The organism is Dyella japonica, from assembly GCF_040545895.1.
GTDB lineage: Bacteria > Pseudomonadota > Gammaproteobacteria > Xanthomonadales > Rhodanobacteraceae > Dyella > Dyella japonica_D.
Map to the genome: position 1 here is coordinate 398122 of NZ_JBEPMU010000004.1, position 56158 is coordinate 454279.

General features: G+C 65.5%; 54 protein-coding genes and 1 pseudogene (2 of these 55 running past the window's edge). 20 read left to right on the forward strand and 35 right to left on the reverse strand.

Annotated features, from left to right (window positions below; all coding sequences use genetic code 11):
* From ABIC75_RS15070 to ABIC75_RS15085, 4 genes are all read right to left on the reverse strand, one after another.
* Positions 1–127, reverse strand: partial view of a hypothetical protein gene (locus tag ABIC75_RS15070; RefSeq protein WP_354014696.1) — the start only. The gene continues 230 nt to the left of window position 1, outside the view; the window shows 127 of its 357 coding nt (coding positions 1–127); it begins with the start codon at positions 125–127; its stop codon lies off the left edge, out of view.
* Positions 128–392: 265 nt separating this feature from the next.
* Entirely contained in the window at positions 393–923 is a 531-nt protein-coding gene (locus tag ABIC75_RS15075) for an SRPBCC family protein (protein WP_354014697.1), read from the reverse strand.
* A gap of 31 nt (positions 924–954) precedes the next feature.
* Positions 955–1629: a glutathione S-transferase family protein gene (locus tag ABIC75_RS15080; protein WP_354014698.1), complete on the reverse strand. Its 675-nt coding sequence runs from the start codon at positions 1627–1629 to the stop codon at positions 955–957.
* A gap of 15 nt (positions 1630–1644) precedes the next feature.
* Positions 1645–2280, reverse strand: a complete 636-nt coding sequence (locus ABIC75_RS15085; protein WP_354014699.1) for a YceI family protein — start codon at positions 2278–2280, stop codon at positions 1645–1647.
* 170 nt (positions 2281–2450) lie between these two features.
* On the opposite strand from ABIC75_RS15085, the gene ABIC75_RS15090 reads away from it, so the two are divergent.
* The gene (locus tag ABIC75_RS15090) at positions 2451–2747 is read left to right on the forward strand and encodes a hypothetical protein (protein ID WP_354014700.1); all 297 of its coding nucleotides are present in this window, start codon (positions 2451–2453) and stop codon (positions 2745–2747) included.
* Between the two features lie 18 nt (positions 2748–2765).
* On the opposite strand, the gene ABIC75_RS15095 is transcribed toward ABIC75_RS15090, so the two are convergent.
* The 3 genes and pseudogenes from ABIC75_RS15095 to ABIC75_RS15105 form a co-directional block, all read right to left on the reverse strand.
* Positions 2766–3365 (reverse strand): NAD-dependent epimerase/dehydratase family protein, encoded by a 600-nt coding sequence (locus ABIC75_RS15095; RefSeq protein ID WP_354014701.1) that lies wholly within the window; start codon positions 3363–3365, stop codon positions 2766–2768.
* A gap of 38 nt (positions 3366–3403) precedes the next feature.
* Positions 3404–3817 (reverse strand): annotated as a pseudogene (locus ABIC75_RS15100) (NAD-dependent epimerase/dehydratase family protein); the annotation flags it as partial.
* A 12-nt stretch (positions 3818–3829) separates the two neighbouring features.
* Positions 3830–4468 (reverse strand): flavin reductase family protein, encoded by a 639-nt coding sequence (locus tag ABIC75_RS15105; protein ID WP_354014702.1) that lies wholly within the window; start codon positions 4466–4468, stop codon positions 3830–3832.
* Between the two features lie 83 nt (positions 4469–4551).
* Here ABIC75_RS15105 and ABIC75_RS15110 point away from each other — a divergent pair, with 83 nt between their 5' ends.
* The gene (locus ABIC75_RS15110) at positions 4552–5256 is read left to right on the forward strand and encodes an ArsR/SmtB family transcription factor (RefSeq protein WP_354014703.1); all 705 of its coding nucleotides are present in this window, start codon (positions 4552–4554) and stop codon (positions 5254–5256) included.
* Positions 5257–5301: 45 nt separating this feature from the next.
* Here ABIC75_RS15110 and ABIC75_RS15115 read toward each other — a convergent pair whose 3' ends face one another.
* The 8 genes from ABIC75_RS15115 to ABIC75_RS15150 form a co-directional block, all read right to left on the reverse strand.
* Positions 5302–5445, reverse strand: a complete 144-nt coding sequence (locus ABIC75_RS15115) for a hypothetical protein (protein ID WP_354014704.1) — start codon at positions 5443–5445, stop codon at positions 5302–5304.
* Positions 5446–5535: 90 nt separating this feature from the next.
* Positions 5536–6918, reverse strand: a complete 1383-nt coding sequence (locus ABIC75_RS15120; RefSeq protein ID WP_354014705.1) for a M28 family metallopeptidase — start codon at positions 6916–6918, stop codon at positions 5536–5538.
* A 110-nt stretch (positions 6919–7028) separates the two neighbouring features.
* Positions 7029–7799: a glutaminyl-peptide cyclotransferase gene (locus tag ABIC75_RS15125; RefSeq protein ID WP_354014706.1), complete on the reverse strand. Its 771-nt coding sequence runs from the start codon at positions 7797–7799 to the stop codon at positions 7029–7031.
* Between the two features lie 34 nt (positions 7800–7833).
* Entirely contained in the window at positions 7834–9210 is a 1377-nt protein-coding gene (dbpA, locus tag ABIC75_RS15130) for an ATP-dependent RNA helicase DbpA (RefSeq protein ID WP_354014707.1), read from the reverse strand.
* A 41-nt stretch (positions 9211–9251) separates the two neighbouring features.
* Positions 9252–10691, reverse strand: a complete 1440-nt coding sequence (locus tag ABIC75_RS15135) for a sugar porter family MFS transporter (RefSeq protein WP_354014708.1) — start codon at positions 10689–10691, stop codon at positions 9252–9254.
* 1121 nt (positions 10692–11812) lie between these two features.
* A complete protein-coding gene (rluF, locus tag ABIC75_RS15140; protein ID WP_354014709.1) occupies positions 11813–12532 on the reverse strand; it encodes a 23S rRNA pseudouridine(2604) synthase RluF in 720 nt (239 codons plus the stop codon).
* 83 nt (positions 12533–12615) lie between these two features.
* Positions 12616–13389 carry an ABC transporter permease gene (locus tag ABIC75_RS15145; RefSeq protein ID WP_354014710.1) on the reverse strand — a complete coding sequence of 258 codons (774 nt, stop codon included), beginning with the start codon at positions 13387–13389 and terminating at the stop codon, positions 12616–12618.
* On the reverse strand, positions 13386–14339 hold the full coding sequence (locus ABIC75_RS15150; protein ID WP_354014711.1) for an ABC transporter ATP-binding protein: 954 nt from the start codon (positions 14337–14339) through the stop codon (positions 13386–13388). Before ABIC75_RS15150 ends, ABIC75_RS15145 begins: the two co-directional genes overlap by 4 nt.
* Before the next feature lie 94 nt (positions 14340–14433).
* Here ABIC75_RS15150 and ABIC75_RS15155 point away from each other — a divergent pair, with 94 nt between their 5' ends.
* Both ABIC75_RS15155 and ABIC75_RS15160 read left to right on the forward strand, forming a co-directional pair.
* Positions 14434–15177: an FAD-binding oxidoreductase gene (locus ABIC75_RS15155; RefSeq protein WP_354014712.1), complete on the forward strand. Its 744-nt coding sequence runs from the start codon at positions 14434–14436 to the stop codon at positions 15175–15177.
* A 257-nt stretch (positions 15178–15434) separates the two neighbouring features.
* Positions 15435–15767: a hypothetical protein gene (locus ABIC75_RS15160; RefSeq protein ID WP_354014713.1), complete on the forward strand. Its 333-nt coding sequence runs from the start codon at positions 15435–15437 to the stop codon at positions 15765–15767.
* Between the two features lie 10 nt (positions 15768–15777).
* Here the strand turns inward: ABIC75_RS15160 and ABIC75_RS15165 are convergent, their stop codons facing one another.
* The 4 genes from ABIC75_RS15165 to ABIC75_RS15180 all read right to left on the reverse strand — a co-directional run bounded on the left by ABIC75_RS15165 (position 15778) and on the right by ABIC75_RS15180 (position 21065).
* Positions 15778–16890 carry a fimbrial protein gene (locus ABIC75_RS15165; protein ID WP_354014714.1) on the reverse strand — a complete coding sequence of 371 codons (1113 nt, stop codon included), beginning with the start codon at positions 16888–16890 and terminating at the stop codon, positions 15778–15780.
* Positions 16887–19679, reverse strand: a complete 2793-nt coding sequence (locus ABIC75_RS15170) for a fimbria/pilus outer membrane usher protein (protein WP_354014715.1) — start codon at positions 19677–19679, stop codon at positions 16887–16889. The genes ABIC75_RS15165 and ABIC75_RS15170 overlap by 4 nt, the downstream gene beginning before the upstream one ends.
* Positions 19680–19684: 5 nt before the next feature.
* Positions 19685–20437, reverse strand: coding sequence for a fimbria/pilus periplasmic chaperone (locus ABIC75_RS15175; RefSeq protein WP_354014716.1), 753 nt, complete (start codon positions 20435–20437; stop codon positions 19685–19687).
* A 76-nt stretch (positions 20438–20513) separates the two neighbouring features.
* Positions 20514–21065, reverse strand: a complete 552-nt coding sequence (locus ABIC75_RS15180) for a fimbrial protein (RefSeq protein WP_354014717.1) — start codon at positions 21063–21065, stop codon at positions 20514–20516.
* 468 nt (positions 21066–21533) lie between these two features.
* Here ABIC75_RS15180 and ABIC75_RS15185 point away from each other — a divergent pair, with 468 nt between their 5' ends.
* The 7 genes from ABIC75_RS15185 (at position 21534) to ABIC75_RS15215 (ending at position 28314) form a co-directional block, all read left to right on the forward strand.
* The gene (locus ABIC75_RS15185) at positions 21534–22157 is read left to right on the forward strand and encodes a hypothetical protein (protein ID WP_354014718.1); all 624 of its coding nucleotides are present in this window, start codon (positions 21534–21536) and stop codon (positions 22155–22157) included.
* A complete protein-coding gene (locus tag ABIC75_RS15190) occupies positions 22154–22387 on the forward strand; it encodes a helix-turn-helix transcriptional regulator (protein WP_354014719.1) in 234 nt (77 codons plus the stop codon). Before ABIC75_RS15185 ends, ABIC75_RS15190 begins: the two co-directional genes overlap by 4 nt.
* Before the next feature lie 13 nt (positions 22388–22400).
* Complete coding sequence (locus ABIC75_RS15195) at positions 22401–23969, forward strand: alpha/beta hydrolase (RefSeq protein WP_354014720.1); 1569 nt, start codon at positions 22401–22403, stop codon at positions 23967–23969.
* On the forward strand, positions 23966–24700 hold the full coding sequence (locus ABIC75_RS15200) for an ABC transporter ATP-binding protein (RefSeq protein WP_354014721.1): 735 nt from the start codon (positions 23966–23968) through the stop codon (positions 24698–24700). Before ABIC75_RS15195 ends, ABIC75_RS15200 begins: the two co-directional genes overlap by 4 nt.
* Before the next feature lie 2 nt (positions 24701–24702).
* On the forward strand, positions 24703–25905 hold the full coding sequence (locus ABIC75_RS15205; protein WP_436407935.1) for an ABC transporter permease: 1203 nt from the start codon (positions 24703–24705) through the stop codon (positions 25903–25905).
* A gap of 104 nt (positions 25906–26009) precedes the next feature.
* Complete coding sequence (locus tag ABIC75_RS15210) at positions 26010–27713, forward strand: dipeptidyl-peptidase 3 family protein (RefSeq protein WP_354014723.1); 1704 nt, start codon at positions 26010–26012, stop codon at positions 27711–27713.
* Positions 27714–27816: 103 nt separating this feature from the next.
* Positions 27817–28314 carry a hypothetical protein gene (locus ABIC75_RS15215; RefSeq protein ID WP_354014724.1) on the forward strand — a complete coding sequence of 166 codons (498 nt, stop codon included), beginning with the start codon at positions 27817–27819 and terminating at the stop codon, positions 28312–28314.
* 7 nt (positions 28315–28321) lie between these two features.
* Here the strand turns inward: ABIC75_RS15215 and ABIC75_RS15220 are convergent, their stop codons facing one another.
* The 4 genes from ABIC75_RS15220 to hemH all read right to left on the reverse strand — a co-directional run bounded on the left by ABIC75_RS15220 (position 28322) and on the right by hemH (position 33026).
* Positions 28322–30196: an aspartyl protease family protein gene (locus ABIC75_RS15220; RefSeq protein ID WP_354014725.1), complete on the reverse strand. Its 1875-nt coding sequence runs from the start codon at positions 30194–30196 to the stop codon at positions 28322–28324.
* A 72-nt stretch (positions 30197–30268) separates the two neighbouring features.
* Positions 30269–31066: an AraC family transcriptional regulator gene (locus ABIC75_RS15225; RefSeq protein WP_354014726.1), complete on the reverse strand. Its 798-nt coding sequence runs from the start codon at positions 31064–31066 to the stop codon at positions 30269–30271.
* A 44-nt stretch (positions 31067–31110) separates the two neighbouring features.
* Positions 31111–31965, reverse strand: a complete 855-nt coding sequence (locus tag ABIC75_RS15230) for an alpha/beta fold hydrolase (RefSeq protein ID WP_354014727.1) — start codon at positions 31963–31965, stop codon at positions 31111–31113.
* Positions 31962–33026: a ferrochelatase gene (hemH, locus tag ABIC75_RS15235; RefSeq protein ID WP_354014728.1), complete on the reverse strand. Its 1065-nt coding sequence runs from the start codon at positions 33024–33026 to the stop codon at positions 31962–31964. The genes ABIC75_RS15230 and hemH overlap by 4 nt, the downstream gene beginning before the upstream one ends.
* Positions 33027–33133: 107 nt before the next feature.
* On the opposite strand from hemH, the gene ABIC75_RS15240 reads away from it, so the two are divergent.
* The 5 genes from ABIC75_RS15240 (at position 33134) to ABIC75_RS15260 (ending at position 35728) form a co-directional block, all read left to right on the forward strand.
* On the forward strand, positions 33134–33823 hold the full coding sequence (locus ABIC75_RS15240; RefSeq protein WP_354014729.1) for a lipid-binding SYLF domain-containing protein: 690 nt from the start codon (positions 33134–33136) through the stop codon (positions 33821–33823).
* Between the two features lie 66 nt (positions 33824–33889).
* Positions 33890–34126, forward strand: a complete 237-nt coding sequence (gene tatA, locus ABIC75_RS15245; RefSeq protein ID WP_354014730.1) for a twin-arginine translocase TatA/TatE family subunit — start codon at positions 33890–33892, stop codon at positions 34124–34126.
* Positions 34127–34141: 15 nt separating this feature from the next.
* Positions 34142–34507, forward strand: a complete 366-nt coding sequence (gene tatB, locus ABIC75_RS15250) for a Sec-independent protein translocase protein TatB (protein ID WP_354014731.1) — start codon at positions 34142–34144, stop codon at positions 34505–34507.
* A complete protein-coding gene (gene tatC, locus ABIC75_RS15255; RefSeq protein WP_354014732.1) occupies positions 34494–35255 on the forward strand; it encodes a twin-arginine translocase subunit TatC in 762 nt (253 codons plus the stop codon). Before tatB ends, tatC begins: the two co-directional genes overlap by 14 nt.
* Positions 35252–35728 carry a cupin domain-containing protein gene (locus tag ABIC75_RS15260; protein WP_354014733.1) on the forward strand — a complete coding sequence of 159 codons (477 nt, stop codon included), beginning with the start codon at positions 35252–35254 and terminating at the stop codon, positions 35726–35728. Before tatC ends, ABIC75_RS15260 begins: the two co-directional genes overlap by 4 nt.
* Before the next feature lie 1106 nt (positions 35729–36834).
* Here the strand turns inward: ABIC75_RS15260 and ABIC75_RS15265 are convergent.
* Together ABIC75_RS15265 and ABIC75_RS15270 are read right to left on the reverse strand one after the other, a co-directional pair.
* Entirely contained in the window at positions 36835–38208 is a 1374-nt protein-coding gene (locus tag ABIC75_RS15265) for a S41 family peptidase (protein ID WP_354014734.1), read from the reverse strand.
* A 138-nt stretch (positions 38209–38346) separates the two neighbouring features.
* Positions 38347–39546: a murein hydrolase activator EnvC family protein gene (locus tag ABIC75_RS15270; RefSeq protein ID WP_354014735.1), complete on the reverse strand. Its 1200-nt coding sequence runs from the start codon at positions 39544–39546 to the stop codon at positions 38347–38349.
* A 386-nt stretch (positions 39547–39932) separates the two neighbouring features.
* Between ABIC75_RS15270 and gltB the strand changes: the two genes are divergently transcribed.
* From gltB to ABIC75_RS15290, 4 genes are all read left to right on the forward strand, one after another.
* A complete protein-coding gene (gltB, locus tag ABIC75_RS15275) occupies positions 39933–44378 on the forward strand; it encodes a glutamate synthase large subunit (RefSeq protein ID WP_354014736.1) in 4446 nt (1481 codons plus the stop codon).
* Positions 44375–45814, forward strand: a complete 1440-nt coding sequence (locus ABIC75_RS15280) for an FAD-dependent oxidoreductase (RefSeq protein ID WP_354014737.1) — start codon at positions 44375–44377, stop codon at positions 45812–45814. The genes gltB and ABIC75_RS15280 overlap by 4 nt, the downstream gene beginning before the upstream one ends.
* Positions 45815–45906: 92 nt before the next feature.
* Positions 45907–46776, forward strand: a complete 870-nt coding sequence (locus tag ABIC75_RS15285) for a methylglyoxal synthase (protein WP_354014738.1) — start codon at positions 45907–45909, stop codon at positions 46774–46776.
* A 75-nt stretch (positions 46777–46851) separates the two neighbouring features.
* Complete coding sequence (locus ABIC75_RS15290; protein WP_354014739.1) at positions 46852–47622, forward strand: NRDE family protein; 771 nt, start codon at positions 46852–46854, stop codon at positions 47620–47622.
* Here ABIC75_RS15290 and ABIC75_RS15295 read toward each other — a convergent pair.
* The 10 genes from ABIC75_RS15295 to ABIC75_RS15340 all read right to left on the reverse strand — a co-directional run.
* Entirely contained in the window at positions 47619–48041 is a 423-nt protein-coding gene (locus tag ABIC75_RS15295; protein ID WP_354014740.1) for a YchJ family protein, read from the reverse strand. The two genes, ABIC75_RS15290 and ABIC75_RS15295, sit on opposite strands and share 4 nt — an antisense overlap.
* A gap of 86 nt (positions 48042–48127) precedes the next feature.
* Positions 48128–48721, reverse strand: coding sequence for a DUF938 domain-containing protein (locus tag ABIC75_RS15300; protein ID WP_354014741.1), 594 nt, complete (start codon positions 48719–48721; stop codon positions 48128–48130).
* Complete coding sequence (locus ABIC75_RS15305) at positions 48722–48919, reverse strand: hypothetical protein (protein ID WP_354014742.1); 198 nt, start codon at positions 48917–48919, stop codon at positions 48722–48724.
* A gap of 69 nt (positions 48920–48988) precedes the next feature.
* Entirely contained in the window at positions 48989–49567 is a 579-nt protein-coding gene (locus ABIC75_RS15310; RefSeq protein ID WP_354014743.1) for an NnrU family protein, read from the reverse strand.
* A gap of 125 nt (positions 49568–49692) precedes the next feature.
* Positions 49693–50247 carry a HutD/Ves family protein gene (locus tag ABIC75_RS15315; protein ID WP_354014744.1) on the reverse strand — a complete coding sequence of 185 codons (555 nt, stop codon included), beginning with the start codon at positions 50245–50247 and terminating at the stop codon, positions 49693–49695.
* Positions 50244–52346: an ATP-dependent DNA helicase DinG gene (dinG, locus tag ABIC75_RS15320; RefSeq protein ID WP_354014745.1), complete on the reverse strand. Its 2103-nt coding sequence runs from the start codon at positions 52344–52346 to the stop codon at positions 50244–50246. The genes ABIC75_RS15315 and dinG overlap by 4 nt, the downstream gene beginning before the upstream one ends.
* Positions 52347–52422: 76 nt before the next feature.
* Positions 52423–54060 carry an NAD(P)/FAD-dependent oxidoreductase gene (locus ABIC75_RS15325; protein ID WP_354014746.1) on the reverse strand — a complete coding sequence of 546 codons (1638 nt, stop codon included), beginning with the start codon at positions 54058–54060 and terminating at the stop codon, positions 52423–52425.
* A 97-nt stretch (positions 54061–54157) separates the two neighbouring features.
* Positions 54158–54811, reverse strand: coding sequence for a DsbA family oxidoreductase (locus ABIC75_RS15330; RefSeq protein ID WP_354014747.1), 654 nt, complete (start codon positions 54809–54811; stop codon positions 54158–54160).
* A gap of 190 nt (positions 54812–55001) precedes the next feature.
* A complete protein-coding gene (locus ABIC75_RS15335) occupies positions 55002–55508 on the reverse strand; it encodes a DUF1993 domain-containing protein (protein WP_354014748.1) in 507 nt (168 codons plus the stop codon).
* Positions 55505–56158: the 3' portion of a TCR/Tet family MFS transporter gene (locus ABIC75_RS15340; protein WP_354014749.1), read on the reverse strand. 696 nt of this gene lie beyond the right edge of the window; only the last 654 of its 1350 coding nucleotides appear in the window; the start codon falls outside the window, past its right edge; its stop codon occupies positions 55505–55507. The genes ABIC75_RS15335 and ABIC75_RS15340 overlap by 4 nt, the downstream gene beginning before the upstream one ends.

The following is a 56158-nucleotide window of genomic DNA, read 5'->3' on the forward strand; positions in this document are numbered from 1 at the left end:
TCACTTCGTTCACGCGGGGATGGCCCGGCACGTCGGTGCTGGTCTGGGCCATGGCCGCAGCGCTGGCGAAGGCGGCGACCATGCCAAGGGCGAGCAGGCTGAAACGCGACGTCATAACGGTCTTCATGAGCAGTGTCCTCGTGGTCTGCAGTTGAGGCAGGCGTCACCGTCCAGAGCGTGCGCCCTCTGCATGGTGGAGCGTGTGACCCCTGCGGTCATCCTCAGGATGGATGACTTGGAGCGGAGAACGAGGTCTTGCGATGGCGGTTGACGCGCCGCGCGCGCGCGTTCCCACTTGTTCAGCAGCAAGCCGGCTTGCTTAGGCGTGGCGTAAGTTTGCTGCTGATTTTTGGAAGCGGCGCGCGCGACCGCATCGTTGCTGCACCGCGAGATCAGGTTGGCTGCTCGGCCAGCGCACGCAGGTTGAGCAGGCCTTCCTCGAAGTCCTTGCCCACCATCTTGTCGAAGTTGAACACCACGCCCATCAGCTTGCTCATGAAGGGGGAGCGACCTTGCATCGTCCAGGTGACACGCGTGGCATCGCCCTGCGGCACGAGCACGAATTCGGCCGTGTTGCTGGCCTTGAACGGCGTGAAGAATTCCAGCGCAATGCACACGCGCGAGGATGGCGTGGATTGGCTGATCTCCATGCGGCCGCTGCCGATGTCCTTGTTGCCGTTCCAGCCGTACGCCGCGCCCACGCCCGACGAGGGACCTTCGAAGCTGCGCTGCATGGCCGGGTCTTTCTTCTCGTACGGCGACCAGGATTGCCAGCGATGGAAATCGTCGATGAAGGGAAAGATGCGCTCGGGCGGCGCCTGAATGGTGGCCGAGCGTTCGATGCGGAATTGATCCGGCCGCATGGCTGCCACGATCAGGACAACGGCGATGAGCAGCAGAACGACGATAAGTGCGATGAGCATGTGCAATTCCTTGAGATAGAGAATGCCGGCGTCAGGCGTCGGCCGTTTCCATGGGCACCATGTGTATGTATGGCTGCGCTTCGTGCAGCACGCGTGCGAACGACGGGCGCTGCATCAGGCGCAGCAGATAGGCGGCAGTGTGCGGATGGTCGTCGTCCAGCGGTATCACCAGGTTGGCGTAGAACAGCGCCGGCGATGCGGCGCAGTCGGCCATGCTGAAGCACGTGCCGGCGGACCATGGCCGGCTCTCGCCGTCGCGTTCGAACTCGCGCTCGATCAGGTCCAGTGCCGTGCGCAGCTTGTCGCGCGCCTGGGCCACGCCCAGCTTGTCGCGCTCGGCCTTAGGCCGCAGGCGGTCGGTGATCACCTTCTGCATCGGCTCGCTCACGTACTGGTCGTAGAAGCGGTCGCGGAAACGCACTTCGCGCGCGGCGTCGGCATCGGCGGGAATCAATGCGACCTTGCCCGGATAGTGCTGCGCGAGGTACTCGATGATGATGCTCGACTCGGGCACCAGGCAGCCGCGCGCGTTGTCGTTGAGCACCGGAAACTTGCCGATGGGCCACAGCCGGTAGAACGCGGCACGCGACGACTCGTCCATCAGGTCCACCAAGTGCGGGTGGAACGGGGTGTCGTTCTCGTACAGCGCGATCAAGGCCTTGTGGCAGTACGCGGCCAGCGGATGCATGTAGAGCGTAAGTGACATGGCGATGTTCCGTGGTCAGTGAGCGGGCTTGGCGAGCGCGACCTTGCCGGCGCTGCCGTCGTCGATCAGTGCTTCCACCTGGATGCGCAGCACTACGTCCATGCTGAAGCCGTAGGTCTTGCCGCTGTCCATGCCGAAGTCGTCGCGCTTGAACGTGGCGTACGCATCCGCGCCGCATAGTTCGCGCTTGTAGAGCGGATGCGGCATGCACTTGAAGCTTTTGATGGAGAGCTCCAGCGGACGCGTCACGCCGTGCAGGGTAAGCGTACCGTCAACCTTGGTCGGCGCACCGTTGACGAAACCGGCGAGCTGGCCGCGATAGGTGGCGGTGGGGAACTTGCCCGCGTCGAACAGCTCGTTGCTGCGGGCGGCCTCGTTCATCTTGTCCAGCCCGAAATCCACGCTGGCGACCTCGACGGTGATGTCCACGTTGCCGGTGCCGGCGGTCTTGTCCAGCGTGACCTTGCCCGAAGTGTGGTCGAACTTGCCGCGCCAGGTGGAGAGTCCGCCGAAGTGATCGGCCTCGAAGCTGGGATAGGTATGCGCGGGGTCGATCACGTAGGTGGCGGAACCCGCGTGGGCGGCGCCGGTGGCGGACAGGCACAGCAGGGCGCCGGCAAGGGCGTGGGTCGTGCGGTGGGGCAGGGACATCGTCGACTCCTTGGGGTTGGATGGCAGGCGCCGGTTTTGGCGCGCTCATCCTCATGACGAACGGGGGCGTCGGTTTTCGACACGGCGTCCTCGGCGGCCGGCCAGGCGCCCTTCACACTCGGCTGCGGTACGCTCTGCGCGGTACCGTCGTCCACCGAGGGGCTGCCGCCATGCGCGCGCCAACAGGTTCAGTTGTCGGGTTGTGTTCCGCATCGGCCACCCTGTGCGCGATGGGGATGGCATTCCTGGGCTATTGGGGCGTGCACGAGCCGGTGCCGTGGCGCGCCGTTGACGTGGTGGTGATCTTGCTGGCCTTCGTCGGCTTCGGCCTGCTCGCCTCCGTGCCGTGGATCATCACCACGCCGGTGGCCGAGGAAAGCGCCGAGCGCATTCGCCCGGCGCGGCGTGCATTCGCGTTGGGCGTGGTGGCGATCTGGCTGGCGGCGATGCTGGCCGTCGTCGGCTAGGCGAGCCGTTCGCTTTGGTTACGCGTCGACCGGATACGGCCCGTCGCTGAAGCTTTCCCCGTGGTAACCCTTGGAACCGATGAGACGGGCCAACGGGCTGCGGATGTCTTCGCCCGCAACGAGGCGAGCGATCAATGCGGCAAAGTCATGCCGTGGCGTCCAGCCGAGTTCGTCGCGCGCCCGCTGGTTCACGTAGACGCGATCGATGCCTTGCGTCATCGTCCAGCCGCGCTGCGCATAGATCGCGTCGTAACCGGGCACGCGTCGTCCCACCACAAGAGGCGCATGCGCGCGCAGGCCGGCGAGGTCTTCGGGAAGAAACGGCGTGGTGGCGCTGATGATGTAGCGGCGAAAACCCAGGCTCGGTGCGCGTCGTGCGGCGAGCAGGTGCGCGCTCACTACGTCTTCGATGTCGACGCGGCGATGCAGGTATTCGTTGGCCTTGAGGTTGTCGTCGGTGTAACGCGCACGCACCGAACGGTCGTCGTCTTCTTCGGGAAAGAAGCGCGAGGTGCGCAGCACCATGGTGGCCAGCCCCTGGTTGCGCGCGAACAGCTGGCACAGGTCTTCGGCCGCGGCCTTGGTGACGCCGTAGATGTTCTTCGGTACGGGCGCCACGTCTTCGGTGATCCACGCCGCCGGCGCCGTGATCGGCGGCGTGGATCACCGAAGACGCTGGTGGTGCTGGTGTATACGAAGGCATCCACGCCTGCGGTGACGGCTTCCTCCAGCAGGTTCAGCGTGCCGGTGAGGTTGACGTCGATGAAGTCCTGCCGGCTGTGGGTGGCGACGTGCGGCTTGTGCAGCGTGGCCCGATGAAACACGGTGGACACGCCAGCCATGCAGCGTCGCACGAGAGCGCGGTCGCAGATCGAGCCGAGGCGGTTCGTATAGGCGCCTTCGACCACATCCAGCCCGATCACCTCGTGGCCGAGGTCCCGCAGCGTGCGCGCCAGCGCTTCACCCAGATGACCGGAACTGCCCGTGACAAGCATGCGCATGTGCGACCGCGATCCGTACCGAACGACGAAGGACTTCGATCCTAGCATCGGCCTTTGCGACGTGGACATCGCGCTCGCGGATCAAACTTCCGCTTTAAACGTACGACCCAGGGGCTTGCCGGGCCCCATGTAATGGCGGAAGAGATAGAACAGCGGGCGGTAGAGTTGCGGATCCACGTGTTGCGTGCCCGCCACCGTCACCTCGTCGTGTGCATGCACGTGCAGCACTTCCAGTTCGATGATGGCGTAGCCGCCGGCAGAGTCGCGCCAGGCTTCCAGCGGGCGGTCCAGGTCCAGCAGCACACGCGCTTCCAGTTGCAGCGGGCATTCCACGATGCGCGGCGGCTTCACCGAAACCGACGCATCGGCATGCCAGCCGCCGAGCGTGAATTTGTCCGCTTCATGCCGATAGCCCGTCGCTGCTTTCCACGCTGGCACGGATGCGTGACCGGTGGTGGGCGCGATGCGTTCCACGCCGCGGTGCATGTCTTCGCCGGCGAGATTCAGCACGCACTCGCGCTCGCGCCGCAGATTGGCCAGACCCTGGCCGCCGCCACTGAGGCCGATGACGATGCGGTCGGCCAGCGCCCAGGCGGATGACATCGGCGTGATATTAGTGCTGCCGTCCGGATTGCGCGTGGTGATGAGCAACACCGGCGTGCCGAAGTAGAGGATGGAGGGATGAATGACGCGGGTGCGTGGGTGGCGATGCATGTCCATGGCCACAGTGTCCCTGCCTGCGCCGCTGAACGTTTCGCCACGCAACGAAGGGTTCGGCGAAACGGCCGCGCTAGACTGCGCGCATGAACGATGCGATCTCTCCAAGCCGTTACCAGCTGGCCGAGATCGGCGCGCTGCTCGCCGAACCGGCACGCGCCGCCATGCTGCTGGCGCTGATCGACGGCACGGCGCGTCCCGCTGGCGAGCTGGCGCGTGCGGCCGGCGTGGGCGCGGCAACGGCCAGCGCGCATCTCAAGCGTCTGCTGGAGGGCGGCCTGCTCGCCGTGCAGGAACAGGGTCGCCATCGCTATTACCGCCTCGCGGACGATGACGTCGCCGCGTTGATCGAAACGCTGGCTGCGCCGCGCGCGCGTCCCGTGTTGCCCGATCCCACCGGCGGCGATCGTCCGTTGCGCATGGCGCGCACCTGCTATCGGCATCTGGCGGGACGACTGGGCGTGAGCCTGTGCGATGCGTTGCTGCAGCAGGGTTATCTGCACACCGCGAGCGAGGGCATGCGTCTTCAGGACGATGGTGCGCACGCGCTGGTCAAGGCCGGCCTCGACGCGGCGCGCGTGCAGGCCTTGTTGCCGTTGGCAGGGCGCGGTTGTCTGGATTGGACGGAACGCCGCCTGCATCTGGGCGGACCGCTGGGCGTGTCGCTGACCGACGCGTTGCTCGATGCCGGCTGGTTGCGTCGGCGTGCCGGCAGTCGCGCGCTGCAGCCAAGTGACGATGGACTGCGCCGCCTCATCGCCCTCGGCATGCGCTGGGAAAGCGGTCATTGAGTGTGCTGCCGCGCCACCCGAAGGCGGTGCAGTAGCACGTGCACATCACGCCTGCTTGCGCTTGAAGATCTTGGCGAACAGTCCGCCGATGGCGGCGATGCCGATCACGATGAACTTCTTCAACGCCAGCAGCATGATGCCGAGCTTGGCGAACAGGCCGGCCTTGGCCGCGATGCCGTTGATGCGCATCCGTCGCGATGCGATTGCCGCTCTCCCCGGAGCGGCAACCGGGCGATCTTATCGCTTCGCAAGGCCTTGCGCCTTGGGAACGTTCCTCTCTTACGGCGACTTCGGTGCCGCGGAGCGTTCGAAGCTGCCGGCATCGCCGGGGAACACCACCGGGCTCTCGTAGCCATCGGCCGAGACGGCCGAGACGCCGAAGAACCAGTCGTCGATCACCACGTCCTTGATCACGGCCTGGTCGCTGTCGCCCACGGCGCGGCTGTACTGCCACTGCGGCGCGGTGGTGTCGCGCCAATGCACGATGTAGCCGGCGGCGCTCGGCACCTTCTTCCAGTGCACCGTGGTGTCGGTGGCGAGCGCGCCTTCGATGCTGATGCCGCTGGGGGGTGCGGGTGCGCGGCTGAGCGCGGCCATGGTCACGCTGTTGAGTGCAGTCACGCGCGCCAGATAGCGGAAGTCGACGCCGTCGATGGTGTCGCCGTACTTGATGCCCTTCTCGGTGCGCAGATCCTGATGCTGGCGCGTGTAATCCTCGTGGCCTTCGGTCACGCGCACGCCCGGATAGCCTGCTTCGAGGAACGGCACCTGGTCGCCGCCGCGGCTGTAGCGGTCGGTGCGATAGACCATGTGCACGCGCAGATCGGGCAGATACGTCGATGCGATCTGCTCCATGTAGCGCGCCACGTTGCGCGAGGGCGAATCCACTTCGCCGCCGTGATAGGCGCGATACTTCGCCTGCTCGGGCGTTTCGTTGGTCTTGGTGCCTTCGGAGAAGATGCGCACCGTGGTGTTGTCCAGCACGCCGTTCTGGCCGTGGCTGTTGCCCACGATGTCGTTGTTGAGATCGGCCTGCACGTTCCAGCCCTGCGACACGGCGTAGTCGGCCAGTACCTTGCCGCCGTACAGGCCCTGCTCCTCGCCGGAGAGCGCGGCAAACACCAGCGTAGCGTCGTTGTCTTCCTTCGACAGCAGACGCGCTGCTTCCATCAGCGCGGCGACGCCGGAAGCATCGTCGTTCGCGCCCGGTGCGTCGGACGTGGCATTCATCACGTCGGTCACGCGCGAATCGAGGTGGCCGGTCATCACGATCACGCGCTTGGGATCGGTCTTGCCGCGCTTGATCGCCACCACGTCCATCACTTCGGTGGATTGCGGCACGCGCTTGCCGGTGAACATCTGCGACGGCGTCACCACTTCGATGCAGCCGCCGCAGGCCTTGGAGATGTCCTCGAACTGCGACTTCACCCAGCGTCGTGCCGCGCCGATGCCGCGCTTGTCCGACTTGGTGTCGGACAGCGTGTGGCGCGTGCCGAAGCTCACCAGCTTGGCGATGGTGGCGTGCAGTTCCGCTTCGCTCGGTGCCGTGGCCAGCGCATGCAGCGACGGTTGTTCGCGCAACTGTGCCGGCGCGTCGGCGGCATAGGCGGTGGAGATGGCAAGGCACAACGCAAGGGGCAGCAGCGACGGAGCAAGGCGCATGAGGTTCTCCCGGTGATCAGCCTTCGACTTTACATCGCCGGCATGGGCGCGAAGAACCATGCCATTTGGCCCTTCACCCGTGGCGATGCATGCGCCTCTGGCGCAGGGACTTACGGTGCGCCCGGCTTCACCAGCGTAATTTCGAAAAGCTTGGGCCAGCGCTTGCCGGTGACGAAGAGACGATCGTGCTGCTCGTCGTAGGCAATGCCGTTGAGCACGTCGTTGCCCGGATCGGGCAGGCGGCTCACATCGAGCAGGCCGGTGAGGTCGATCCAGCCGGTCACGTTCCCGGTGGCGGGGTCGATGCGTGCGATGCGATTGGTCATCCACACGTTGGCGTAGATCTCGCCCTTCACCCATTCCAGCTCGTTGAGGTTGCTCACCGGCGCGCCGTTGTCGGTGACCATGACGCTGCCGGTCGCGGTGAGCGTGTTCGGGTCGAGAATGCGCAGCACCGGCGAACCATCGCTCATGTACAGGTGCTTGCTGTCACGCGTGAGCGCCCAGCCTTCGCCGGGATAGTTGAAGGTGCGCAGCTGCTTGAAGCTGGCGAGGTCGTAGACAAAGCCGAGCTGGTCTTTCCAAGTGAGCTGGACCAGTTCGTGGTTCCAATCGACGATGCCTTCGCCGAAATAGGCGTCTGGCACATCATGGCGTTGCACCACCTTGCCGGTTTCCAGCTCCACTTTGCGCACGGTCGATTCGCCCGCTTCACCGGTGCTCTCGTACAGATAGCCGTCCTTGTAGAACAGGCCTTCGGTATACGCCGACGTGTCGTGCGGATACACGTGCACCACGCGATAGCCATAGACCGGCGTGGCGGCCTGCGCGGAGCAGGCGAGGGCGCCCAGGGCGAGCGCCAAGCAGTAGCGGCGAATCATGGAGGCGAAATCCTTAGGAAGAGCAGCTTGACCGTCAGTGCAGCGAGCGTACCCGGAAATTGCGTCCCTTGATCTTGCCGGCGCGCAGACGTTCGAGCGCCTTGTTCGCAAGATCCCGACGGATGGCGACATAGGCGCGCGTGGCGAACACGTCGATCTTGCCGATGTCCTTGGCGTCGAGTCCCGCGTCGCCGGTGAGTGCGCCGAGGATATCGCCCGGTCGCAACTTGTCCTGGCGGCCCGCGTCGATCACCAGCGTCTTCATCGGCGCAAGGTTGAGCTGCTTGCCACGCGGCGGTGCGACGCGCAGCGGATGCCACGGCAGCGGCTGGCCCAGTTGTTCCTCGATGTTGATCGCCTTGGGGCGTTCGCGCGGCGTGACCAGCGTGATGGCGAGGCCGTCTTCGCCGGCACGGCCCGTGCGACCCACGCGATGCGTGTGCGTGTCCGGATCGTGGGCGATGTCGAAGCTCACCACCAGGGGCAGCGCCGCGATGTCGAGGCCGCGTGCGGCCACGTCGGTGGCCACCAGCACGGAGCAGCTGCGGTTGGCGAATTGCACCAGCACTTCGTCGCGGTCGCGCTGTTCCATGTCGCCGTGCAGGGCGAGGGCGGAGAAGCCGCGCTTGTCGAGTTCGTCGGCCACCGCGTCCACGTCCTTGCGCATGTTGCAGAACACCAGCGCGTGCTGTGCATGCTCCTTGCCGAGCAGTTGCGCGAGCGCATCGAGTTTCTGCGCCGGCTCCACTTCGTGGAAGCGCTGCTCGATGGTGGTTTCCTCGTGCGGCGTTTCCACCGTCACTTCCACCGGATCGCGCTGCACGCGCTTGCTCACCTGGCGGATTTCCTCCGCATAGGTGGCCGAGAACAGCAGCGTCTGGTGATGCTTGGCGATGCGGCCGACGATGTCGTCGATGGCTTCGGAAAAGCCCATGTCGAGCATACGGTCGGCCTCGTCCAGCACCAGCACCTTGATGCCGCCGCCGTGCAGGCTGCCGCGCTTCAGGTGTTCCTGGATGCGGCCGGGCGTACCCACCACGATGTGCGGATCATGCGTGAGCGAAGCGAGTTGCGGTCCCAGCGGCATGCCGCCGCACAGCGTCAACAGCTTCACATTGGGAATGGTGGCTGCCAGCTTGCGGATGGCCTTGCTCACCTGGTCGGCCAGTTCGCGCGTGGGGCAGAGCACCAGCGCCTGCAGGCGGATGGTCTCCACGTCGATCTGCTGCAGCAGGCCAAGGCCGAAGGCCGCGGTCTTGCCACTGCCCGTGCGCGCCTGCGCGATCACGTCGCGGCCTTCCAGGATCGGCGGCAGACTCTGGGCCTGCACCGGGGTCATCTCGGTGAAGCCGAGGGTTTCCACGCTGGCGAGCAGCGCGGGCTTGAGCGGGAGCGTGCGGAAATCAGTCATGCGCCATGATCGCATCTCAGCGACCATGGCGCAGGAAAACCTCAGCCCTGCATCTCTTCCAGCTCCATGCCCTTGGTCTCACGCACGGCTTTGAGCACGAAGATCAGCGAGATCAGGGCGAAGGCGGCGTACAGGCCGTAGGCAAAGGCCAGGCCTACTTCGGCCAGCGCCGGGAAGGTGCTGGTGATGGCGAAGTTGGCCAGCCACTGCGCGGCGGCGGCCACGGCCAGCGCAATGGCGCGGATGCGGTTGGGGAACATTTCACCCAGCAGCACCCACACCATCGGGCCCCAGCTCATGCCGAAGAACACTACGTAGGCGTTGGCGGCGACCAGCGCCACCATGTTCCACGGCGCCGGCAGGCTCAGGCTCGCGCCGTTGCCGGTGGCCTGCGAGAAGCACCACGCCATCGCGCCCAGCGTGATGGTCATGCCGGCCGAGCCGATCACCAGCAGCGGCTTGCGGCCGATGCGGTCCACCAGCGCAATGGCCACCAGCGTCACCAGCACGTTCACCACCGAGGTGGCCACCGTGATGGAGAACGAATCGGCTTCGCTGAAACCCACCGAATGCCACAGCGTGGACGAGTAGTAGAAGATGACGTTGATGCCCACGAACTGCTGGAACACCGACAGCAGGATGCCGATCCACACGACGGGCAACAGGCCAAGGCGCGGGCCGCGCAAATCCTTCAGCGTGGGGCGGTATTCGGAATGCAGGCTCTGCTGGATGTCCTTCACCTTCGCGTCGAGTGCGGCCTCGTTGTGCATCGCCAGCACCTGGCGCAGCACGTCCTTGGCTTCGGCAAGGCGACCCTTGGCCACCAGATGCCGCGGCGATTCGGGCACGCCGAGCACCAGCGAGCCGTAGATCAGCGCGGGCACCACGGCGACCAGGAACATCCAGCGCCATGCGGCCAGGCCCATCCACAGTTTCTGCGCCGCGCCACCAGCCGTACCGGCGAGCCATGCATCGCTGAGCAGCGCGGCGAAGATGCCGAGTACGATCGCCAACTGTTGCAGCGAGCCGAGTCGTCCGCGCACGGCGGCGGGCGAAATCTCAGCAATGTAGGTGGGCGCGATTACCGAGGCCACGCCCACACCGATGCCGCCGACCAGACGCCAGAACACCAGGCTGGCCACGCCGGTGACGAGGCCCGAGCCCAGCGCACTCGCCGCGAGCAACAAGGCGGCCACCTGCATGGCTCGCACGCGGCCGAAGCGGTCGGCCAGCGGACCCGCGTACCACGCACCCACGGCGGAACCAAGCAGTGCGCAGGAAACCGCGAAGCCGATGTGCGCCGCGTCCAGCCCGAAATTGCCGCGCACGGCGTCGACGGCGCCATTGATCACGGCCGTGTCGAAACCGAACAGGAAACCGCCGAGTGCGGCAGCTGCGGCGATCAGTACGACGCGCGCGGTCGCATGTTGTCCGAGGTCATCGACGGAGTTCGACGACGACGGCGTGGAATTCAAGTTCATTGCCTCTCCCCAATCCAGAGTCCGGCGATTCTGCGCTGGCAGTGCCGGTTCATTGAAGTGAATACGTATGCAACAGAGTGGCGGGAATGTCGAGCTTTAAGCGGGTGGGAGGGGAATGTTGCGGGTGCGTTGAGAGTGTTACGGGGTTCTTTGCGGTGTAGTTGTGTTCGATGGTGTGACTGGCCTGCTGTTGTGTTGCTTCGCAGCATGCTTGGTCTGCGCGGAAGAATTGCGATGGTTCTGCGACCTGGCTCGCCTGCGGCGGGCTTCCGAACCGCTGCCGCGGTCCGGGTTACTTTTCTTTGCTTGCCCAAAGAAAAGTAACCAAAAGAAAAGGCACCCCGGATGACGCGCCTTCCGGGTGGAGCCCGGAAGGTACGCGTGCGGGCTCCGGGGTTTTTCGACAGGACATCCTTGTCCTGTCGAAAAACTGGCCGCATCCCTGCGGCCACCCTGCGGGCTTTCCTCCACCCGCCCGCCGCTGTCATACGGGGACCCCGTAGAGCCAAGGGCAAAGCGCGAAGTAGCTACGCGTCCGCGAGCACCCGCCCCTCATCCCTGCCTTCTCCCCAGAGGGGAGAAGGAGAAGTGGGGTGCGCGGAGAAGGCGTGAAGACCGAAGCCAAAGCAAAGGCCGATGCAAGGCGAGGCTCCGCTTTAAGTCCTCTTCGCATCGACGCATTGCGGCGTAGCCGCACCGTTCATTAGGAAGATCGTGACGATCCGGGCTCCAAAACCGTCAAGGCTCGTATCCCACAGAACGCTATGAGCCTATCGCTCTAAAGGCCATTTTCTTTGGGTTACTTTTCTTTTGGGCCAGCAAAAGAAAAGTGACTCGAGCGGCGGCAGCCGATCGAAACGCCCGCCGCGTAGGCGGCACGCTGGCGGCCGCGCTGCATAAGAGCGACAGCAACGCCGCCGCGACAATCGGAAAGCAAAGTCACTGGATGACCAGCCATTCGGCTGTTGAAAAGCGCCTCCGGCCTTCGCCGGGATGACGAGCTAAAAAAGCAACGGCGATATTTAAGCGCTTAGCGCGCCCTGCATTTGCAACAACGAAAAATAGAAACGCTACCGCGAGCAGCCATCCCTCACCTCAAAAGGTGAGCGCAAACAAACCACTCACCACTGCGTGCGCCCCGGCAACAACCCCTTCAATTCAACATCGGTCAGGTTGCGCCACTGCCCCACCTTCAAATGCCCCAGCTTCACATTGATCACACGCACGCGCCGCAACTGCGTCACGCGATAACCAAACTCAGCCGCCATCAAACGGATCTGCCGGTTCAAGCCCTGCGTGAGAATGATGCCGAAGCCGAACTTGGCAATCTTGCGCACTTTGCATGGCTTGGTCATCTGGCCGTGGATGCGTACGCCGCGCGCCATGCCCTTGAGGAATTCGTCGGTGACGGGCTTGTTCACCGCCACCAGGTATTCCTTCTCGTGGTTGTTTTCCGCGCGCAGGATCTCGTTGACGATGTCGCCGTTGCTGGTGAGCAGGATCAGGCCTTCCGAATCCTTGTCCAGGCGGCCGATGGGGAAGATGCGTTCCTGGTGGTCGACGAAATCGACGATGTTGTCCTTCACCGTCTGGTCGGTGGTGCAGGTGATGCCCACCGGCTTGTTCAACGCGATGTACACGGCGCGCTTGGCTGCCGGTGTGGCGGCCAGGATGCGTGCCTTGACGATCTCGCCGTCCACGCGCACTTCGTCGCCCTCCAGCGCCTTGGCGCCGGTGGTAACGACTTCGCCGTTAATGGTGACGCGACCGGCCAGCAGCAGCTCGTCCGCCTCGCGGCGGGAGCAGATGCCGGCTTCGCTGATGTATTTGTTGACGCGCATGGGATCAGGAGTGAGTTAAGAGGAGTGGGAAGTGAGAGGGAGCGGTTATCTCACTTCTCACCTCTTTCCACTCGCTTCTGCTGTTACGAACGCAGGCCCACGCCGCGCTTGAGCAGATGCAGCGCCACGGCGGTGAGGCCCACCACGAATACCAGCATCACCGCGAAGGCCACGCCGATCTGCACGTCGCTCACGCCGAGCACGCCGAAGCGGAACGCGTTCACCATGTACAGGATGGGATTGACCATCGAGATGCTGCGCCACGGTTCGCCGAGCAGGTCGACCGAATAGAACACGCCGCCGAGATAGGTGAGCGGGGTGAGTACGAAGGTGGGCACCAGCGCGATGTCGTCGAATTTCTTGGCGAACACCGCATTGACGAAGCCGGCCAGCGAAAACACCGTGGCACCCAACAGCACCGACAGGAAGGTGATGAGCGGATGGGCCACGTGCAGGTCGGTGAAGAACAGCGCGATCAGCAGCACCAGCGCGCCCACCACGAGGCCGCGCGTGACCGCGCCGGTGACGTAGCCCAACAGGATCACCCAGTTGGGCATCGGCGACACCAGCATTTCCTCCACGGCGCGGCTGAACTTGGCGCCGAAGAACGAGCTGGAGATGTTGCCGTAGCTATTGGTGATGATGCTCATCATGACCAGGCCGGGCACGATGTACTGCATGTACGTGAAGCCATGCATCTGGCCGATGCGGCTGCCGATCAGCTTGCCGAAGATCACGAAGTACAAGGTCATCGTGATGGCGGGCGGAATCAGCGTCTGCGTCCAGATGCGCATGATGCGCACGATTTCGCGGCGGACGATGGTGTTGAGTGCAACGAGGTTGCCCGTGCCGTTCATGCGGCCTTCTCCGTGTTGTCCTTTCGGCCGTTCTCGACGAGTCGCACGAACAGTTCTTCCAGGCGATTGGTCTTGTTGCGCATCGACGTCACGGTCACGCCGCGCGCGGACAGGCCGGCGAACAGCGAGTTGAGATCGTGCGAGCGGGACATTTCCGCTTCGAGCGTGTGATCGTCCATGCGGCGCAGTGTGATGCCGTCGATGGTAGGCAGGTCACCGGGCGCGTTGTTCACGTCGAGCACGAAGGTTTCCACGTCGAGCGAGGCCAGCAGGCGCTTCATCGAGGTGTTCTCGATGATGGTGCCGTGGTCGATGATGGCGATGTTGCGGCAGAGCGTTTCCGCTTCTTCCAGGTAATGCGTGGTGAGGATCACCGTGGTGCCGGCGGCGTTGATGCCGCTGACGAACTGCCACATCGAGCGGCGGATCTCGATGTCCACGCCCGCGGTGGGCTCGTCGAGGATGAGCAGCTTGGGCTCGTTCATCATCGCGCGGGCGATCATCAGGCGACGCTTCATGCCGCCGGAGAGCATGCGCGCCTGGTGATGCGCCTTGTCCCACAGGCGCAATTCCTTGAGGTATTTCTCGGCGCGCTCCATCGCGACCTTGCGCGGGATGCCGTAGAAGCCGGCCTCGTTCACGCAGATGTCGAAGGGCTTCTCGAACTGGTTGAAGTTGATTTCCTGCGGCACCAGGCCGATCAGCTGCATGGCCTTGCCACGCTGCTTGTTCACCGATACGCCGAATACCTGCGCATCGCCGCTGCTGGCGTTGACCAGCGAGGAAAGAATGCCGATGAGGGTGGATTTGCCGGCGCCGTTGGGGCCGAGCAGGGCGAAGAAATCGCCGGGCTGGACCGTGAGACTGATGCCTTTGAGGGCTTCGACGCCATTGCTATAGGTCTTGCGCAGGTTTTCGACGACCAGCGCGGGTGTTGAAGAGGGGGACATGGGCTGCACCGAATGGGCCAGCCTTCTATTATACGTGGCTTGCACACGCGCTCCGTCCAGGGGCGGCGATCTCACTGTTTCCCCCGGAAGACCCATGGCCGACCATTTTCAGCTTCGTCTCGTCGACAGCACCATGCTGGCGCCCACCGTACGGCACATGGCGTTCGAGCGCGCTGACGGCCAGCCCCTGGCCTTCACGCCGGGCCAATTCCTGCAGATTCACTTTCACTACGAGGACGGCACCGCCACCAAGCGCAGCTATTCGGTGGGCACGGTGGGCGACGGCTCCTCGCCGGTGCAACGCATTGAAATTGCCGTGAGCTATGTGGAAGGCGGGGCCGCCACCAAATTGCTGGGCGAACTGCCCATCGGCGGCGAAATCAACGCCAGCGGCCCGTACGGACGCTTCTGCCTGCAGGCCAACGACGCCAACGCCCGCTACCTGCTGCTGGCCACCGGCACGGGCGTCACGCCGTATCGCGCCATGCTTCCGCAGATCGCCGAACTGGTGAAGCAGGGGCGCGAAGTCGTGCTGCTTTACGGTGCGCGCAACGAGACCGAGCTGCTGTACGGCGAGGAATTCGAGGCCTTCGCCCAGGCCAACCCCGGGTTCACCTTCCATGGCTGCCTGAGCCGCCAGCCGCGCGAGGTGCCGCGCCCGAATGACCGACAAGGCCACGTGCAGAACGTGCTGGCCGAGCTGGCGCCCAGCGCCGAGCGGGACATCGCCTATCTGTGCGGCAACCCGAACATGGTCGATGCGGCCTTTACCGCCCTGAAGGATTTCGGCCTCCCGGTGATGCACATCCGTCGCGAGAAGTACGTTTCCTCACGTTGAATCGCGCAACCGTTCCTAAACCGTTGCCCAACAAGACGCTCAAGTTCGGCTGAGACCGGCCGCTAACCGGATCAGCCCCGGCGCAGCACGCCACTTCCCAACCGCCATTCTGCGGGTCGTCTTCCCGACACCCGCCAAAAACGTGACGCAGTTCACGCTGTGAAGACCTGCCCGGGTTTTGGATATCAAGGGCAAGGGGCCCACGCCGATAGATCCCAACAGGTATCCCCAAAAAGGGGATGCGGGAAGGGGCGTTTATGAAGGGCTGGATTCGCAAGACCTGGATGGGTTGCGTTGTCGCCGTATCGCTGGCCGCGCCGGTGACTCGTGCCAGTACGTCAGGAACGATCACATTCGTGGGCGCCATCGTCGCGCCTACCTGCAGCATGGAAAGCGTGCAGGTGGGGCCGGGTCATACGACCGGTGGCTGCGGCATCGGACCGGATGGTCAGCCTGCCCACACTGTGATGTATCGACAGGACGTGGTTTCGCTTGAGTCCGCATTGAGCACGCAGGATCGTCTGCTCAACTACTACGCCGGTTACGCGGGCACCGCCGATACCAAGCTCACCGTACGCACCTACGAATAACGCTGCCCCGTTACTGGTAGTTCACCGTGAACGTGGCCTTGGACGAGACGGTGCCGACCGAGACGTTGCCGTTGCCACTGCGGTAGTACTGCGCATAGTAGGGAAGCGTCACCACGCCGCCGGCCGACGCGCCGGTCACCGTCGTGGCGGTACCCCATGCCACGGGGTCCTGGTCCTGATCCAGCAACTGCACGCCGACATTGTTGGCCGAACCCGTGGAGCTCATCAGGCCGGCAGTCGTGGTGGATTGCGCGCTGGTCCATGCGATCGTCGCATTCACGCCGGTCTGGCAGGTCAGTCCGATGGAGAATGCCGTGAGGCCCGACACGCTGCCCTTGGCAGCAAGCGTCGCGGTCGAAATAGCGGGCAGGGTGATCACCTGGGCGGCCGAACCGGCATTGATGGAGCAGGTGGGCGCCGCGATGACAGTGCCGCTGCTGAGCGACAGCGTCGTGCCGAGTGAGGTGCTGACCTGCTTGCCGTTGCAGCCGCCGCTCACCGATTGGCAGCCTCGCACATACCAGTAGTAATTGAGCAGCGCCGTGCTGTTCGAAATGGTGCCGTAGCTCACCTGGCCGCCATTGTTGTTGATCACGATGAGCTGGGCGGTGTACGTCACCGACATGCTGCCGCTCGGCGCGGCCACGTGGCCGACCATGTACGCATTGGCCTGCTGGTCGCCGGGCGTGACGTCGTAGCCGCTCATGCCCGGGCTGATGCTGACCTGGATGCCGATACCCGGCACGTTGGTGGCGTATGTGAGCGAGGTGATATTGGTGCTGCTGGCCGGAGGCGCCTGCGCGGGATACAGCTGGCTCGGCAACAGATTGAACACCTGGATGCCGGCCGAATTCGTGCCGCCGTTGGTAGCGCTGACGCTGGGTACGCCGGTGCAGTTGAACGTGGCCGTGACGCTGACCGCGTTGCCCAACAACGTGCCCACGGCCGTGTTGGAGGGCACGGTGACGCTGGGCAACGTGATGGTGCCTGACGGGCCGCCGGTGCACGATGGATTGGCCGCCGCCATGGCGGTTGGCGTCACGCCGATGAATCCGCACAGCACCACCAGCAACAGCGCGGCCAGGCGCAGCGAGCGACGGCGGGAAGAAGCGAACTGCATCATTGGGCTGCCTCGGCGACTTGCGCAACGGTCGTGCTGTCGGGCTTGCAGGTAACGTTGACCTGCTCGAACTTGGCGTCGGACGTCTTGGTCTTGGCCTTCGCCGGCAGGTCATAAGAGAAAGAGCAGGTGCGGTCGCTGCCGCCATCGTCCTGCCAGCGCGCCACCAGCACGCCGGACTGCTCCACGCCGCGCGCCAGGATCAGCCCACCCTGGCCGATCACGCCGAGCGCCACACCCTTCGGGTTGATGATTTCGGCACCGAACGGCGGTGCACTGCCGTCCGGCATGCGTGCACGGAAGATCACGCTGCGGCCGGTCTGCGTCTTGAATTTCATCATCACCACCGCGCCGGCATAAGGCGCCACCTGCGTGCTGGTGGAATCGAGCTGCACGTCCAGCGGCAGGCCCTTCGGGTCGATCTCGACCGAGTTCAGCGTATAAGGCGCCAGGAACGGCAGCACCGCATAACCGAAGCGATCGATGCGCACGCCGGCGCCACCGTTCACCGCGGCGCCCGCGGCACCCGGCACGTAGACGATGCCCACCGTGTCGCCGATCGGCTGGCCCAGCGTGACGCCGCCCGGATGCGCCACCACGGAGCCGGACACGCTCAACGACGCCTGCGAATAGCCGCTGCCGTCGCCATAGCTGGCGTTGATCACCGCATAAGGGCTGCGATAGCCGCCGAACACGCTGCCGGCGTTGCCGCTGCTGTCGCCGTGCGAGGCGGAGACGCCGTAGTTGTATTGATCGTGGTCGCCCAGCGTGCCGTTGATCGCGGCCTGTTCCTGCGCGCCCGTCACCTGGTCGTGCGAGAGGTTGAGCGTCATGTTCGGCGCGTGCGCGCCGCTGCCCAGCGGGATGTTGAATGACAGGAAGTATTGGTTGTCGTAGCGGCCCAGCGGCGTCACCGAACGCGTCGCCGAGATGTTGTAGGTCACCTGGCGGAAATGGTTGTTGTAGCCGAGCTGGAACTGCGTGTTGCGGCCGTTGTGGTTCCAGTAGTCGCTGGCGGCCACGTTGGTGTAGATCGAACCGCCGTTCTTGCCCAGCTGCTGGCTCAGCGACAGTGTGAAGTTGCTGCGCTGGCGCAGCACGCCGGTGGCCGACACGATGGGATTGGTGGCGAACGACGAACCGGACAGCGCCGCCTGCTGGGCTGGCGTGAGCACGCTCTGCACCGGCACGCCGTCGATGGTCTGCACGATCTGCGGCGGCACATAGTCGAAGGCCGCGATGCCCTCGCGGGCGTACTGGCGCGCGAGCTCGGCCTGCGACAGCGTGAGGAAGCCGCCGGTGGAATAGCGATACGCCGCCACCGACAAGGTGGTCTGCGTCGACGGGATGATCTTGCTGTACGTCACCCGGTAGCTTTCGCCCGACTGCGTCGAATAGCCCGGGATGTGTGCATTGGCGTGCGTGATGTCCAGCGCCAGTGCGCCGAAGCGCGTATCGATGGCGCCACCCACCAGCACGGCACCATAACCCTGCGAACCCACGATGCCGGCGTAGCCGGTGAGCAGGTTGTTGAAGCCGTGCTGGATCGTGCCCTGCACCACGGCCGGATGATCTTTCACGGCGTTGTCGCGCAACTCGCCGGCGGCGATGTCGAAGCGCGTGATGCCCGGGCGCAGCAACTGCGCGACCGAGGCGTACGGCACCACGAAGGTATTCACGCGGCCGTCGGCTTCGGTCACCGTCACATCGAGGTTGCCGCCGTAACCGGTGGGATACAGGTCGTTGATGGAGAACGGGCCCGGCGACACCGTGGCCTGGTAAATCTCCACGCCGTTCTGGCGCACGCTTACGCGGGCATTGGTCTGCGCCACGCCGCGCACCACCGGGGCATAGCCCTGCATGGACTGCGGCAGCATGCGGTCATCCGTGCCCAGCTGCACGCCGCGAATGCCGTAGCTGTCGAACACAGCGCCGTCGGTGTAGCTGTCGCCGATGGTCAGCAGCGCGCGCATCGAGGCGATGTCGCGCTGCACGTAGGTCTGGATGTTCTGCCAGTGCGTGCGCGACGGCGTGCCGGCCACGCCGGAAACCCAGTTCATCGTGCCCTGCTCGCGCAGATGCCAGGAGCCCACGTTGAGGCCCGCATTCACGCCGAGGTAGGCGGTGGACTGGCTCACGCCCGCGCTGCTGCTGTGATACGCGTTGAAGTTGTAGTTCAGCAACGCGGCCGGCACGCCGGCATCCCAGTACTCCGGGCTCACGTAGCCGCGAGCGACCTGGCCCAGGTAGGCCTGCGGAACGCTCGCGTCCAGACGCAGCTGCGTCATGTCGAAGCTCGTCGTGGCGCCGGGAATGATGCTGTTGAAACTCACGCAGGCCGAGGGATCGGTCAGCTGCGCGGTCACTTCATGCGTCAGGTCGGCGGGATGCAGGCCCATCTGGTCGAGCAGCTTGCGATCCACGCAGGCGGTGGCGTTGCTGCTGGCATCGGGTGCGACGAAGCGGATGTCGCGACGGCCCACCCACGCATTGTTGAGATACACGTCGGCGTTATAGGTGCCGGGCAACACCGGGTTGCCGTGCTCGAAGCGCGACAGGTCGGTGGTGTTCTGGCCGGCACCGGAAAGCAGGGAGCGATCGAAATCCGCGTAGCCGCCACTGGCGCTGGGATCAGCGCCCGAAGGCGAGGCCGAGGCCGCAGGATCGGCCCCGGTCGCCGGCATCGCCGCGGCCACGCCAGCCCAGCCGACCAGCACCGACGCAATCGCCGAGCACAGCAGTACGCGTGAGCACGCCACGGGCCAGCGTGCATTGCGCTGGGTGGCGTGCATGGTTGTCATTGCGCGACGCTGCCCTTCAGCACCACGTCGGCGCCGAAGTCATTGATGCAGGCGTAATCGATCACGCTGCCGGTGGCAGGCTTCTGATTGAGATCGGTGATGGCCAGATGCAGATCGGAGAGCGGCGCCACCATGCCGGTGTCGACCTTGTGCTCGGCGCCGGCCACCGTCACCGTGACATGGCTGACCGTGACGTAGTAGGGCGTGGGGTTGTGCACCACCAGCTCGGCGTTGGCGCCGTTGCTGCCGGCCTTGAAGGTGAGCTGCGACGGCGCCTTGAGCGGATCGCCCGGCAGGCCATCGGGGCGATAGAACAGCTTCAGCCGCGAGCGGATCGCAAACTGCAGATAATTCTTGTCCTGCACCTGGAGCGCGTTCGGCTTCGGCGGGACTTCGAGCACATTGAGGAAGAACAGCGACTCGCGATCGCTCGGCAGCGGCTGATCGCTGTGCGTGAACAGGATGCGCAGGCTCTGGTCGCGGTTCGGTTCCATGCGGAACAGCGGCGGCGTGATCAGGAACGGCGTGTTGACCTTGTCCGGCGTGGACTGCTCGTCGCCGGCGTCGACCCAGGATTCGATCAGCGCGGGCGTCGTGTTCTGGTTGGACATGCGCACCGTCACCTCGCCGGCCTTGGCCGGAAAGACCACGCGGGTTCCCGTGATGACGACGGTGGCATGGCTGGTGCCGGCGAAAGCGCACGCAGTGGCCAGCAGCGCCCCGGAGAGGGCACGGATCGTGCTGTTCATGGAATTCTCGGAAAGAGGCGGGTGAGGAATGCTGCGGCCGGTGTTCCGGCCGCAGCGATGCAACGGCGACCAGTGATTACTGGTAGTTCAGCGCGTACTGCACCGTCGAGGTCACGCCACCGACGGTGGCGCCGGTGCCGGCCGGAGCGACGTAGCCGGCGTAGTAGGTGAAGCTGCCGTTGGAACCGGCGCCCGAGAGGTTCATGTTGCCGGCACCCTGCGAACCGGAAGCGCCGTTCAGCGTCAGCGCGCCGCCGATGGCCTGCGTGTTCGACAGGGCGATTTCGACGTTGCTCGGCGTGGCGGCGGTGTTCAGCAGGTAGCCGTTGGTGGAGTCGATGCCGGCGCCCGAGAAGTACGGGTATACCTTGGACCAGCCCGTGATGGCGGCGCAGTTGGTGACGGCCATCGTCACGGCGGTCCAGCCGCCCGACGCGCCGGCCGGCAGCATGGTGTTGATCATCGGGTTCAGCGTGATGGTCGGGCTGGCGGCGCCGTTGACGAGCACGCTGCAGGTGGAGGCCACGACCGAGCCATTGATGGTGATGGTGCCGGTGCTGGCGGCGTTGGCCACGGAGACGGCGCCCAGCGAGGCGACGAGCACGGCGGAGAGGAGAAGCTTCTTCATACCCATGTCCTTTTGAACGTTTGGTGGATACATCGTTTTTGACGCGCTTCCGGACCTTGGGCAGGTGCCCCCCGCAGCGCTTGCTTAGGCTTCTGGTCCGTACCCTGCGGGTCGTCTTCCAGGTCGCTTACGGCCCTCAAAGCAACCCCCGTGCCAACCCCAAGGAACCGGCTAAAACCGCTTGAGACGGCAAAAGTGAGATGTAGTTGTTAAATGCAAGTGACGAATTTTGTGAGTCCTGCCGGGTCACATCGGACGCGGAGGGCAGCTCAATGTGCAAATTGGGTCACATTTTTTGGCGCGACCCGCTCCCTGGGGCCTTAAGTTTTTCGTCAGGCAGGTCGATATACCGCCCCGATGTAAAGCACGCTTGACACGCCTGGGCGGTCGGCCTAGCCTTGTGTCAAGTTGGCTTGACATGTGGCGGGGAGGCGGCATGGAACGCGTGGCAGCGAAAGGCGGTGCGCCGTGAGCGCGCCGGGTTGGTGGGGTATGGCAGGGCGCATCGCGCCCATGACCGGCTGGCCCGCCTGGGGGCGGTGGCTCGCGGTTGCCCTTCTTTATGCGTGGCTGACCGCCGGCTTCTGGCTGATGTTCACCGGCGGTCCTGGCCTGCGCCTGCTGGGCCTGGCGATGTTCGCCGCGGGACTGCCCTTGCTGGCGCACAGCGGGCGCGTGCTGATGCGCGAGCGCAGCCGAGCCGCCGACCGTCGCTACGTGCGCGAGTTCATGCCGGCCATGCTGCTGTACGTGGTGGTCATGCTGTATGTGTGGCCCCTGCAGAAGGGCATGCCGCCGGGCGGGCTGAAGGCGGCGATCGTGCTGTCGCCCATGCTGCCCATCGTCTGGGTCATCTGGGCCTCCATCCGCTACGTGCTGGCCAGCGACGAGCTGGAGCGCCGGCAGCACCTGGAGGCGCTCGCCATCGGTGTGTCGCTGGTGAGCGTGGCGAGCCTGGCGCTGGGTTTTCTCAGCGCGGCCAAGCTGATCGTGCTGGACGCCTCGCTTGTGCTGCTCATGGTGTATCCCGCCATCTGCATCACCTACGGCGTCACCCGCTGCCTTCTGATCAGCTGTGCCCGCAACGAATGATCAACCGCGTCCGTGAACTGCGCGCCGATCGTGGCTGGTCGCAAGCCGACCTGGCCGAGCGTCTGGACGTCTCGCGCCAGACGGTGAACGCCATCGAGACAGGCAAGTACGATCCCAGCCTGCCACTGGCATTCAAGATCGCGCGGCTGTTCGGTCTTTCCATCGAATCGATCTTCGAACCGGAACCGCAGGCGGCGACGCCGATGGTTTCGCGACATCCAATGGAGTGAGGGGAAAACACCCATGGCAATCCAAGGCCGAACCGCCTTTCGCATCGGCATCGTGGTCATCGCGCTGTCCGTGCTGGGCTGGAAGCACTTCCATCAACAGGCGAACACCGTGGCCGACGCGGGTACCGCAGCGCGCGCACCGACCTCAGCACCCGCCAAACCGCAGACCTGGACGCTGGGCTCGCTCACGCTGACGCCGTGCGAACTGGGCCAACCCAACAGCGGGTTGTCCACGGCCGCGTGGTGTGCGCCGTTCGAGGTGGCGGAGAACCGCGACGATCCCAGCAGCCGCAAGATCCACCTCAAGCTGGCGGTGATCCGCAGCAGCGCGCAGGTGGCCAGCAAGGACATGCTGGTGATGCTGGCAGGCGGCCCTGGCCAGGCGGCCACCGAATCGTGGCCGGGCGTATCGACGGCCTTGCAGCCGTTGACCCAGCACCGCCACGTGCTGCTGCTCGACCAGCGCGGCACCGGCGGCTCCAACCCGCTCACCTGCAAGGACGAAGGCGAAGGCACGGAAGGCGGTTCCGAAGACATCGATGCCAGCCCCGAACGGCAGAAGCAGGAAACCGAACGCTGCCTCAAGCAGATCGAAAGCAAGGCCGATCCGCGCTACTACACCACCACCATCGCCGCGCAGGATCTGGAGGACGTGCGCAAGGCGCTCGGTTCGCCCACGTTCGATCTGGTGGGCGTGTCCTACGGCACGCGCATGGCGCAGCAGTACGCGATGCACTATCCCAAGGCCGTGCGCAGTCTCGTGCTCGACGGCGTGGTGCCCAACGAGCTGGTGCTGGGCGAAGACTTCGCGCGCAACCTCGATGACGCACTGAAGGCGCAGTTCGCGCAATGCTCCGCCGCCGAGGCCTGCCGCAAGCGCTTCAACGATCCCTATCAGACGCTCTACCAGTTGCGCGATGCATTGCGCGCCAATCCGCACAAGGTGAGCTTCCGCGATCCGCAGAACTACCAGAGCGTGCAGCGCACCTTGAGCGAATACTCCTTGGCCAGCGTGGTGCGCATGTTCGCGTACTCGCCGCTCACCGCTGCGCTCTTGCCGCTGTCCATCGATGCGGCGGCGCATGGCGATGTCGGTCCGCTGCTGGGCCAGGCCAAGCTGCTTTCCGGCGACTTGTCCGACACCATGAACGGCGGCATGCAGCTCGCCGTGATCTGCAGCGAAGACGCCGACCTGCTGACCCCGCGCGAGGAAGACGCCCGCACCATCCTCGGCACGCGCATGGTCGACACGCTGCGCAACACCTGCTCCGTGTGGCCCAAGGGCACGCGTCCGGCGAACTTCCATGAGCCGCTGAAAACCGATGTGCCGGTGCTGTTGTTCTCCGGTCAGTTCGATCCCGTCACGCCGCCGCGCTATGGCGACCAGGTGGCGAAGAACCTGGCCAACGCGCGCCACCTCGTGCTCACCGGCCAGGGCCACAACGTGATCAACACCGGTTGCGCGCCGCAGCTGGTGAAGCACTTCATCGAAGACCTCAACCCGAAAGCGCTGGATGCGAGCTGTCTGGAGCGCATCCAGCCGACGCCGACGTTCATCGATTTCAATGGAGCGACGCCATGATCGAGGTAAAGGATTTGCACAAGGCGTTTGGCGCTGTAAAGGCGGTGGACGGCGTCAGCTTCAAGGCACGCGACGGCGAGATCACCGGCCTGCTCGGCCCCAACGGCGCCGGCAAGACCACCACGCTGCGCATGCTCTACACGCTGATGACACCCGACCGTGGCCAGGTAATCGTGGATGGCATCGATGCTGCGCAGGACGCACTGGCTGTGCGCCGCGAACTGGGCGTGCTGCCCGATGCGCGCGGCCTGTACAAGCGCCTCACCGCACGCGAGAACATCGACTACTTCGCCCGCCTGCACGGCCTGCCGGAAGACCTGATGGCCAATCGCCGCGAGGCCCTGGTGAACGCGCTGGACATGGTCGGTTTTGCCGACCGCCGCACCGAAGGTTTTTCGCAGGGCCAGCGCGTGAAGACGGCGATTGCCCGCGCGCTCATCCACGATCCGCGCAACGTCATTCTCGACGAGCCCACCAACGGCCTCGACGTGATGGCCACGCGCGCACTGCGCCAGTTCATGCAACACCTGAAAAACGAGGGGCGCTGCGTGCTGTTTTCCAGCCACATCATGCAGGAGGTGGGCGCGCTGTGCGACCGCGTCGTGGTGATCGCCAACGGACGCGTGGTGGCTGATGAATCGCCGGCCGCACTGCGCGAACAAACGGGCGAAGCCAACCTCGAGGACGCCTTCGTGAAGATCATCGGCAGCGAAGAGGGCCTGGCCGCATGAACATGAAAACCGTCACGCCCATCGCACGTACCCGCGCCTTCGCCACGGTCTTCCTGAAGGAAGTGCGCGAGAACCTGCGCGACCGGCGCACCATCACCAGTGCCTTCCTCACCGGCCCGTTGCTGGGGCCCATCATCATGGTGATGCTGCTCAACATCACGCTCAACCGGCAGCTCGACAAGGCCGAGAACCCGTTGCCCGTGCCGGTGAGCGGCGCCGAATACGCACCCAACCTCATCAACGCATTGAAGGCCGAAGGCATCGTGCCGCGGCCGGCCATTGCCAATCCCGAGCTGGCCGTGCGCAAGCAGGATGCCGATGTGGTGCTGCGCATCTCGCCTGACTACGCCACCGCGTGGCGCAAGGGCGAAGCGGTGCAGGTGGAGCTGATCTACGACTCCTCGCAACGCGATGCCAATGCATCGGTGGAACGCCTGTCGAACGTGGTGGAAACCTACGCGCGCCAACAGGGCGCGATGCGCCTGGTGTCGCGCGGCTTGTCGCCAAGCACGGCATGGCCGGTGGTGGCCGCCAAGCGCGACCAGGCCACGGCGCAGGCGCGCGCTGCACTGGTGTTTTCGATCCTGCCTTACTTCTTCGTGCTCACCGTGTTCATGGGCGGCATGTATCTGGCGATCGACCTTACCGCGGGCGAACGCGAACGCCAGTCGCTGGAACCGCTGTTCGCCAACCCGGTGCCGCGCTGGAAGATCCTGGCCGGCAAGCTCGCGGCGATCTGCACGTTTTCGGCGGCGAGCCTGCTGATCAGCCTGGTGGCCTTCGGTGTGGTGGGGCGTTTCGTTCCCACGGAAAAACTGGGCATGGAGCTCGACCTCGGCCTTCGGTTCAGTGGACAGGTATTGCTGCTGATGCTGCCGCTGATCGTGCTGCTGGCGGCGTTGCAGTCGATGGTGGCCGCGTTCGCCAAGAGTTATCGCGAAGCGCAGATGTATGTGTCGCTGCTGATGTTCGTGCCGATCCTGCCGAGCATCCTGCTCTCCACCATGCCGATCAAGGCGCAGGGATGGATGTATGCGGTGCCGCTGCTGGGCCAGCACCTGGGCATCATGCAATTGCTGCGCGGCGATGGCGTAACGGCCGAGCAACTTGGCTTGTGTCTGATCGGTAGCCTGGCTGCGTCGGTGCTTGGAGTGCTGGTGACGGCGCGCTTGTATCAGTCCGAGCGGTTGGCGATTTCGGGGTGAGACGGATGCTCGTCATTCCGGCCTGCGCCGGAATGATGACCGGGAGAGGCATCGCCGAGTAGGTCTCGCGCTACCATTGGGCTTTCCTCTCATCGAGAAAGCCCATGCGCCGCCACCTGCTTGCCTTGAGTCTCATCGCCATCCTGGCCGGCTGCAGCTCGCACGACAACAACGCGCCTGCCGCTGCGTCTTCCGCTCCGGCGCCCGCGAGCACTGCGCCCGTGGTGCCGCCGCCGTCCACCGATGCCGACATCGCCGCACAGCGCATGGCCAACTACGCCTCGGTAAAACTCACCGCCGACCTCTCCGGCTTCGACGACAAGCAGAAGCAGATGATCGCGTTGCTGATCCAGGCAGCCGACGTCACCAACGACATCTACTGGCAGCAGTCGTGGGGCGACAAGGCCGCGTTGATGGCGCGCATTCCCGACGAGGTCACGCGCCGTTTCGCCGAGATCAACTACGGGCCGTGGGATCGCCTGGACAACGACCAGCCGTTCGTCGCCGGCGTGGGTCCGCGTCCGCTGGGTGCGCAGTTCTATCCGGCCGACATGACCAAGGACGAATTCGACAAGTCGGACCTCAAGGACAAGGCAGGCCTGTACACGCTGTTGCGTCGTGACGCGCAGAACCAGTTGGTGGTGGTGCCTTACCACCAGGCGTACCAGGCCGATCTGCAGCGCGCGGCCAGCTTGTTGCGCCAGGCGGCGGAGCTGTCGGCCGACAAGGATTTCGCCGGCTACCTGAAGAAGCGCGCCGACGCCTTGCTGAGCGACGACTATCAGCCCAGCGACTTCGCGTGGATGTCGATGAAGAACAACCCGGTCGACATCGTGATCGGCCCCATCGAAACCTACGAAGACCAACTGTTCGGCTACAAGGCCAGCTACGAAAGCTACGTGCTGGTGAAGGACCAGGCGTGGAGCGCCAAGCTCGCGCGCTTCGCCAAGTACCTGCCGGAGCTGCAGCGCGAGCTGCCGGTGCAGGACAAGTACAAGGCCGAGAAGCCGGGCTCCGATGCCGACCTCAACGCCTATTTCGCCGTGTACTACGCGGGCGACGCCAACGTCGGCGCCAAGACCATCGCCATCAATCTTCCCAATGACGAGGAAGTGCAGCTGAAGAAGGGCACGCGCCGCCTGCAGCTGGAAAACGTGATGCAGGCGAAGTTCGACAAGATCATGCTGCCCATCGCGAAGGAACTGATCGCCGACGATCAGCAGTCGCACCTCACCTTCGATGCGTTCTTCGAAAACACCATGTTCCACGAAGTGGCGCATGGCCTGGGCATCAAGAACACGCTCAACGACAAGGGCATGGTGCGCACGGCGCTGAAGGATCAGGCGTCGAGCTTCGAGGAAGGCAAGGCCGACATCCTCGGCCTCTACATGGTCACCAAGCTCGCGGACAAGGGCGAGCTGGACAAGGCCAAGCTGATGGACAACTACGTCACCTTCCTCGCCGGCATCCTGCGCTCGGTGCGGTTCGGCGCCAGTGACGCGCATGCGAAGGCGAACATGGTGCGCTTCAACTTCTTCCAGCAGCAGGGCGCCTTCACGCGCGACGCCGCCACCGGCCGCTATCGCGTCGACTTCGACAAGATGACGGCGGCGATGAATGCACTCTCGGCCAAGCTGCTCACCATCCAGGGCGACGGCGACTACGACGCGGCCAAGAAACTCACCGACACCATGGGCAATGTCGACGCCACGCTGGCCGGCGACCTCAAGCGCCTGGACGAGGCGAAGATTCCGGTGGACGTCACCTTCGAGCAGGGGCTGGATGTGTTGGGTTTGTCCAAGCCCTGAGAGAAAAGGGGCGCATGAAGAAAACTTCATGCGCCGCCGGTTGAACCTGCGCAGTGCCGGTCGTAGAAAGGAACGACTGACCACTTTCGCAGGGAGCGTTGCCATGACGATGGGCAAGGGTTGGATGCAGGGCTTGGCCTCGGTGGCACTGCTCGTCGGTGCAAGCGTCGCCGTGGCCGGCGCAAACAAGGACACGCAGGCAGCCGAGCGTGAGGCCTATGTGAAAGCAGCCGGCCATGCGGTGGCCGGCATTCCCGACACGGCCCGGATCACCAGCGTGGATTCGCTGGGCGATCATCGCGTGGCCTTCTACACGGTCGATGGTTCCCACAAGGACGTGTGGTTGGTCACTACCAACGAGAGCTGCGCGCAACCCATGCTTTCGGGCAACCGCATCGTGTCGCTCGCATCGGGCGCAATGCAGGATTGCCAGTCCGTCGCGATACAGGCCATCGACAAGCGAGACCTGGCTTCGCGATTGCGCGCGCTGCCGCACGGGTCGTCAGCCCCGCATGTCGACGCACCCGCAGACACGACGGACCTGCGCTTCTACACCGTATTCCGCACGAATGCGATGACCGACGGCGGCCGCACGCAATAACCGTGGGTTAGCGGGGCGCGAGGTCGCGCATCGTCATGGTGAGCTCGCGCCCGTCGGCCAGTTTCAGCGTCAATGGTGCGCCCTCCGGCAGATGCATGCTCAACTCGCGCAACGCGCCAAAGCTCAGCTCGCCTGATGGTTTTCCATCGGCAGACACGATGGCGTCACCCTGTTTCAACCCGGCCTGCTGTGCGGGGCTGCCCGGCATCACGTTGATCACGTTGAAGCGGTCGGGATGCTCCTGGGTCTTTTCGGCGCGGAAGCCGGCCATGCCGTAGTGCCACACGGGCACGGGGTTGCGCGGCATCAGCACCATCTGCTGGCGCCGGTAGTCAAAGTGCACGTTGAAGCGCGCCAGCACGTCCTGCCCGATGTTGCCCGCTTCGCTGGGGTTGCCGGTGGCGCCGGCATCGGTGCGCGTGAGCATCGCGGCGACGTTGTCCATGCGCTGCGTTCCCAGCGTGAGCTCTTTGGCATGGGCAACATGCGCGGTGAAAAGGCCGCCCACGCCGCCGGTGGGAATCGGCAGGCCGGCTTCATAGCGCGCCGCAATGCCGTTGCGTCCGGCCCATTGCGGGAAGGTGAGCACGTAGCCGGCGTTGCCGGTATCGATGCCGAACATGCCGGTGTGGCCATCCAGTTGTGCCTGCACCAGCGGCATGTCGTCGGTGAAGCGCAGCGTCACCGCGTCGCCCTTCATCGCCGCAGGCGCATCGCCGATGTCGTAGGGCTGCAGGTGCAGTTGCTTGTGGTCATAGTCGAACGTGATGGCGAAGCGTTCGAACATCTCCAGGCCGAGAATGCCCGCGATCGGGGTGTCGTTGCCGCGCTCATAGAAGCTGAAGGGATAGGGCAGCACGGTAAAGGTGAGATCACGCACGTGCGCGTTGCCCAGCGCGGTGTCGTGCACCTTGGTGTACGACGTGCTCATGGTGCCGGAGCCCGAACCGCCGCTCACGCCCTGTCCCTGCGTCTGGAAGCCCATCTGCTTGGCCGCATCGGTGGTGAGGATGGCGTGCCCGCCGGTATCGAGGATGAAAGGCATGGGCGGACGTCCATCGATGCTGACGTCGACGAGCAGGATGCCGCCTTCCAGATGCATCGACGTCACCGCGTCGCGGGCGCCGTTGGCCATGGTCACGTCGTGCACCTTGCCGTCGGGGCGTTGCAGCTCGCCCTTGGGTGCGCTGCCAAGCAACTGATAGTGCTCGACCGTGTCCACGCTCTCGCCATCGGCATTGCCGGCGAGGTTGGCGCGCGAACTGCTGATGCGGAACGGCAACTGCAAGCCATCCACCGTGCGGTAGTCGCCGTAGCGTTCGGTGGCGATGAGGAACGAGGTGGCGTAGATCGCACGGTCCACACGATGCGTGGTGGGGTCGATCCACAGCGTCACCACGCGGCCATCCCTCGGCGTGGCTTCGAGGCGTTGATAGGTGCGGCCGTTGTCCTGTGCGTCGGGGAGTCGGCGGTACGTCACGGGCGCGTGCGCATCGAGAAAACCGAAGCGCCGCAACCAGCTCGCGGTGGCGGCTGCCGTGCGTGCTTCGTCCGAATCCAGCGGATGGATCATGCCCGTCACGTCTTCGCGCCACTGGCCGTTGGCGTCGATGCCCTCGGCCGTGGCGAAGACATCGTTGCGCATGCGCGTGGCGTATTGGCCGTTGCGCAAGTCCACCGTGGCCTGCCAGGGACCGGTGAGTCCGTCGCTGCTCTCTTGTCCTGAAACCCGCAGCGCGGCGACCTCATGCCAGCGAGCGCCGCCGTAGGCCTGGCGCATGCTCTCCAACAATGTGGTGCTGTCATCGGTCGAGGCGGCCAGCGCCTGGCTCATCGCACCGGCGAGCAGCAGGCCAAGCAGGGGGCGGACGGAGTGTGGCATGGGGACGTTCCTTGATCGGTTGCGCCCATGGTCGGTGCGATGGCGTATCCGGTCTAGGACGCGTGCGGCATATCAGCACGCGCGTTGCAGGCGGTGCCGATAGTCACGGGGCGTCTCTCCCGTGATGCGGCGGAACACGCGCGCGAAATGGCTCTGGTCGTTGAAGCCCGCCATGACGGCAACATCGGCGATGGAACGGTGTTCCTCGGCCAGCGACTTGCACGCAAGCGCAATGCGCAGGCCGCGCTGGTATTCGCCCACCGAGGCGCCCTTGGCGCGCTGGAAGCCGCGCGCGAGATGCGAGGGATGCACGCCCGCGAGCGCGGCCAGTTCCTGCAATGACGGCGTGGCGAGCGGATCGCCGTGCAGCCGGTCGAGCACGCGTGGCAGCCATGCCGGGCATCGATCTTCGTTGGCGCGGCAGGCGAGCGCCACCAGTTCCAGCACCGCCGATTGCAAGGCAAGCGCAGCGGCATCGTCGGTGGCGCGTAATTCGCGCACGATGCGGGCAAGCAGGCGGTCGGCGTCGGGCAATCGCAGCTGGCGATGTTCGCCGAGCAGGCGCGACACGCCATCGCTCGCCATGTCCGCAAGGAAGATGCTGATGCAGCGCGCACCTTCCGGCCCGAACCGGTTCGCGTGCCGATGGCCTTGCGGATGGGTGAGCAGCAGGCCCGGCCGGCATGCGATCTCGTCACCATCCGATTGCTGCGTGTAGCCGCCCGCGGCGACCAGGCAAAGATAGGGCTCGTCGTGTTCATGCCACGGCAGCGCACTGCCGCCCGCATACGGCGTTGCTGAAACCTGCAGGCCGCCCAGTTGGCGCAATTGCTCGGGCTGGCCGTAGTTGGTGCGCTGAAGATGCTGCATGGGAGCAGTCTAGGCCGCTGCCGTGGTGAGGCATGTGCCGTCGGTCAGGCTCGGGCGTCCAGATGCGCGTTCGCCCAGGCCGCGACGGCATCCGGGTGTTCCAGGTGCAGATGGTGACCGCCATCCATGTGCGTCACGGCGATGTCGCCCACGCAGTCCGCGCGCGCCTGCATGCGTGCGCCGGGCAAGTAAGGCGTGTCGGGCCGGGCGAGCAGCAGGGCGGTCGGCGATGCGATGCCGCGCAGGATCGCGCGCACTTGTTCTTCCGCCAATCGGATCGACGACGGACGATTGACCCGCGCGTCGCTGCGCCAGTACCAGCCGTGCTCGCTCTTGTGCAGGCCGCGCTCCACGATGGGGCGCGCCTGCTCGGCAGGCAGGCCGCTGGCCATGGTGCGTGCGCTGATGGCCATGTCGATCGAGGGAAACGCGCGCAGCGAGCGCCCCGTGGCTTCGCTGGCCATCGCATCGCGGAACTGGCGCAGCGTGTGATGGCCATCGTCGGCGATGGGACCGAGGCCTTCGATCAGCAGCAACCGATCGATGCGCTCGGGCTTGGCGGCAGCCACCATGGCAGCGATGCCCGCGCCCAGCGAATGCCCCATCAGGTGGAAACGCGCGAGTCCCAGCGCATCGATGGCGCCCAGCACCGAGCGCACGTAATCGACGAAGTGGTATTGCATGCCGGGCGGCAGGTGGTCGGAATGGCCGTGGCCCGGCAATTCCAGCGCGATCACCTGCCAGCGTTCGGCCAACAGCGGCGCCAGGCGTGCGTAGCTTCCGCCATTGTCGAGCCAGCCGTGCAGGGCCAGCAGCGGCGGCGCCTGTTCCTCACCCCACACCTGCGCGGTGAGGCGCAGGTGCGGCAGCCGTACCTCGCGTTCGACCGGCGCGCTCACGGCGTGGCGTCGCCGCGTGGTGCGAATTCTTTCCAGCCGCCCGCGTGCCGCATCACCAGCGCGGCCACGCTGTCGACCTGGTCGGGCGTGTCGTTGAGCGCGGGGATGTAGCGCAGCTCGCTGCCTCCCGCTTCGCGGAAGAAGTCGCTGTTCTGCATGGCGATTTCTTCCAGCGTTTCCAGGCAATCCACGGCGAAGCCGGGACAGGCCACGTCGAGCGTCTTCACGCCGCTGGCGGCCAGTTCGCGCACGGTGGCGTCGGTATACGGATGCAGCCACGATTCGCGACCCACGCGCGACTGGAAACTCACCAGCAGTTGCGACTCGTCGAGACCCAGCCGCTGGCGCAAGGCGTGCGTGGTGGCCTGGCACTGGTCGAAATACGGATCGCCTTCGCGCACATAGCGTTCGGGAATGCCGTGGAAGGAAAGCAGCAGCTTCTCTCCACGGCCGTGCGCTGCCCAGTGGTGCTCGATGCTGCGGGCGAGTGCGTCGATGTGTGCGGGATCGTCGTGATAGTCGTTGATCAGGCGCAATTCCGGCGGCCAGCGCAGCGATTGCATGGCGTCGGCCACGGCATCGATCACCGAGCCGGTGGAGGTGGCGGAATATTGTGGATACAGCGGCAGTACTAACAGGCGACGCACGCCTTCGCGCTGCAGCCGCGCGATCTGCGACTGCACCGAGGGTTGGCCATAACGCATCGCCAAAGCCACACGCACCGGTTCACTACATGCCTCCGACAGCTTCTCCTGCAATCGCGCCGCCAATGCCTCGCTGCCCACGCGCAACGGCGAGCCTTCGGGCGTCCAGATGCGCTGATAGGCATGCGCCGAACGGGCAGGGCGCACGCGCAGGATCACGCCGTGCAGGATCAGCCACCACAGCCAGCGCGGGTAGTCGATCACGCGTGGATCGCCCAGGAACTCGGCCAGATACGGGCGCACCGCCTTGGCCGTGGGCGCCTCCGGTGTGCCGAGGTTCACCAACAGCACTGCAGCCTGAACGGGAAGCTCTCGGGAAGTACCGGCAAGGCCGGTATAGTCATGGCTGCGTGGCATCGTGGCTCTGACGGATGAAACCGTCGCAAGTCTGCCACAAGCCGTCAAAGGCGCCGTGGCGAGGATCGCCGCAGGCAGCCTTACCGAAACCCGCTCAAGGAGTCGTCATGATCAAAACATCGCTGCACCGTCTGTTGCTCGCCTCTCTGGTTCTGCTGCTGCCGGCGATGGCCGCGCACGCCGAAGATCCGCCGCTGGTGCGCGCCCAGAACGCCGTGCGCGTGATGAACGAGATCATGGAGGCACCGGACAAGTCGATCCCGACCGACCTGCTCAAGGAAGCCAAGGCCATCGCGGTGATTCCCGACCTGCTCAAGGTGGGCTTCGTATTCGGCGGTCGCCGCGGCGAGGGACTGATCTCGGTGAAGGGTCCGGACGGCACCTGGTCCAACCCCAGCTTCATCACCATGACGGGCGGCAGCGTGGGCTTCCAGGCCGGCGCCTCGTCCACCGACGTGATCCTGGTGTTCCGCACCCAGCGCGGCGTGGACAGCATCGTCAACGGCAAATTCACGCTCGGCGCGGACGCCGCCGCGGCGGCCGGCCCGGTGGGCCGCACCGCCCAGGCCTCCACCGACAGCGACTTCAAGGCCGAGATCTACTCCTATTCCCGCTCGCGTGGCCTGTTCGCCGGCGTGGCGCTGGACGGCTCCGCCCTGCGCATCGACTACGACGCCAACGAGGCCATCTACGGCAAGGGCATCACCCCGCGCCGCATCTTCGAGGGCGGCGTGGGCAACGTGCCGACCCAGGTGGTCGATTTCAGGGATCGCCTTGAGGAGTACACTCAGCGATGATGTGGAGCGGCGGCGCGACGGCGTGACGGTTTCGTTCCGCCGCTTACATTTCCGAGGCCTGATTCAATGAGCATCACCCATCTACTTATCCTGCTGGTCGTCGTCGTGCTGATCTTCGGCACCAAGAAACTGCGCAACATCGGAGGCGACCTGGGTGGCGCCGTCCGCGACTTCAAGAAAGGCCTGGACGGCGGCGAAGAGCCCCCCAAGCCGGCCGACCCGAGCCCGAGCCTGCGCGCCGATCCGCCGCCGGCGGGCCCCGCCCAGAACCAGAACCAGCACGACACCACCGAACCCAAGTAAGGCGGCTCGCGGGTCATGATTGAGATCAGCTTCGGCAAGCTGGTATTGCTCGCGCTTGTCGCGCTGATCGTACTCGGCCCGGAAAAACTGCCGCATGCCGCGCGCACGGCCGGCGTGTTCATGCGCCGCGTGCGCACCGGCTGGGACAGCGTGCGGGCGGAAGTGGAGCGCGAACTGCAGGTGGAAGAAATCCGCCGCCAGGCCCGCGAGGCCGCCTCCAAGGCCGAAGCCGCGCAGGCTGAGCTGGACGAAACACTGCGCAAGATGCGCCCGCAGGGTGGCGCGCCGTCGAACCCGCCGGCACCGCCGGTGGCGGAACCGACGCCCGAAACCGCGGCCACCACCGCTGAGACCAAGGACGTTCCCCATGGCGGCGCCTGAACTGGAAGGCCCCGGGGCCGACGACCTCGAACAGGGCCTGTTCTCGCACCTGATGGAGCTGCGCTCGCGTCTGCTGCGCGCCATCGTGACGGTGCTGGTGGTGCTGGGCGCGCTCGTTCCGTTCGCCAACCGGCTGTACACCGAACTGGCGGCGCCGCTGGTGTCGCGCCTGCCGCAGGGCGCGCACCTGATCGCCACCGAAGTGGCCAGCCCGTTCGTGACACCGCTGAAGCTGGCGTTCTACGCGGCGCTGTTCATCAGCATGCCGATGATCGTCTACCAGCTGTGGGCATTCGTGAGCCCTGGCTTGTACCGCAATGAAAAACGCCTCGCGCGCCCGTTGCTGGTGGCGGCGCTGTTCTTGTTCTATCTCGGCTGCGCGTTCGCCTACTTCCTGGTGTTGCCGGCAGCCTTCCGCTTCCTCACGGCGGTGACGCCGCAGGGCGTGGAGATGATGACCGACATCACGCATTACCTCGATTTCGTGATGCTGATGTTCTTCGCCTTCGGCCTGTGCTTCGAGGTGCCGGTGGCGGTAGTCATCCTTGCGGCCATTGGCGTGGTGAGCCTGGAGCAACTGCGCAGCGGCCGGCGTTATGCCGTGGTGGGCGCGTTCGCCATCGCCGCCTTCATCACGCCGCCGGACATCACCTCGATGATCATGCTGGCCATTCCCATGTGCCTGCTCTACGAGCTTGGCATCCTGGCGGCGCGCTGGCTGCTGCATCCGAAGGACCAGGCGGCGTGAGCGACCCGGCTGCCCGCATCGAGGAACTGAAGACCTCGCTGCAGTTGCAGCCGCATGTCGAGGGCGGCCACTACCGCCGCTTCCATCCGCCCAAGGGTGCGGACAACGCCGGCGCTCGCCACGCGATGAGCGCCATCCACTACCTGCTCGAAGCAGGCGAATGCAGCAGCTGGCACCGCGTGGATGCGGAGGAAGCCTGGCATTTCGTGGAAGGCGAGCCGCTGGAGCTTCTGATCTATCACCCGGAAACGCATCGACTGGATCGCTGCACGCTGGGCCCTGTGCAAGGCGATACGCAGGCCATGACGGTGGTGCCGGCCGGTGCGTGGCAGGCGGCGCGGCCCCTGGGGCGGTATGCGCTGGCGACGTGCATCGTGGCGCCGGCGTTCGAGTACGAGGGGTTTGAATTGTTGGCGCAGGATGATCCGTTGGCGTCGCATTTGGCGGGGTTGGTGCCGGAGATTGGGTTCTGATTTTTGGTGGGTCGGTTGCTGATGTGATGTGGGTGGATTGGCGCTGAGCGCGCGGGATATGTGCAGCCTCGCTTTTGCTCACGGCTCGCGGCTCGCGGCTCACGGCATCACGATTCACGATTCACGATGGGCATGAGTGTCGCTTTTAGCTTGTCATTTCCGGGAAGCCCAAAGGGGGGGGGCAGGAGGCGCCTTTCAACAGCCGAAGACCTCCCGCTCGTCATTCCTGCGGAGGCAGGAGGCGCTTTTCAACAGCCGAAGGCTGGTCATCCAGTGACTTTGCACTTGGTTGGTTGTCGCGACACCGCTGACTGTTCTTTTGCAGCGCTTCCGTGACCTTGCCGCCTACGCGGCGGGCGTTTCGATCGGCTGCCGCCGCTCGAGTCACTTTTCTTTTGCTGGCCCAAAAGAAAAGTAACCCAAAGAAAATGGCCTGGAGAGCCAACGCCGGCAGCATCGTGCTGGGATAAGCCCGCACGCTTGAGGATGGTTGTGGCGGAACACCCATGGGAGGCCACGCAGCGGGTACTTCCAAGCGCTGCGCAACGCGCCCGAATCGTAGAGGACTTAAAGCGGAGCCTCGCTTCGCATCAGCTCTTGCTTTGGCTTCACTCTTACGTCCTCTCCGCGCACCCCACTTCTCCTTCTCCCCGCCGGGGAGAAGGCCGGGATGAGGGGCGGGTGCTCGCGAAAACACTACTGCTGCGAGCTTTGGCTCCTGCTCTTGGGGTCCCCGTATGACAGCGGCGGGCGGGTGGAGGAAAGCCCGCAGGGTGGCCGCAGGGATGCGGCCAGTTTTTCGACAGGACAGGGACGTCCTGTCGAAAAACCCCGGAGCCCGCACGCGAACCTTCCGTCCTACGGACGGAAGGCGCGTCATCCGGGGTGCCTTTCTCTTTGGTTACTTTCTCTTGGGCAAGCAAGAGAAAGTGACCCGGACCGCGGCAGCGGTTCGGAAGCCCGCGGCAGGCGAGCCCGATCGCGGTGACACCACAACTGGGCGACAAAACAAAAAGCCGCCCAGATAGGCGGCTTCTCGAAGTGGCCTGTCACGCCGAGCTATCCGAAGAAACCCCTCAAATCACCTGGCGCAAAGAAACCAACGCTCAGTGCTTCGTCGGCACCGCCGGCACCGGCGCCGCATACGCCCCGCGATTGAGCGCCAAGCCCTTCAACACATTCAACGCCTGCGACAACGCATAGTCCTGCGTCGCCAGCTTCGCGTTCTCCGCGCTGCCGTCGTTGTCGATGTCCTTGCTCGCCTTGGTGTCTTCGTTGGCGAGGTGGTTGGGCAGGTCGGCTTCGGAGCTCACCAGCACGGCGGCGCTGTCGGTCTTGTTCACCGCGAGGTCGGCCAGCGCAATGTCCGGCTTGATGCCTTCAGCCTGGATCGAGGTGCCGTTGGGCGTGTAGTAGCGCGCGGTGGTGATCTTCACCGCGTGGTCGTTGTCCAGTGGCAGCACGGTCTGCACCACGCCCTTGCCGAAGGTGCGGCGGCCGATGATGAGGGCGCGGTGGTTGTCCTTCAGCGCGCCGGAAACGATCTCCGCCGCGGAGGCCGTGCCGTTGTCCACCAGCACCACCATCGGTGCGCCATTAAGCAGGTCGCCGGAGTGGGCCTCGAAGCTGAGGTTGGAATCCTGCAGGCGGCCGCGCGTGGTCACGATGGTGCCGGAGTTGAGGAAGTCGTCGCTTACGCCCACGGCGGCGGTGAGCAGGCCGCCCGGGTTGGAACGCAGGTCGAGGATGGCGCCCTTCTGCGGACCGTTCTTGCGGATCAGTTCGCCGAGCTTCTTCTCAAGATCCGGCGCGGTATCGTCCTGGAACTGACTGACGCGGATGTATGCGTAGCCCGGCTCGATCTCGCGCGTCTTCACGCTGGTGACGGAGATCTTTTCGCGCACCAGCGGCATGTCGATGGGCTTGTCGCTCTTCTCGTGCAGGATGGTGAGCGTGACTTTGCTGCCCGGGTCGCCGCGCAACGCCTTGAACATGTCGTCGATGTTCTCCGGGTCCACCACCTTGCCGTCGATCTTCACGATGGTGTCGCCGGGCTTGATGCCGGCGCGTGAGGCGGGCGTGTCGTCGATGGGGGCCACGATGCGCAGCGTGCCGTCCACCTGCAGCACTTCGATGCCGAGGCCGCCGTACTGGCCGGTGGTGTCCTCGTTGAGTTCGGCCAGGCCGTCCTTGTCGAGGTATTCGCTGTGCGGATCCAGGCCGCTCAGCATGCCGCTGATGGCGGCCTTCATGATGGTCTTGTTGTCCACCGGCTCCACGTACGCCTGGCGAACGATTTCATACACGCGGCTGAAGTTGCGCACGTCGTCCAGGTCCACGCGGTCGGGCACGGACGAGGCCGCGGCCGGCGCGGTGCTGGCCGGCTTCTTGGCGCCACTGCTCTGCGCTGGCGCGGTCTGGGCCAGTGCCAGCGGCGCCGCCAACAGCAGGGCGGCCAGGCTCAAGGGGGAAAACCGCATGGATGGGGGACTCCGGTGAAGCGGTGGGGGCGTGCCCGGCAGCGGGCCGCGTTGCCGCTTTGACCGCCGGATGTCGCCGAAATTCAACACAATACGTAGGTTAGCCTGCGACGCTGCGCAGGCGGCGTCAATGTCGCATCAGCCCTTCTTGCCCAGCCATGTGCGCGGGTCCACGGGCTGGTTGTTCTGGCGCAGCTCGAAGTAGACGCCGGTATTGACGCCGGTGGGCGCGCTGGCCGTGCCCACGGCCTCACCCGCGGTGATCTGGTCGCCCACGCCGTGCAGGATGGTCTCGTTGTTGCCGTACATGCTCATCCAGCCGCTGCCGTGGCTCACGATGACCAGCATGCCGTAGCCGCGCAGGAAGGCCGCATAGACCACCCGGCCCGCCGCCACCGCGCGCACCTCGCTGCCGCCGGGCGCCTTGATCAGCACACCGTTACCGTAACTGTTGACCACGCCGGCCGCCGGCCAGGGCAGGTTGCCGCGGATATTGGCCAGGCCCTTGCCCGCGGGCGGCGCGGCCTTGCCTTCGTTGGCCTTGGCGGCGCGTTCGGCCTCGCGGGCGGCTTCATCGATGGCCTTCTGCAGCGTGGCCACCAGCGAGTTCAGCGAAGCCTCGTTCTGCTTCAGGGCCGCCAGCTTGCTGGCCTGGTCCTTGTATTGGGCATCGGTGTCGGCCACCAGCCTGGCTTGCGACGCGCGCTGCTGTTCCAGCGCCTTGGCCTGCGTTTCGCGTTCGGCCCGGGCGGCCTGCAAGGCCTGCTGCTGGGCGGTGATCTGGGTTTCCAGGTCCTGCAGCTTGGCCAGATCGCCCATCAGCGCCTGCACGCGGGCCACGCGGTCTTCCTGGAAATACTTCGAATAGGCCAGCGCCTGGGCGATGCGGGCCACGTCGTCGTCGCCCATCAGCAGGCGCAGGTCCGAGCCGCGACCCAGCGCATAGGTGGCGCGCAGCAGGTCGGCGATGGCGGCGCGCTGGCCTTCCAGGTTCTTCTGCAGCTCGGTGCGCTGGCTTTGCAGATCGGCCAGCTCCTTCTGCTTGGCGGAGAGCTGGGCATCGGTCTCGCGCACGGCCTTGGCAGCCCCGGCCACGGCGTTGGCCTGCTTGGCCAGTTCGGCGGTGGCGCTGTCGCGCTTGGCGGCGGTCTCGGCCTGCTCCTTGGCCAGCGCCTCCATCTTGCTGTGCACGTCCTGGAGCTTTTTCTGCGCCTCGGCCTGCTCGGCCTTGGTCTTGCTGTCCTGTACCGCCCAGGCGGGCTGGGCCGCAATGGCGACGGCGAGTGCACCGGTGATGGCGCAGGCAAGGGGGCGGGTACCGCGGAGTGGTATTGGCATCGGGCGATTATCACAGAGCCCGATGACGGCGCGCGAGCCGGTATGCGTCGCCTGCTGGTTCCGGTCATGAGTTCTTCATCGCAGCGTCAATGCGATCACTGGTATGCCCGAAGCATGGGAGATGGTGTGCCAGCGCTCGCTTACGAATGTGCGTGGCGACAACGACAGGCGCTGACGTGATCACTGGATGCATCGCACCACAACAATGCGTGTGTTGTCCTGCGGACAAAAAAGATTCCAACTGAAACTTTCATTTGGACGTAAAGATGTCTTTGACGCGACGCACCATATGTGGTTTAGTCGAGGTCACACTTATGGATGCGTGACAGCGGCGCCTTCGGCACCGTTGGGACGACGCGTCTCCAACCATCGGCCGGGGAGGCAAGATGGCGCAGGCAGTACCAGCGACGCTTTACGACGCTGCGTTCGAGCACGACAGCTGCGGTTTCGGTCTGGTCGCACAGATCGACGGTCGCGCGAGCGCATGGGTAGTGGATACCGCCTTCAGCGCGCTCGCCAAACTTTCCCATCGTGGCGGCGTGAATGCCGATGGCGTGAGTGGCGACGGCTGCGGCGTGCTCTTCCATCGTCCGCTGGTATGGCTCAAGGCCCTCGCGGATGACGCGGGCATTGCACTGGGTGAGCGTTTCGCGGCGGGCGTGGTGTTTCTCGATCCGCATGGCGACGACTCGGCCGCGGCGGCACTGGAACAGCATCTGCGCGAAGAAGGCCTGCACGTGGCTGGCTGGCGCGATGTCGACGTGAATGCCGATGCCTGCGGCCCGCTTGCGGCGGCTGCCAGGCCGCGCGTGCGCCAGGTATTCGTGGAGCCCGCGGCGTCGATGGACGATGGCGTGTTCGAGCGCGCATTGTTCCGCGCGCGCCGCCGCGCTGAAACCGCGCTCGTGGCCGATGATCATTTCTACGTGGTCACGTTGTCCGCGCAGGTCGTGGGCTACAAGGCCATGGCCGCGCCGGGCCGGCTGCGCGAGGTGTTCGTCGATCTCGCGCATCCCGCCTTGAGCGCCGACGCCGTGGTGTTCCATCAACGCTTCTCCACCAACACCACGCCGCAGTGGCGCCTGGCGCAGCCGTTCCGCCTGCTGGCGCACAACGGCGAGATCAACACCATTCGCGCCAATCGTCGCTGGATGCAATCGCGCGAATCGATCCTGCATTCGCCGCTGGTCGATCTGTCCGACATCGGTCCGCTGGTGCGCCAGACGGGATCGGATTCCGAAAGCCTCGACAACGCGCTGGAAGTGCTGATTGCCGGCGGCCTCGACCTGCTTGCGGCGATGCGCGTGCTGGTGCCACCGGCGTTCGCGGCGCGCGAAGGCATCGACGAGGATCTCGCCGCGTTCTACGAGTACTACGCGCTGCACAGCGAGCCGTGGGATGGCCCGGCCGGCCTGGTGATGTGCGATGGCCACTACGCCGCCTGCACGCTCGACCGCAACGGCCTGCGTCCCGCGCGCTGGGCGCTGTCGGCCGACAACCATCTCATCGTCGCCTCCGAAGCGGGTCTGTGGGACGTGCCGTCCTCGCAGGTCATCGCCAAGGGCCGGCTCGCGCCGGGCGAAATGATCGCGGTGGATCTGCAACAGCATCGCCTGTTGCGCGACGCCGACATCGACGACATCAACCGCAAGCGCGCGCCGTTCCGCGACTGGCTGCGCGCGGGCGTGAGTTATCTGGAATCGGATCTGATCGATCCGTCGCTCGCCGCCGAACCGCTGCCGGCGGATGAACTGCGCCGCTACCAGAAGCTCTACGGCCTCTCGCGCGAAGAACGCGAAACCGTGCTCAAGGCCATGGTGGAGCTGGAACAGGAAGCCACCGGTTCGATGGGCGACGACACGCCCATCGCCGCCATGTCGCGCCAGGTGCGTCCGCTGTTCGATCGCTTCCGCCAGGGCTTTGCGCAGGTGACGAATCCGCCGATCGATCCGCTGCGCGAAAAGCTGGTGATGTCGCTGGTGACCCAGATCGGTCCCGAAAGCAATGTGTTCGACCTCACGCCGGAAAACGCCAAACAGATCCTGATCAACTCGCCGGTGCTCTCGCAGCGCAAGTTGCGCCAGCTGCTGGGCGTCCCGCAATTCGTCGGCACGCCGCGCTTCGACCTGATGTATGCGCCCGAGGAAGGTCTGGAGGCGGCGCTGCGTCGCCTCTGCAGTGAGGTGGAGCAGGCAGTGCGCGACGGTTGCCAGCTGGTGTTCCTCAGCGACCGCTATCCGCAGAAGGATCTGCTGCCCATCCATTCGCTGCTGGCGGTGGGCGCGGTGCATGCGCATCTGATCGACAAGGCATTGCGCTGCCAGTGCAACATCCTGGTGGAGACCGCCACGCCGCGTGATCCGCATCAGTTCGCCTGCCTGCTCGGCTTCGGTGCCACCGCGATCTATCCCTGGCTGGCGTACCAGAGCCTGTTCGAGCTGGGCCGCGAAGGCCATATCGCCAGCGATCGCTTCGAGATCGGTCGCAGCTATCGTCGCGGCATCCGCAAGGGCTTGTTGAAGATCCTGTCGAAGATGGGCATCTCCACCGTGGCGGGTTATCGCGGCGCACAGCTGTTCGAGATCGTCGGCCTCGCGCCGAGCGTGGTGGAACTTTGTTTTCCCGGTACGCCCTCGCGCATCGGCGGCGCCGGCTTCGTCGAGCTCGAGCACGATCAACAGATACTCGCCGCCGAAGCGTGGAGCGATGCCTCGCCCTTGCGCGCAGGCGGCCTGTACAAGTTCGTCTACGGCGGCGAATACCACATGTACAACCCGGACGTGATCGGCACCTTGCAGAAGGCCGTGCGCACGGGTAACCAGGGCGACTATCGCGCCTACGCGAACTTCGTCGACCATCGTCCGCCCTCAGCGCTGCGCGACCTGTTGTCGCCGCGTCCGCTGGGCGAGGCCATTCCCATCGAGGAAGTGGAGTCCGCGCAGAGCGTGCTGCGTCGCTTCGATTCGGCAGGCATGTCGCTGGGCGCGCTGTCGCCCGAAGCGCACGAAGCGCTGGCGATTGCGATGAACCGTCTCGGTGCGCGCAGCAATTCCGGCGAAGGTGGTGAAGACCCCGCGCGCTACGGCACCGAGAAGATGTCGAAGATCAAGCAGGTCGCCTCCGGCCGCTTCGGCGTCACGCCGCAATATCTTGTCAACGCGGAAGTGCTGCAGATCAAGATTGCGCAGGGCGCCAAGCCGGGCGAGGGCGGGCAATTGCCCGGCCACAAGGTGGACAGCACCATCGCGCGGCTGCGTTACGCCAAGCCCGGCATCGGCCTCATCTCGCCGCCGCCGCATCACGACATTTATTCCATCGAAGATCTCGCCGAGTTGATCCACGACCTCAAGGAAGTGAATCCCGACGCGCTGGTCTCGGTGAAGCTGGTCAGCCATGCCGGCGTGGGCACGGTGGCGGCCGGCGTGGTGAAGGCGGGCGCGGATCTCATCACGGTCAGCGGCCACGATGGCGGCACCGGCGCGAGCCCGCTCACCTCGATCAAGTACGCGGGCACGCCGTGGGAGCTGGGCCTGGCGGAAACGCAGCAGACCCTGCGCCGCAACGACCTGCGCGGTCGCGTGCGCCTGCAGACCGATGGTGGCCTGAAGACGGGCCTCGATGTGATCAAGGCCGCGATGCTGGGCGCCGAGAGCTTCGGCTTCGGCACCGGCCCGATGGTGGCGCTGGGCTGCAAGTACCTGCGCATCTGCCATCTCAACAATTGCGCCACCGGCGTGGCCACGCAGCATGCTGTGCTGCGCAAGGAACACTTCATCGGTCTGCCCGAGATGGTGATGAACTACTTCGGCTTCCTCGCCGAGGACGTGCGCGCGCACCTGGCCAGGCTGGGAGCACGCAGCCTCGACGAGATCATCGGCCGCGCCGACCTGCTGGAACAGGTAGAAGGCACCACGCCCGTGCAGCACAAGCTGGATCTGGCGCCACTGCTCGGATCAGGAGCGCTCGCCAGCAACGTCGATTTCGCCTGCACGCTGCCGCGCAATCCCATGCGTGACGATGCGGCGCTGGCGACGCGCATCCACGAAGCCACTCGCCATGCCGTGGTCAGCAAGACGGGCGGCGAATTCGCGTTCGAGATCGCCAATACCGATCGCGCCATCGGTGCGCGCCTCTCGGGTGAAGTGGCGCGTCGTTACGGCGACCACGGCATGGACGAAAGCCCCATCCTGCTCAAGCTGCGTGGTGCGGCCGGGCAAAGTCTCGGCGCGTGGAATGCGGGCGGCGTGCACATCGATCTGGTGGGCGAAGCAAACGACGGCGTGGGCAAGGGCATGGCAGGTGGCCGCATCGTGGTGCGTCCGCCGGCTGATTCGCCGTTTGCCAGCCACGAAGCGTCGATCATCGGCAACACCTGCCTGTATGGCGCCACCGACGGCGAGCTGTTTGCCGCGGGCCGCGCTGGCGAACGCTTTGCCGTGCGCAACTCCGGCGCGCTGGCCGTGGTGGAAGGCGCGGGCGATCACTGCTGCGAATACATGACCGGCGGCGTCGTCGCGGTACTCGGCAAGGTGGGCCTGAACTTCGGCGCGGGCATGACCGGCGGCTTTGCCTATGTGCTCGATATCGAGCGCACCTTCGTGGACTGCTACAACCACGAGCTGGTGGACATCCTGCGCATCTCGCCCGAAGGCATGGAGCACTACATGCAGCACCTGCGCTCGCTGGTGGTGCGGCACGTCGAATTGACAGGCAGTGATTGGGGCCGTCGCATCCTTTCCGACTTCCGCGGCCTGCAATACAAGTTCTGGCTGGTGAAACCGAAGGCGGCAAGCCTTTCCGCGCTCGCGGAAGAATTGAGGAGCGCGGCATGAGCGACAAGACCTTCCAGTTCCTCAACGTGCAGCGACAAACACCGCGCACGGTGCCGGTGTCGATCCGCGTGCTCGGCTACGGCGAGATCTCCGGCGACTTCGGTTCGCAGCAGGCCGGCACGCAGGCGGAGCGTTGCATCGATTGCGGCAACCCGTATTGCGAACACGAATGCCCGGTGCACAACTACATTCCGAACTGGCTGAAGCTGGTGCAGGAAGGTCGCCTGATGGAAGCGGCCACCTTGATGCACGAGACCAATCCGCTGCCGGAAATCTGCGGCCGTGTGTGTCCGCAGGATCGCCTGTGCGAGGGCGCGTGCACGCTGGAGCAGACCGCGTTCGGCGCGGTGACCATCGGCAGCATCGAGCGCTGGGTGACCGACGAAGCCTTGCGTCTGGGTTGGAAACCTGATCTTTCCGCGGTACTCGAGACAGGCAAGCGCGTGGCCATCATCGGTGCGGGCCCCGCGGGACTGGCCTGCGCGGATCGCCTGCGCCGCGCCGGCATCGCTGCCGATGTCTACGATCGTCAAAGCGAAATCGGCGGCCTGCTCACCTTCGGCATTCCGCCGTTCAAGCTCGACAAGGGCGTGGTGCGCACGCGTCGCCAGTTGCTGGAAGGCATGGGCGTGCGTTTCCTGCTCAACCGCGAGGTGGGCCGCGACATCGAATTCGGCCAGCTGCTGGACGAGTACGACGCCGTGTTCGTCGGCACCGGTGCCTACACCTATGTCGATGCGCAGCTGCCAGGGCGCGAGCTGCACGGCGTGCACGATGCGTTGCCGTTCCTCATCGCCAATACCGAACGCCTGCTGCGCGATGCGGCCGTGTCGCCGGCCTTCGACTTCCGCGGCAAGCACGTGGTGGTGCTGGGCGGCGGCGACACCGGCATGGACTGCAACCGCACCGCGATCCGCCTCGGCGCCGCCAGCGTCACCTGCGTGTATCGCCGCGACGAAGCGAACATGCCGGGCTCGGCGCGCGAGGTGAACTACAGCCGCGAAGAAGGCGTCAACTTCCTGTTCCAGCGACAGCCGCTGGAAATCCTCGGCGGCGCGCGCGGCAATGTGCGCGGCGTGCGCGTGGTGGAAACTGCGCTGGTCGACGACGGCACCGGGCGCCTGCGTCCGCAGAACGTGCCCGGCACGGAATACGTGATCGATGCCGACGTGGTGATCCAGTCGTTCGGCTTCCTGCCCAGCCCGCCGGATTGGCTGCGTTCGCACGGCGTGGCGCTGGACAGGACAGGTCGCGTGATCACCGGCGCGAAAGGCGCGCTTCCGTTGCAAACCAGCCATCCGCAAATTTTTGCCGGTGGCGACAACGTGCGCGGCGCCGACCTCGTCGTGCGCGCCGTATACGACGGCCGTGAGGCTGCCGCGTCGATCGTGCAGATGTTGCAAGCGGTCGACGCACCGGCCCTCGCACACGCCTGAGTTACCGCATCAACGTCCGATGGCCGTGGCTGTAGCGCAGCGTCACAAGGCAGTGCGACACTGCGCGACGACGTTTTCACGGAGCATCACTCATGCGTCTCGGCCTCGCCGCCAACCAGCTTCACCACGCCCATGCCAACGCCGCGTTGTTTCGCTGGCTGCACGAGTGCGAGGTAGGCATACGCGAACTGGAACTGGGGCTGCACGCGGTCGGGCGTACTTACGATGCCATTCACCGCGCCGGTTATCTGGATCGCTATCTGCCGCTGCGTCGCTATCCCTATGGCCGCGAAGGCGGCCTGATGAAGCTGGTGGCCGAAGTGGTGGGGCTCGGTGACGACCGCGTGCTCGATGGCGCCATCTATCTGATCGATCCGGTGGACCCTTCGTCGATTTTCCCGGAGGCCATTGCGCTCAAGCGCCAGTGCGTGATCCACGGCAAGCCCTTCATCTCCACGGTGGCCACGGCGCGTGACTGGATCGAGATGGAGCGCATCCATGCGGGCTTCGCACCGGATCCTGGCGCCAACCTCTTCCACGATCTCGAATCGCAAACGCTGGCCCTGATTGCGCATGACGCCATGAAGCCGCAGATGCTGGCCTACGCCGCTGAGCACTTCGATGTGTTGTCGCGTTTCGCGCAACGCGTGGGTACGGGCACCACCGGCCAGCGCCTCAACGAGCTGGCGTGGAGTCGCGGCTGGCCCCTGGACCAGCCGTGGGTGGAGCGTTACCAGAGCGGCCCGATGGGTGGCGACGCGCAGATTGCCGATCTGGTGCTGGAACGTCGCTGCCAGCGCGCCATCTTCTTCGAAGACCCGCACGTGGCACGTCAGCATGAAGCCGACATCCAACTGCTGGAACGCGCGGTGACCACGCGCACCGACGACGCCGTGTGCATGACCACGCCCAAGGTCGCCGCGCGCTGGGCCGCTGCCGTCGTGCTGCGCGCAAAGGCCTGAGCGACGACGGTGGGTGCATACTGTGCACTTGCCGCGTCATAGCGCGCGCGTCGTCATCGTGGAGAACGCCTTCCCATGTGTGTGATTGCTTTTGCCTGGCACGCGCATCCGCGCTGGCGACTGGTGTTGATCGGCAACCGCGACGAATTCCACGCGCGTCCCAGCCTGCCGCTGGCGCGCTGGGACCAGCCGGCCATCATCGCCGGCAAGGATCTGGAAGCGGGCGGCACCTGGCTCGGCGTCACCGACGAGGGCCGCTGCAGCGTCGTCACCAATGTGCGCGATCCGCGCGATCCGCAGTTGGGACGTTCGCGTGGCCTGCTGTCGCTCGACTACCTGGCCGGCCATGAGGATGCGGTCACGCATGCCGAAACGTTGCTGCGCACGGCCGCCGACTATCGCCCGTTCAACCTGCTCACGTTCGATGCGACGCACGCTTTCTACATCGGTAATCGTCCCGATTCGCGCGCACAGCTGGTGGAACCGGGCGTGCACGGTCTCTCCAACGCCGACTTCAACACGCCCTGGCCGAAGACACGTGCGCTGATGGCGCATCTGCGCGACTGGATCGACGCGGGCCACGACGACGAATTCGCGCCGTTGTTCGCCGCGCTCGCCGACCCTCGCGGCTATCCCGACGATCAACTGCCAGATACGGGCGTGGGGCTGGAACGTGAGCGCTGGCTGTCGTCGGCCTTCATCCGCAGCGAGCGCTATGGCACGCGCGCGAGCACCGTCGTGGCCATCGGCCATGATGGGCGGGGCGTGGTGGTCGAGCGGCGCTTTGGGCCGAATGGTCACGAGGACGGCGAGACGGCCGTCCCGTTCTCGCCGGCAAGCGCCTAGTCGCCGGACTTCTCGGGAAACTCGCCGTCCACGTAGAACCAGCGGCCGTTCTCGCGCACGAAACTGCTGATTTCATGCATGCGCTGTGCCTTGCCGCCGCCGTAGCGCAGTCGCGCCACGAATTCCACGATGGCGCGGTCGCCGTCGCTTTCATGCCGCTTCACGGTGAGACCGAGCCAGCTGGGCGCGGGCTGCTGCGCACTGAGCTTGAGATGCGCCGGGCGCGTGCTGTGGTGCCAGGTGGCGAGCAGATAGTCCTCGCGCTTGAGCACATAGGCACTGTAACGCGAACGCATCAGTTGCTCGGCCGTGACGGCCGCCGCGCCTTCGTGCAGCAGGCCGCAGCAGCGTGCGTAGCCGTCGTTGTTGCCGCACGGGCAGGGAGTGAGCGTGTCGATGGCTTGAACGTAAGGGCGCATGGCGGGTCGCGGGCGCGGCAGGAGCGCCCTCTGATGCGCATCCTGACGCCATCGCGCCCAAAATGCCAATGGTTCGGCGGTTGGATTTAGCGCGTCCGCTGCCAGATCCGCAGGCGATTGTTGGCGGGCATGGCGATGTCGTCGACCAGGTCGAAACCGGCCGCTTCGGCCAGCGCATCCACCGCTTCGGCATCGCGGATGCGCATGTGCTCGCCGCGCGCCTGCAGCCAGTCGTCGAACGCCGCGTTGCTCTCGCTGGTGTAGTGGCCGTCGTAGTTGAACGGGCCGTAGATGGCGAGCTTCGCGTCGTCCGTCGTCACCCGCGCGAGATGGTTGAACAGGCGCTCCACCTCGGCCCAGCTCATGATATGCAAGGTGTTGGCGCTGAATACGGCGTCATAGCGTTCGGCAGGCCATGCGTCGCCCACGTCCAGCACAAACGGTGCCGGCGTGTTGGGCAGCGCGGCCTCGTCGAGCCATTGGCGGATACCGGGCAGGTACTCCGCGCGATCCGTGCACTGCCATTGCAGTTGCGGCATGGCCGCCGAGAAATACACCGCGTGTTGCCCCGTGCCGCTGCCGATCTCCAGCACTTGCCGGCGGTCGGCGAAATGCGTGCGCAACACTTCGAGAATGGGATCGCGGTTGCGCTCGCAAGACGGGGCGCTGGGTTTGTCCATTCAGGCGGGACGACCGCGCAACACGCGCGCGGGCAGCATCAGCATGGCGCCGAGGAAGGCGAATACCGCGCTCACGGTGATGCCCACCAGCCGGAACGGCAGCATCAGCAGCCACACGATGGGATACAGCACCAGCGCCAGCAGCGCGAGCGGCCAGCAGAACACCAGCAGCAACACCCAAAGCAGGAAGGCAACCATGGCCTCATCCTCAAGCCGAAAACACCACCACTCTAGCGCAGCCCTCCGTGGCAGCGTAGATGACTGATTTCACCCCATCGGATTCACGCCGATCAGCCACGCATGCAGCCACCCGGCGAACACCGCCCAGCCCACAATGCCAGCCACCACGGCGATGACATCGCCCTTGGCGGTGCCGACCGGATAAACCACGCCATCGGCGCGATCACGGCGCCGCGCACTGGCGAAATCCACGATGGCCCACAGCAGGAACGCGCCGAACAGCAGCACGTCGTGCAGCATGCCGGTGGCCAGCAGATGGCCGAACGCCCAGACCTTCACGGCGGCCAGCATGGGATGCCCAAGCTTCGCCTTGAGATGATTGCCGGGCACATATGCCGCGGCAACCAGCACGAACGCCAGCAAGGTGAAGGGTGCGTTGAGATGGCGCAAGCCCACCGGCGGCACATACAGCAACACCGGATGCTGGCGGGCGAGGCCAAAGCCCACCACGATCAGCACGAAGCCAATAATGGATACGACGGAGTACATTGTCTTCCAGCGCATCTCGCCGAGCCGTGCGCGTTGCTGCGTGCGCCAGCCGTTCGCAACGATGCGGATGGAATGAACGCCGAGGAACAGCACCAGACCGAGTATGAGCAGCGCCATGGAATCACCTAGACGGGCAGGGTGGGCCGATCATGGCACGCCGCGCGTCTCCGGGCATGCGCCGAGGATCAGTGCGCGCAGTAAGTTATGGACGTCCGGATGATTCCCGTACGCCGCCGGAAGAGTCAGTCGCGCGATGTCACGCAGGCAAGCAAGGCCTTGGCGCCTTCATGCAGCTCGATGGGGCTGGTGTCCGGCCGCCATGCATCGCCTGCGTTGAGCGGCCCGTCGAGCGTATCGGCCGTGCCCTGCGCGAGATAGAGCAGCACGCCATCCGCCGGCATTACGTGGCTGCCGGGTCCGGTCAGTACGTCGACACGGCCCATGGCCTGGGTGCGACGCACCATCAGGTTGAAGTCGCGCGTGGCGCCGCCCTCCATTTCCACGTCCACCCATGCCTCGCCCGGAAACGCGAACGGCACTAGCGGCATGGTAAGCGCGTGTCGCTGCTCGCCATCGAGCGTCATGATGAAGCCGCCGCCATCGAGCAGCACGATCTGGCGGTCGATGCCGGGAAAGGTGGAGAACGGCGACGCGCTGTTCACCTCGGCCACGCTGATGCTCCACACGAAGTCGTCATTGCCGGCATCGGTCGGAAAGCGTGCGATTTCGCGCGTGATGCCCATGCCGTTCTTCCATGGCTGCGGCTGCATGTCCGACGCGCGAAGGATGCGGCTCATGCGACTTTCTCGATGACGCGCGTGAACGGCGGCAGCGCCTTGAGCATGCGTTCGCCGTAGCGCTTGAGCACCACCCGGCGATCGAGCAGCACGATGCGGCCACGGTCGGTTTCGGTGCGGATCAGTCGGCCGCAATATTGCGTGAGCAGTCGCGTGGCTTCGGGCACGGTCACTTCGATGAAGGGATTGCGCCCGCGCGATTCCAGCCATTCCGCATACGTTGCGCCGACGGGATCGGTGGGCACGGCAAACGGCAGCTGGGTGATGACCACGGTCTCGCACAGCTTGCCTGGCAGGTCGAGGCCTTCGCCGAACGAGGCCAGGCCAAACAGCGTGCTGCCCTTGCCGGCTTCCACGTCGACGATGTGTTCTGCCACCAACTGCGCCTTGCCCAGCGAGCCTTGCGCGCGCACCTTGCGCACGTGTTCGATGGGAAGCTTTTGCAGCACGCGGTCGAGCTTCACGCGCGAGGTGAACAGCACGAGGTTGCCCGCGTTCCAGTCGAGATTGTCGGCGAGCCAGTCGCAGATTTCCTGCACGTGTTCTTCGCGTGCATCGGGCAGCGAACGCATGGCCGGCACTTCCAGACGAGCCTGCGTGGCCAGGTCGAACGGCGAAGGCAGGCTCAGCGTCACCGATTCATCGGGCAGGCCCACGGCGTCGGCAAAACCGCGGAAATTGCCGCCCGCGCTCAACGTGGCCGAGGTCATCACCACGGCGCTCGCGTTGCCCCAGAGAATGCTGCGCAGCAGGCCGCCCGCGGATACGGAAGACGCATGGCAGATCAATTGCTGGTCGTTGCTCATCGTCACCCAGCGCGCGAGCGGCGGCGTGTTGTCGCCATCGGTGGCCGACCACGCGCGCCACGTGCGCACCTGGCGGTCGATGCGTTCCAGCGCCATGCCCAGTTCGCGCGACAGTGCTTCGTGCGTGGGCCCTGTCTCGGTCATTTCCAGCACGGCGCGACGCACCGCGCCGATCCAGCGTTCCACTTCGCCGGTGAATACGTACAGCGCCCGCGCGTGCTCCACCCAGGCGTCGGGCAGCTGGCCCAGCGAGCCGCGATACATCGGTTCCTGGTCGTCGGGCGAGGGCAGCCAGCTCAGGCGGATCTCCCGCTCCAGTTCTTCCAGGCCGTTGCTCAGCTCCTGCAATTTCTGATCGCCTGCATCGAGCGACAGCTTGCCGATCACTTCCTTGTCAGTGAGCGAATAGGCGGCGTGAACCTGGCGGCCAAGGCGACTCAACTGGCGCACGGCCGTGCTCATGTAGACCTCGGCGGCGCCGCGGTCGATCGCCTTCGATGGCACATGGTGGCCTTCGTCGAAGATGTAGAGCGTTTCGTCCGGCTTGGGCAGGATTACGCCGCCGAAGCCGTCTTCCTCGCGCGGCATGGTGAGATCGGCCAGCACCAGATCCTGGTTCGCCACGATGATGTCCGCATCGCCGACTGCGCGACGCGCGGCAAAGAACGGGCACTGCATGAAATGCGCGCACTTGCGGCTGGTGCAGCCGCCGGCGCTGGTGGTGATCATCGGGCGCAGCACGTCGCTGATCGGCTCGGGCGCCGAGTCGATGTCGCCATCCCATTCGTGGCGATCGAACAGGTCCGCGAGCTTGGACAAGGCTTTCTTGTCGCGTTCCTGCGGCGGCTTGGTCCACAGCGCGAGATCCGCATCGAACCCCAGGCCCATCTGCGAGGTTTCGTTGAGGCTGTTGCTGGCCATCGCCAGGTTGCGCGGGCACAGGTAGCGACCACGGCCCTTGGCCAGCGCCACCTTCGCCTCGGTGCCGTTGAGCTTGAGATAGAGCGGAATGTCGCGCTGGACCAGCTGTTCCTGCAGCGCGACGGTGGCAGTGGCGATCAGCAGCTTCTTCTTCTGCGCCCGCGCCACCTCGACGCCGGCGATGAGGTACGCCATCGACTTGCCGGTGCCCGTGGGCGCCTCGATCACCGCGGCACCGCCCTCCTGCGCCAGCGCCTTGGCCACCTCGGCGATCATCTTTCCTTGCGACGCACGCGCGCGGAAGCCGGGCAGGCCATCCTTGAGGCGCGTATAGGCGGCGCGGATCGCGTCTTTGGTGGTATCGGTCAGCATCTGGCGGGTCGGGCGCGAATCGGCGCGTCGGACGCGTATTCTCGCACGCCCGCCCCGACCCTGCCCGAACCACGCCTCAGCCGGCGCTGCCGTTGATGCTCAGCGCCACCGCCTCGGCCACGCGAATGCCATCCACGGCAGCCGAGAGAATACCGCCCGCGTAACCGGCGCCTTCGCCGGCGGGGAACAGACCGCGCGTGTTGAGGCTCTGGTAGTCCTCGCCGCGACGGATGCGCACGGGCGAGGAGGTGCGCGTTTCCACGCCGGTGAGCACGGCGTCGTGCATGGCGAAGCCCTTGATCTGGCGATCGAACGCCGGCAGTGCTTCGCGGATGGCCTCGATGGCGTAATCGGGCAAGGCAGGCGCCAGATCGGTGAGGTGCACGCCGGGCTTATACGAGGGTTGCACGTTGCCGAATGCGCTGGATGGCTTGCCCTTGATGAAATCGCCCACCAACTGGCCGGGTGCGCTGTAGTCGCGGCCGCCGAGTTCATAGGCGCGCGATTCGAGCGCGCGTTGCAGCGCGATGCCGGCGAGCGGGCTGCCGCTGTCGTCGAACGGCGCGAAGTCCTTCGGTTCGATGCCCACCACGATGGCCGCGTTCGCATTGCGCTCGTTGCGCGAGTACTGGCTCATGCCGTTGGTGACGACGCGCTCCGGTTCCGACGCTGCCGCCACCACCGTGCCGCCCGGGCACATGCAGAAGCTGTAGACCGAGCGGCCGTTCTTGCAGTGGTGCACGAGCTTGTAGTCGGCAGCACCGAGGATGGGATGACCGGCCTGCGAGCCGAAGCGCGCCTGGTCGATGATGGACTGCGGATGCTCCACGCGAAAGCCGATGGAGAACGGCTTCGCTTCCATGTACACGCCGCGGTCGTGCAGCATGAAGAAGGTGTCGCGCGCGCTGTGTCCCACGGCGAGCACCACATGGTCACTCAGCAGTTGTTCGCCGCTGGCCAGCACCACGCCGCGAAGCTGGCGCGTGCCATCGGGCGCGGTATCCACCAGCACATCGTCCACGCGTTGGGTGAAGCGGATCTCGCCGCCCAGCGCCTCGATGGTCTCGCGCATGTTTTCCACCATCGTCACCAGCCGGAACGTGCCGATGTGCGGCTTGCTGACGTAGAGGATCTCTTCGGGTGCGCCGGCCTTCACGAACTCGGTGAGCACCTTGCGGCCGTGGTGATGCGGATCGGAAATCTGGCTGTGCAGCTTGCCGTCGGAAAACGTACCGGCCCCGCCTTCGCCGAACTGCACGTTCGATTCGGGTTCAAGCTTGCGCTTGCGCCACAGGCCCCAGGTATCCACGGTGCGTTCGCGCACGGCCTTGCCGCGATCGAGGATGATCGGCCTGTAGCCCATCTGCGCGAGCAGCAGGCCGGCGAACAGGCCACAGGGGCCCAGGCCAATCACGATGGGGCGCTGTTTCAGATCGGTGGGCGCCTGCGCCACGAAGCGGTAACTCGTGTCGGGCGAGGGCTGCACGTGCTTGTCGTCGGCGTGGCGCTTGAGCAGGCCGGCTTCGTCGGCCACTTCCACGTCAAGCGTGTAGATCAGCTGGATGTTGCCGCGCTTGCGCGCGTCATAGCCGCGACGGAATACCGAGTAGCCGCGCAAACCATCCTTGCCCAGGCCCAGCTTGGCGCGGATGGCGGCTTCGACGGCGCCGTCGGCGTGGTCGAGCGGAAGCTTGATGTCGGTGAGTCGGATCATGCGGCGGGGCGTTCAGGCGGTAGCGAACGGCTATTTTCGCATGTCCGGGCCGCCGGGGCCGAAAGGGCGTGCGCTGCACGCCCTGGGGTGCTGGAAATCAGGCCTCGGCCGCGATCTGCCGCAGCGTCTGCTCGAACACTTCCGGCGGCTGGCCGCCCTGCACCAGGTATTGGTCGTTGATGATCACCGACGGCACGGCGCGGATGCCCTGCGACTGGTAGAACTGTTCCTGCGCGCGCACGTCCTGCGCGTAGCGGTCTTCGTCCAGCACGCGGCGGGCTTCGGCGGCGTCCAGGCCCACCGAGGCGGCCACATCCACCAGCACGTTGCGCGAACTCACGTCGCGGCCGTCGGTGAAGTACGCGGCCAGCAGCGCCTGCTTCAGTTCGGCCTGGCGGCTTTCGAGCGCGGCCCAGTGCAGCAGACGGTGCGCATCGAAGGTGTTCACGATGCGGTTGCGCTTATCCATGTTGAAGGTGAAACCAAGCGCGGCGCCGCGCTCGCGGATGGCTTCCTGGTTCTGCTTGATCTGCGCTGGCGAGCTGCCGTACTTGTGCGCGATGTGCTCGATGATGTCCTCGCCCTCGGGCGCCATCTGCGGGTTCAGCTCGAACGGCTGGAAATGCAGTTCCACGGCCACGTCGTCGCCCAGCTTCGCCAGCGCCTGTTCCAGCGATTTGAGGCCGACGGCGCACCACGGGCACACCACGTCGGAGACGAAGTCGATCTTGATGGGGGTAGCAGTGGCCACGGGGAGTCCTCGATGCGATTTCCGCTACATGGGAGCGGGCCGCGCGCCAATCAAGTGCCGGCGTGGCCGGCCCGGTGGTGAAGCCGGGGTATTGCGTCGCAAGTTCGTTCTGGTGCCCGTGTGCTGCATGAAACGAAAGGGGCCGCGCCGGCACAACGTGCCCTGCGCGGCCCCTGCTTTGCGGTATGGCTTACGGCTTGCCGATGAAATCCATCTTGCCGAGTTCCGCACCGGCTTCGCGCAGGATCGCGTACGCAATGGTGCAGTGGAAGAACACGTTCGGGATCACGAAGTGCAGCAGGTAGCCTTCGCCTTCGAAGTGCTGTTCGCCCGAGCGCATCTTCAGCGTGATGGCGCGCGTTTCGCTGCCATCGATCTGCTCGGCCTTGAAGCTCTTGATGTAGTCGATGGCGCGCTCGATGCGTGCATGCAGTTCGGCGAAAGTGGTCTCGTTGTCTTCGAACTTCAACGGATCCACGCCAGCCAGGCGGGCGCAGGCGTTCTTGGCCATGTCGGTGGCGATCTGCACCTGGCTGGTCAACGGCAGCATGTCGGCGGTGAGACGCGCCTGCAGCAGCAGGGACGGCTCGAACTTGCGGGCCTGCGCATGCGCTTCGCCCTTACGCAGCACGTGTTGCAGGTTGCTCAGCGCGCGCAGGAAAACAGGAACGGAAGCCTGGTACATCGACAATGTCATGGGGAATGCTCCGGTGGTTCTGAGGGAGTGATGGTGGCTTGCAAAGGGACGACCGAGGACGGTTCGACCGGAATGGTGTGAGGCACGGCTTCCTCGCCCTTGGCGAGATCCTGCACGTGTCGCGTGGCGCGCAACGCGATCACGGTACCGATGGCGAGCAGCACCGCCGACAGCACGAAGGCCAGGCCGGGCAGGTGATACGGCGACATCGGCGAAATCGAGAACGAGAACACCTGCGCGAACAGGAACGGACCGAAGATGCCCGCAAAACTCGCCAGGCTGCTGATGGCGCCCTGCAGGCGACCTTGCTCGGCCGCGTCCACTTCGTGCGTCATCAGCGACTGGATCGGCGGCTGCGAGAGTCCCCACAGCGCCATCAGCGGAATGCCGAGCAAGAATGCAAAGCCTGTATCGGCCAGACCCATCACCAGGAACGAGCCGATACCGCACAGCATGCCGCCCAGCATCAGTCGGCGCTCGCCGAAGCGCGGTGCGAGGCGTCGCGTGAGCACCGCCTGCACGAAGCCGTCGCAGGCGCCCACCAGCATCAGCACATAGCCCACGGCCTGCGGGCCCCAGTGGTAGCGGTAGTCCGCGTAGAGCACGAAGGTCGTCTGCAGCACGTAGTGCGCGAGATACACCAGGAACAT

Coding starts and splice junctions, on each gene's coding strand:
- ABIC75_RS15290 (WP_354014739.1), top strand. CDS start 46,852: ATGTGTGTGATTGCTTTTGCCTGGCACGCGCATCCGCGCTGGCGACTG.
- ABIC75_RS15280 (WP_354014737.1), top strand. CDS start 44,375: ATGAGCGACAAGACCTTCCAGTTCCTCAACGTGCAGCGACAAACACCG.
- ABIC75_RS15090 (WP_354014700.1), top strand. CDS start 2,451: ATGCGCGCGCCAACAGGTTCAGTTGTCGGGTTGTGTTCCGCATCGGCC.
- tatC (WP_354014732.1), top strand. CDS start 34,494: ATGGCGGCGCCTGAACTGGAAGGCCCCGGGGCCGACGACCTCGAACAG.
- ABIC75_RS15135 (WP_354014708.1), bottom strand. CDS start 10,691: ATGAACTTGAATTCCACGCCGTCGTCGTCGAACTCCGTCGATGACCTC.
- rluF (WP_354014709.1), bottom strand. CDS start 12,532: ATGCGCGTCAACAAATACATCAGCGAAGCCGGCATCTGCTCCCGCCGC.
- ABIC75_RS15200 (WP_354014721.1), top strand. CDS start 23,966: ATGATCGAGGTAAAGGATTTGCACAAGGCGTTTGGCGCTGTAAAGGCG.
- ABIC75_RS15160 (WP_354014713.1), top strand. CDS start 15,435: ATGAAGGGCTGGATTCGCAAGACCTGGATGGGTTGCGTTGTCGCCGTA.
- ABIC75_RS15210 (WP_354014723.1), top strand. CDS start 26,010: ATGCGCCGCCACCTGCTTGCCTTGAGTCTCATCGCCATCCTGGCCGGC.
- tatA (WP_354014730.1), top strand. CDS start 33,890: ATGAGCATCACCCATCTACTTATCCTGCTGGTCGTCGTCGTGCTGATC.
- ABIC75_RS15110 (WP_354014703.1), top strand. CDS start 4,552: ATGAACGATGCGATCTCTCCAAGCCGTTACCAGCTGGCCGAGATCGGC.
- ABIC75_RS15335 (WP_354014748.1), bottom strand. CDS start 55,508: ATGACATTGTCGATGTACCAGGCTTCCGTTCCTGTTTTCCTGCGCGCG.
- ABIC75_RS15270 (WP_354014735.1), bottom strand. CDS start 39,546: ATGCCAATACCACTCCGCGGTACCCGCCCCCTTGCCTGCGCCATCACC.
- ABIC75_RS15175 (WP_354014716.1), bottom strand. CDS start 20,437: ATGAACAGCACGATCCGTGCCCTCTCCGGGGCGCTGCTGGCCACTGCG.
- ABIC75_RS15080 (WP_354014698.1), bottom strand. CDS start 1,629: ATGTCACTTACGCTCTACATGCATCCGCTGGCCGCGTACTGCCACAAG.
- ABIC75_RS15240 (WP_354014729.1), top strand. CDS start 33,134: ATGATCAAAACATCGCTGCACCGTCTGTTGCTCGCCTCTCTGGTTCTG.
- hemH (WP_354014728.1), bottom strand. CDS start 33,026: ATGCCACGCAGCCATGACTATACCGGCCTTGCCGGTACTTCCCGAGAG.
- ABIC75_RS15180 (WP_354014717.1), bottom strand. CDS start 21,065: ATGAAGAAGCTTCTCCTCTCCGCCGTGCTCGTCGCCTCGCTGGGCGCC.
- ABIC75_RS15220 (WP_354014725.1), bottom strand. CDS start 30,196: ATGCCACACTCCGTCCGCCCCCTGCTTGGCCTGCTGCTCGCCGGTGCG.
- gltB (WP_354014736.1), top strand. CDS start 39,933: ATGGCGCAGGCAGTACCAGCGACGCTTTACGACGCTGCGTTCGAGCAC.
- ABIC75_RS15225 (WP_354014726.1), bottom strand. CDS start 31,066: ATGCAGCATCTTCAGCGCACCAACTACGGCCAGCCCGAGCAATTGCGC.
- ABIC75_RS15305 (WP_354014742.1), bottom strand. CDS start 48,919: ATGGTTGCCTTCCTGCTTTGGGTGTTGCTGCTGGTGTTCTGCTGGCCG.
- ABIC75_RS15195 (WP_354014720.1), top strand. CDS start 22,401: ATGGCAATCCAAGGCCGAACCGCCTTTCGCATCGGCATCGTGGTCATC.
- ABIC75_RS15150 (WP_354014711.1), bottom strand. CDS start 14,339: ATGTCCCCCTCTTCAACACCCGCGCTGGTCGTCGAAAACCTGCGCAAG.
- ABIC75_RS15205 (WP_436407935.1), top strand. CDS start 24,703: ATGAAAACCGTCACGCCCATCGCACGTACCCGCGCCTTCGCCACGGTC.
- ABIC75_RS15115 (WP_354014704.1), bottom strand. CDS start 5,445: ATGCGCATCAACGGCATCGCGGCCAAGGCCGGCCTGTTCGCCAAGCTC.
- ABIC75_RS15170 (WP_354014715.1), bottom strand. CDS start 19,679: ATGCACGCCACCCAGCGCAATGCACGCTGGCCCGTGGCGTGCTCACGC.
- ABIC75_RS15295 (WP_354014740.1), bottom strand. CDS start 48,041: ATGCGCCCTTACGTTCAAGCCATCGACACGCTCACTCCCTGCCCGTGC.
- ABIC75_RS15120 (WP_354014705.1), bottom strand. CDS start 6,918: ATGCGCCTTGCTCCGTCGCTGCTGCCCCTTGCGTTGTGCCTTGCCATC.
- ABIC75_RS15315 (WP_354014744.1), bottom strand. CDS start 50,247: ATGAGCCGCATCCTTCGCGCGTCGGACATGCAGCCGCAGCCATGGAAG.
- ABIC75_RS15300 (WP_354014741.1), bottom strand. CDS start 48,721: ATGGACAAACCCAGCGCCCCGTCTTGCGAGCGCAACCGCGATCCCATT.
- dbpA (WP_354014707.1), bottom strand. CDS start 9,210: ATGACTGATTTCCGCACGCTCCCGCTCAAGCCCGCGCTGCTCGCCAGC.
- ABIC75_RS15125 (WP_354014706.1), bottom strand. CDS start 7,799: ATGATTCGCCGCTACTGCTTGGCGCTCGCCCTGGGCGCCCTCGCCTGC.
- ABIC75_RS15155 (WP_354014712.1), top strand. CDS start 14,434: ATGGCCGACCATTTTCAGCTTCGTCTCGTCGACAGCACCATGCTGGCG.
- ABIC75_RS15165 (WP_354014714.1), bottom strand. CDS start 16,890: ATGATGCAGTTCGCTTCTTCCCGCCGTCGCTCGCTGCGCCTGGCCGCG.
- ABIC75_RS15145 (WP_354014710.1), bottom strand. CDS start 13,389: ATGAACGGCACGGGCAACCTCGTTGCACTCAACACCATCGTCCGCCGC.
- ABIC75_RS15075 (WP_354014697.1), bottom strand. CDS start 923: ATGCTCATCGCACTTATCGTCGTTCTGCTGCTCATCGCCGTTGTCCTG.
- tatB (WP_354014731.1), top strand. CDS start 34,142: ATGATTGAGATCAGCTTCGGCAAGCTGGTATTGCTCGCGCTTGTCGCG.
- ABIC75_RS15190 (WP_354014719.1), top strand. CDS start 22,154: ATGATCAACCGCGTCCGTGAACTGCGCGCCGATCGTGGCTGGTCGCAA.
- ABIC75_RS15085 (WP_354014699.1), bottom strand. CDS start 2,280: ATGTCCCTGCCCCACCGCACGACCCACGCCCTTGCCGGCGCCCTGCTG.
- ABIC75_RS15265 (WP_354014734.1), bottom strand. CDS start 38,208: ATGCGGTTTTCCCCCTTGAGCCTGGCCGCCCTGCTGTTGGCGGCGCCG.
- ABIC75_RS15215 (WP_354014724.1), top strand. CDS start 27,817: ATGACGATGGGCAAGGGTTGGATGCAGGGCTTGGCCTCGGTGGCACTG.
- dinG (WP_354014745.1), bottom strand. CDS start 52,346: ATGCTGACCGATACCACCAAAGACGCGATCCGCGCCGCCTATACGCGC.
- ABIC75_RS15310 (WP_354014743.1), bottom strand. CDS start 49,567: ATGGCGCTGCTCATACTCGGTCTGGTGCTGTTCCTCGGCGTTCATTCC.
- ABIC75_RS15325 (WP_354014746.1), bottom strand. CDS start 54,060: ATGATCCGACTCACCGACATCAAGCTTCCGCTCGACCACGCCGACGGC.
- ABIC75_RS15105 (WP_354014702.1), bottom strand. CDS start 4,468: ATGGACATGCATCGCCACCCACGCACCCGCGTCATTCATCCCTCCATC.
- ABIC75_RS15285 (WP_354014738.1), top strand. CDS start 45,907: ATGCGTCTCGGCCTCGCCGCCAACCAGCTTCACCACGCCCATGCCAAC.